Origin of the sequence: Actinomadura opuntiae (genome assembly GCF_030283205.1) — a bacterium.
Taxonomy (GTDB): Bacteria; Actinomycetota; Actinomycetes; order Streptosporangiales; family Streptosporangiaceae; genus Spirillospora.
Genome location: NZ_JASNWF010000034.1, coordinates 1 through 56,115 on the forward strand (window position 1 = coordinate 1; position 56,115 = coordinate 56,115).

Annotated in this window: 58 protein-coding genes (1 of these 58 only partly in view); 18 read left to right on the forward strand and 40 right to left on the reverse strand. The window is 73.2% G+C overall.

Annotation, left to right across the window (positions count from 1 at the left end; translation table 11 throughout):
• Positions 1-158: 158 nt before the first annotated feature.
• Both QP089_RS44550 and QP089_RS44555 read right to left on the reverse strand, forming a co-directional pair.
• Positions 159-1,418: a replication-associated recombination protein A gene (locus QP089_RS44550; protein ID WP_285920716.1), complete on the reverse strand. Its 1,260-nt coding sequence runs from the start codon at positions 1,416-1,418 to the stop codon at positions 159-161.
• 146 nt (positions 1,419-1,564) lie between these two features.
• Positions 1,565-2,359: a phosphatase PAP2 family protein gene (locus tag QP089_RS44555; RefSeq protein WP_285920639.1), complete on the reverse strand. Its 795-nt coding sequence runs from the start codon at positions 2,357-2,359 to the stop codon at positions 1,565-1,567.
• Between the two features lie 142 nt (positions 2,360-2,501).
• Here QP089_RS44555 and QP089_RS44560 point away from each other — a divergent pair, with 142 nt between their 5' ends.
• The 4 genes from QP089_RS44560 to QP089_RS44575 all read left to right on the forward strand — a co-directional run bounded on the left by QP089_RS44560 (position 2,502) and on the right by QP089_RS44575 (position 4,938).
• Entirely contained in the window at positions 2,502-2,945 is a 444-nt protein-coding gene (locus QP089_RS44560) for a hypothetical protein (protein ID WP_285920640.1), read from the forward strand.
• 102 nt (positions 2,946-3,047) lie between these two features.
• Entirely contained in the window at positions 3,048-3,656 is a 609-nt protein-coding gene (locus tag QP089_RS44565; RefSeq protein WP_285920641.1) for a thioredoxin-like domain-containing protein, read from the forward strand.
• On the forward strand, positions 3,653-4,270 hold the full coding sequence (locus QP089_RS44570; protein WP_285920642.1) for a DUF305 domain-containing protein: 618 nt from the start codon (positions 3,653-3,655) through the stop codon (positions 4,268-4,270). The genes QP089_RS44565 and QP089_RS44570 overlap by 4 nt, the downstream gene beginning before the upstream one ends.
• Positions 4,271-4,371: 101 nt before the next feature.
• On the forward strand, positions 4,372-4,938 hold the full coding sequence (locus tag QP089_RS44575) for a TIGR03086 family metal-binding protein (protein ID WP_285920643.1): 567 nt from the start codon (positions 4,372-4,374) through the stop codon (positions 4,936-4,938).
• Positions 4,939-5,253: 315 nt separating this feature from the next.
• On the opposite strand, the gene QP089_RS44580 is transcribed toward QP089_RS44575, so the two are convergent.
• Both QP089_RS44580 and QP089_RS44585 read right to left on the reverse strand, forming a co-directional pair.
• Positions 5,254-6,489 (reverse strand): DUF349 domain-containing protein, encoded by a 1,236-nt coding sequence (locus QP089_RS44580; protein WP_285920644.1) that lies wholly within the window; start codon positions 6,487-6,489, stop codon positions 5,254-5,256.
• A 73-nt stretch (positions 6,490-6,562) separates the two neighbouring features.
• Positions 6,563-7,318 carry a peptidylprolyl isomerase gene (locus QP089_RS44585; RefSeq protein ID WP_285920645.1) on the reverse strand — a complete coding sequence of 252 codons (756 nt, stop codon included), beginning with the start codon at positions 7,316-7,318 and terminating at the stop codon, positions 6,563-6,565.
• 252 nt (positions 7,319-7,570) lie between these two features.
• On the opposite strand from QP089_RS44585, the gene QP089_RS44590 reads away from it, so the two are divergent.
• From QP089_RS44590 to aspS, 3 genes are read left to right on the forward strand one after another with little or no spacing between them, the layout of a single operon-like run.
• Entirely contained in the window at positions 7,571-8,266 is a 696-nt protein-coding gene (locus QP089_RS44590) for an MBL fold metallo-hydrolase (RefSeq protein WP_285920646.1), read from the forward strand.
• 12 nt (positions 8,267-8,278) lie between these two features.
• The gene (gene hisS, locus QP089_RS44595) at positions 8,279-9,559 is read left to right on the forward strand and encodes a histidine--tRNA ligase (protein WP_285920647.1); all 1,281 of its coding nucleotides are present in this window, start codon (positions 8,279-8,281) and stop codon (positions 9,557-9,559) included.
• On the forward strand, positions 9,556-11,316 hold the full coding sequence (aspS, locus tag QP089_RS44600; protein WP_285920648.1) for an aspartate--tRNA ligase: 1,761 nt from the start codon (positions 9,556-9,558) through the stop codon (positions 11,314-11,316). The genes hisS and aspS overlap by 4 nt, the downstream gene beginning before the upstream one ends.
• Before the next feature lie 164 nt (positions 11,317-11,480).
• Here aspS and QP089_RS44605 read toward each other — a convergent pair whose 3' ends face one another.
• The 18 genes from QP089_RS44605 to pgsA form a co-directional block, all read right to left on the reverse strand.
• Positions 11,481-13,655 (reverse strand): RelA/SpoT family protein, encoded by a 2,175-nt coding sequence (locus tag QP089_RS44605; RefSeq protein ID WP_285920717.1) that lies wholly within the window; start codon positions 13,653-13,655, stop codon positions 11,481-11,483.
• 711 nt (positions 13,656-14,366) lie between these two features.
• On the reverse strand, positions 14,367-14,891 hold the full coding sequence (locus tag QP089_RS44610) for an adenine phosphoribosyltransferase (RefSeq protein ID WP_285920649.1): 525 nt from the start codon (positions 14,889-14,891) through the stop codon (positions 14,367-14,369).
• Between the two features lie 106 nt (positions 14,892-14,997).
• Positions 14,998-16,173 (reverse strand): protein translocase subunit SecF, encoded by a 1,176-nt coding sequence (gene secF, locus QP089_RS44615; protein ID WP_285920650.1) that lies wholly within the window; start codon positions 16,171-16,173, stop codon positions 14,998-15,000.
• A gap of 3 nt (positions 16,174-16,176) precedes the next feature.
• The gene (secD, locus tag QP089_RS44620; protein ID WP_285920651.1) at positions 16,177-17,949 is read right to left on the reverse strand and encodes a protein translocase subunit SecD; all 1,773 of its coding nucleotides are present in this window, start codon (positions 17,947-17,949) and stop codon (positions 16,177-16,179) included.
• Between the two features lie 42 nt (positions 17,950-17,991).
• A complete protein-coding gene (gene yajC, locus QP089_RS44625; protein WP_285920652.1) occupies positions 17,992-18,489 on the reverse strand; it encodes a preprotein translocase subunit YajC in 498 nt (165 codons plus the stop codon).
• A 175-nt stretch (positions 18,490-18,664) separates the two neighbouring features.
• Complete coding sequence (gene ruvB / locus QP089_RS44630) at positions 18,665-19,735, reverse strand: Holliday junction branch migration DNA helicase RuvB (protein WP_285920653.1); 1,071 nt, start codon at positions 19,733-19,735, stop codon at positions 18,665-18,667.
• Between the two features lie 46 nt (positions 19,736-19,781).
• The gene (gene ruvA / locus QP089_RS44635) at positions 19,782-20,387 is read right to left on the reverse strand and encodes a Holliday junction branch migration protein RuvA (protein WP_285920654.1); all 606 of its coding nucleotides are present in this window, start codon (positions 20,385-20,387) and stop codon (positions 19,782-19,784) included.
• Positions 20,384-20,983 carry a crossover junction endodeoxyribonuclease RuvC gene (ruvC, locus tag QP089_RS44640; RefSeq protein ID WP_285920655.1) on the reverse strand — a complete coding sequence of 200 codons (600 nt, stop codon included), beginning with the start codon at positions 20,981-20,983 and terminating at the stop codon, positions 20,384-20,386. The genes ruvA and ruvC overlap by 4 nt, the downstream gene beginning before the upstream one ends.
• 81 nt (positions 20,984-21,064) lie before the next feature.
• Positions 21,065-22,216: a GNAT family N-acetyltransferase gene (locus tag QP089_RS44645; RefSeq protein WP_285920656.1), complete on the reverse strand. Its 1,152-nt coding sequence runs from the start codon at positions 22,214-22,216 to the stop codon at positions 21,065-21,067.
• A 174-nt stretch (positions 22,217-22,390) separates the two neighbouring features.
• Entirely contained in the window at positions 22,391-23,143 is a 753-nt protein-coding gene (locus tag QP089_RS44650; RefSeq protein WP_285920657.1) for a YebC/PmpR family DNA-binding transcriptional regulator, read from the reverse strand.
• 4 nt (positions 23,144-23,147) lie between these two features.
• On the reverse strand, positions 23,148-23,771 hold the full coding sequence (gene pdxT, locus QP089_RS44655) for a pyridoxal 5'-phosphate synthase glutaminase subunit PdxT (RefSeq protein ID WP_285920658.1): 624 nt from the start codon (positions 23,769-23,771) through the stop codon (positions 23,148-23,150).
• 110 nt (positions 23,772-23,881) lie between these two features.
• Positions 23,882-24,496 carry a DUF6928 family protein gene (locus QP089_RS44660; RefSeq protein ID WP_285920659.1) on the reverse strand — a complete coding sequence of 205 codons (615 nt, stop codon included), beginning with the start codon at positions 24,494-24,496 and terminating at the stop codon, positions 23,882-23,884.
• A gap of 146 nt (positions 24,497-24,642) precedes the next feature.
• Positions 24,643-25,563: a pyridoxal 5'-phosphate synthase lyase subunit PdxS gene (pdxS, locus tag QP089_RS44665; RefSeq protein ID WP_446474143.1), complete on the reverse strand. Its 921-nt coding sequence runs from the start codon at positions 25,561-25,563 to the stop codon at positions 24,643-24,645.
• A gap of 121 nt (positions 25,564-25,684) precedes the next feature.
• Positions 25,685-26,716 (reverse strand): DUF3048 domain-containing protein, encoded by a 1,032-nt coding sequence (locus QP089_RS44670; protein ID WP_285920661.1) that lies wholly within the window; start codon positions 26,714-26,716, stop codon positions 25,685-25,687.
• 130 nt (positions 26,717-26,846) lie between these two features.
• Positions 26,847-27,386 carry a LemA family protein gene (locus QP089_RS44675; RefSeq protein WP_285920662.1) on the reverse strand — a complete coding sequence of 180 codons (540 nt, stop codon included), beginning with the start codon at positions 27,384-27,386 and terminating at the stop codon, positions 26,847-26,849.
• Between the two features lie 10 nt (positions 27,387-27,396).
• Positions 27,397-28,551 carry a glycosyltransferase family 4 protein gene (locus QP089_RS44680; protein ID WP_285920663.1) on the reverse strand — a complete coding sequence of 385 codons (1,155 nt, stop codon included), beginning with the start codon at positions 28,549-28,551 and terminating at the stop codon, positions 27,397-27,399.
• Positions 28,548-29,480: a phosphatidylinositol mannoside acyltransferase gene (locus tag QP089_RS44685; protein WP_285920664.1), complete on the reverse strand. Its 933-nt coding sequence runs from the start codon at positions 29,478-29,480 to the stop codon at positions 28,548-28,550. The genes QP089_RS44680 and QP089_RS44685 overlap by 4 nt, the downstream gene beginning before the upstream one ends.
• On the reverse strand, positions 29,477-30,184 hold the full coding sequence (gene pgsA, locus QP089_RS44690; RefSeq protein ID WP_285920665.1) for a phosphatidylinositol phosphate synthase: 708 nt from the start codon (positions 30,182-30,184) through the stop codon (positions 29,477-29,479). Before pgsA ends, QP089_RS44685 begins: the two co-directional genes overlap by 4 nt.
• Positions 30,185-30,530: 346 nt before the next feature.
• Between pgsA and QP089_RS44695 the strand changes: the two genes are divergently transcribed.
• The 4 genes from QP089_RS44695 to QP089_RS44710 all read left to right on the forward strand — a co-directional run bounded on the left by QP089_RS44695 (position 30,531) and on the right by QP089_RS44710 (position 35,091).
• A complete protein-coding gene (locus QP089_RS44695; protein ID WP_285920666.1) occupies positions 30,531-32,699 on the forward strand; it encodes an elongation factor G-like protein EF-G2 in 2,169 nt (722 codons plus the stop codon).
• 179 nt (positions 32,700-32,878) lie between these two features.
• On the forward strand, positions 32,879-33,685 hold the full coding sequence (locus QP089_RS44700; protein WP_285920667.1) for a polysaccharide deacetylase family protein: 807 nt from the start codon (positions 32,879-32,881) through the stop codon (positions 33,683-33,685).
• A 9-nt stretch (positions 33,686-33,694) separates the two neighbouring features.
• A complete protein-coding gene (locus QP089_RS44705) occupies positions 33,695-34,150 on the forward strand; it encodes a hypothetical protein (protein ID WP_285920668.1) in 456 nt (151 codons plus the stop codon).
• Positions 34,147-35,091 (forward strand): hypothetical protein, encoded by a 945-nt coding sequence (locus QP089_RS44710; RefSeq protein ID WP_285920669.1) that lies wholly within the window; start codon positions 34,147-34,149, stop codon positions 35,089-35,091. The genes QP089_RS44705 and QP089_RS44710 overlap by 4 nt, the downstream gene beginning before the upstream one ends.
• 13 nt (positions 35,092-35,104) lie before the next feature.
• Here QP089_RS44710 and QP089_RS44715 read toward each other — a convergent pair whose 3' ends face one another.
• On the reverse strand, positions 35,105-35,506 hold the full coding sequence (locus tag QP089_RS44715; RefSeq protein ID WP_285920670.1) for a thiol-disulfide oxidoreductase DCC family protein: 402 nt from the start codon (positions 35,504-35,506) through the stop codon (positions 35,105-35,107).
• A gap of 48 nt (positions 35,507-35,554) precedes the next feature.
• A complete protein-coding gene (locus QP089_RS44720; protein WP_285920718.1) occupies positions 35,555-36,094 on the reverse strand; it encodes an HIT family protein in 540 nt (179 codons plus the stop codon).
• 258 nt (positions 36,095-36,352) lie between these two features.
• On the opposite strand from QP089_RS44720, the gene QP089_RS44725 reads away from it, so the two are divergent.
• On the forward strand, positions 36,353-36,919 hold the full coding sequence (locus tag QP089_RS44725) for an Asp23/Gls24 family envelope stress response protein (RefSeq protein ID WP_285920671.1): 567 nt from the start codon (positions 36,353-36,355) through the stop codon (positions 36,917-36,919).
• 35 nt (positions 36,920-36,954) lie between these two features.
• Here the strand turns inward: QP089_RS44725 and QP089_RS44730 are convergent, their stop codons facing one another.
• Both QP089_RS44730 and QP089_RS44735 read right to left on the reverse strand, forming a co-directional pair.
• On the reverse strand, positions 36,955-37,569 hold the full coding sequence (locus tag QP089_RS44730; protein WP_285920672.1) for a hypothetical protein: 615 nt from the start codon (positions 37,567-37,569) through the stop codon (positions 36,955-36,957).
• A gap of 115 nt (positions 37,570-37,684) precedes the next feature.
• Complete coding sequence (locus QP089_RS44735; RefSeq protein WP_285920673.1) at positions 37,685-37,900, reverse strand: hypothetical protein; 216 nt, start codon at positions 37,898-37,900, stop codon at positions 37,685-37,687.
• A 228-nt stretch (positions 37,901-38,128) separates the two neighbouring features.
• Between QP089_RS44735 and QP089_RS44740 the strand changes: the two genes are divergently transcribed.
• Positions 38,129-38,425 carry a hypothetical protein gene (locus QP089_RS44740; RefSeq protein WP_285920674.1) on the forward strand — a complete coding sequence of 99 codons (297 nt, stop codon included), beginning with the start codon at positions 38,129-38,131 and terminating at the stop codon, positions 38,423-38,425.
• A gap of 55 nt (positions 38,426-38,480) precedes the next feature.
• Here QP089_RS44740 and thrS read toward each other — a convergent pair whose 3' ends face one another.
• From thrS to QP089_RS48985, 4 genes are all read right to left on the reverse strand, one after another.
• On the reverse strand, positions 38,481-40,466 hold the full coding sequence (gene thrS, locus QP089_RS44745; protein WP_285920675.1) for a threonine--tRNA ligase: 1,986 nt from the start codon (positions 40,464-40,466) through the stop codon (positions 38,481-38,483).
• A 303-nt stretch (positions 40,467-40,769) separates the two neighbouring features.
• Positions 40,770-42,245: a sugar porter family MFS transporter gene (locus QP089_RS44750; RefSeq protein WP_285920676.1), complete on the reverse strand. Its 1,476-nt coding sequence runs from the start codon at positions 42,243-42,245 to the stop codon at positions 40,770-40,772.
• Positions 42,246-42,414: 169 nt separating this feature from the next.
• A complete protein-coding gene (locus tag QP089_RS44755; RefSeq protein ID WP_285920677.1) occupies positions 42,415-42,939 on the reverse strand; it encodes a cysteine dioxygenase in 525 nt (174 codons plus the stop codon).
• Between the two features lie 71 nt (positions 42,940-43,010).
• On the reverse strand, positions 43,011-43,097 hold the full coding sequence (locus QP089_RS48985; RefSeq protein ID WP_353070727.1) for a putative leader peptide: 87 nt from the start codon (positions 43,095-43,097) through the stop codon (positions 43,011-43,013).
• Between the two features lie 156 nt (positions 43,098-43,253).
• Between QP089_RS48985 and QP089_RS44760 the strand changes: the two genes are divergently transcribed.
• A complete protein-coding gene (locus QP089_RS44760; RefSeq protein WP_285920678.1) occupies positions 43,254-44,501 on the forward strand; it encodes a sensor histidine kinase in 1,248 nt (415 codons plus the stop codon).
• Between the two features lie 22 nt (positions 44,502-44,523).
• Positions 44,524-45,201 carry a response regulator gene (locus QP089_RS44765; RefSeq protein ID WP_285920679.1) on the forward strand — a complete coding sequence of 226 codons (678 nt, stop codon included), beginning with the start codon at positions 44,524-44,526 and terminating at the stop codon, positions 45,199-45,201.
• A 15-nt stretch (positions 45,202-45,216) separates the two neighbouring features.
• Here the strand turns inward: QP089_RS44765 and QP089_RS44770 are convergent, their stop codons facing one another.
• Both QP089_RS44770 and QP089_RS44775 read right to left on the reverse strand, forming a co-directional pair.
• Positions 45,217-46,173 (reverse strand): quinone oxidoreductase family protein, encoded by a 957-nt coding sequence (locus tag QP089_RS44770; RefSeq protein ID WP_285920680.1) that lies wholly within the window; start codon positions 46,171-46,173, stop codon positions 45,217-45,219.
• 31 nt (positions 46,174-46,204) lie between these two features.
• Positions 46,205-46,951 (reverse strand): SDR family oxidoreductase, encoded by a 747-nt coding sequence (locus tag QP089_RS44775; protein ID WP_285920681.1) that lies wholly within the window; start codon positions 46,949-46,951, stop codon positions 46,205-46,207.
• Between the two features lie 46 nt (positions 46,952-46,997).
• Between QP089_RS44775 and QP089_RS44780 the strand changes: the two genes are divergently transcribed.
• Complete coding sequence (locus QP089_RS44780; RefSeq protein ID WP_285920682.1) at positions 46,998-48,221, forward strand: acyl-CoA dehydrogenase family protein; 1,224 nt, start codon at positions 46,998-47,000, stop codon at positions 48,219-48,221.
• The gene (locus tag QP089_RS44785) at positions 48,218-48,892 is read left to right on the forward strand and encodes a TetR/AcrR family transcriptional regulator (protein WP_285920683.1); all 675 of its coding nucleotides are present in this window, start codon (positions 48,218-48,220) and stop codon (positions 48,890-48,892) included. The genes QP089_RS44780 and QP089_RS44785 overlap by 4 nt, the downstream gene beginning before the upstream one ends.
• A gap of 28 nt (positions 48,893-48,920) precedes the next feature.
• Here QP089_RS44785 and QP089_RS44790 read toward each other — a convergent pair whose 3' ends face one another.
• Complete coding sequence (locus tag QP089_RS44790; protein ID WP_285920684.1) at positions 48,921-49,958, reverse strand: ROK family transcriptional regulator; 1,038 nt, start codon at positions 49,956-49,958, stop codon at positions 48,921-48,923.
• Between the two features lie 73 nt (positions 49,959-50,031).
• On the opposite strand from QP089_RS44790, the gene QP089_RS44795 reads away from it, so the two are divergent.
• Positions 50,032-51,219, forward strand: a complete 1,188-nt coding sequence (locus tag QP089_RS44795) for an MFS transporter (protein ID WP_285920685.1) — start codon at positions 50,032-50,034, stop codon at positions 51,217-51,219.
• 117 nt (positions 51,220-51,336) lie between these two features.
• Here the strand turns inward: QP089_RS44795 and QP089_RS44800 are convergent, their stop codons facing one another.
• The 7 genes from QP089_RS44800 to QP089_RS44830 form a co-directional block, all read right to left on the reverse strand.
• Complete coding sequence (locus QP089_RS44800; protein ID WP_285920686.1) at positions 51,337-51,540, reverse strand: cold-shock protein; 204 nt, start codon at positions 51,538-51,540, stop codon at positions 51,337-51,339.
• Between the two features lie 237 nt (positions 51,541-51,777).
• Positions 51,778-53,046, reverse strand: a complete 1,269-nt coding sequence (gene kynU / locus QP089_RS44805; protein ID WP_285920687.1) for a kynureninase — start codon at positions 53,044-53,046, stop codon at positions 51,778-51,780.
• The gene (locus QP089_RS44810) at positions 53,043-54,098 is read right to left on the reverse strand and encodes an amidohydrolase family protein (protein WP_285920688.1); all 1,056 of its coding nucleotides are present in this window, start codon (positions 54,096-54,098) and stop codon (positions 53,043-53,045) included. Before QP089_RS44810 ends, kynU begins: the two co-directional genes overlap by 4 nt.
• A 25-nt stretch (positions 54,099-54,123) precedes the next feature.
• Positions 54,124-54,696: a 3-hydroxyanthranilate 3,4-dioxygenase gene (locus tag QP089_RS44815; RefSeq protein WP_285920689.1), complete on the reverse strand. Its 573-nt coding sequence runs from the start codon at positions 54,694-54,696 to the stop codon at positions 54,124-54,126.
• Positions 54,693-55,127, reverse strand: a complete 435-nt coding sequence (locus tag QP089_RS44820; RefSeq protein WP_285920690.1) for a RidA family protein — start codon at positions 55,125-55,127, stop codon at positions 54,693-54,695. Before QP089_RS44820 ends, QP089_RS44815 begins: the two co-directional genes overlap by 4 nt.
• Positions 55,124-55,873, reverse strand: coding sequence for a 2-keto-4-pentenoate hydratase (locus QP089_RS44825; protein WP_285920691.1), 750 nt, complete (start codon positions 55,871-55,873; stop codon positions 55,124-55,126). The genes QP089_RS44820 and QP089_RS44825 overlap by 4 nt, the downstream gene beginning before the upstream one ends.
• On the reverse strand, positions 55,870-56,115 hold the final stretch of the coding sequence (locus tag QP089_RS44830; RefSeq protein ID WP_285920692.1) for a 2-keto-4-pentenoate hydratase. It continues 555 nt past the right edge of the window; 246 of the gene's 801 nt are visible here — the last part of the coding sequence; its start codon lies beyond the right edge, outside the window — the gene reads right to left on this strand; its stop codon occupies positions 55,870-55,872. Before QP089_RS44830 ends, QP089_RS44825 begins: the two co-directional genes overlap by 4 nt.

Below are 56,115 nucleotides of genomic sequence, written 5' to 3' on the forward strand. Positions count from 1 at the left end.
CGGGCGCGGGCGCCGGTCACGGCCGGGCGGCGGCGGGCGCCGGCCGCGCGGCCGGCGTCCCGGGACCGCGCCCGGGGCCGTTCCCGGCAGAGTAGCGGGCCCGCGCCGCCGATGCCGGGAGCACGGCGCCGATGGTGACGATCTTCATCGGCCGGCCCTCACCGGTCGGGGGCGCCGCGCAGCACCGAGCGGATCCGGGCGAGGACCTCGGTGAAGCGGGACTCGGCGCCGTGCCGGGTCGGCCGGTAGTACTCGCGGCCGTCCACCGAGTCGGGGGCGTACTGCTGCCGGACGACCCCGCCGGGGTGGTCGTGGGCGTACTTGTAGCCCTGCCCGTGCCCGATCTTCGCGGCGCCCTTGTAGTGCGCGTCCCGCAGATGCCCGGGGACGGGCCCGGCCAGGCCCTTGCGGACGTCGCCGAGCGCGCCGTCCACCGCCATGATCACCGCGTTGGACTTGGGCGCCAGGGACAGGTGGATCACGGCCTGGGCGAGGTTGATGCGCGCCTCGGGCAGCCCGACGAACTCCACCGCCTGCGCCGCCGCGACGGCGGTCTGCAGCGCGGTCGGGTCGGCCATGCCGACGTCCTCGCTGGCGTGCACGATCAGGCGCCGCGCGATGAACCGCGCGTCCTCGCCGGCCTCGATCATGCGGGCCAGGTAGTGCAGCGCCGCGTCGACGTCGCTGCCGCGGATGCTCTTGATGAACGCGCTGATGACGTCGTAGTGCTGGTCGCCCTCGCGGTCGTAGCGGACGGCGGCCCGGTCGACGGCCTTCTCCAGCACGTCCGCGTCGATCACGGCGCCGTCCTCGACGACGAGGGCGGCGGCCTCCAGGTAGGTGAGGGTGCGTCGGGCGTCGCCGCCGGCGAGCCGGATGAGGTGGTCCTCGGCGGCGGGGTCGAGGCCGACCTTGCCGTTCAGGCCGCGCTCGTCGGCGAGGGCGCGGCGGACCACCTCGCGCAGCTCGTCCTCGCCGAGCGGTTCGAGGGTGAGCAGCAGCGACCGCGACAGCAGCGGGCTGATCACGGAGAAGAAGGGGTTCTCGGTGGTGGCGCCGATGAACGACACCCAGCGGTTCTCCACCGCCGGGAGCAGGGCGTCCTGCTGGGCCTTGTTGAAGCGGTGCACCTCGTCGACGAACAGGACGGTCTGCCGGCCGGTCATGCCGAGCTCGCGGCGGGCCAGGTCGATCTCGGCGCGGACCCGCTTGACGCCGTCGCTGACCGCGGAGATCTCCACGAACCGGCGGGAGGTGACGTGGCTGACGACGGTGGCGAGGGTGGTCTTGCCGGTGCCGGGCGGGCCCCACAGCACCAGCGACATCGGGACGTCGCGGTCGACGAGCTGCCGGATCGGGGTGCCGGGGCCGAGCAGGTGCGCCTGGCCGACGACCTCGTCCAGCGCGCGGGGCCGCATCCGCACCGCGAGCGGCTGCCGGCCCGCCTCCGCCGCCGTCAGCGGCGCCGCGGAGGCGGCGCCGTCGCGGTCGCGCGACGGGCTCGCGGCCCCGGCCGACGGATCGTCGAAAAGCCCCTCCGGCTGGTCCGGTTCCGCCCTGCTGGTCACGCTCCGACACTATCTCGCCGCAGCGACATTCCCGTCCGCTCGGGTTCCCGGTCGGCCAGCGCCCGCATCCTGGACGTCGCCCACAGCGTGACGATCACGATGGCGCAGCCGACGATCCCGTCCGTCCAGTAATGGTTCGCGGTGACGACCACGATGAGGAACGTGAGGACGGGATGGGCGACCATGATGAACCGCCAGCGGCCCCGGCCGTAGCGGACGGCGCCCCAGGCGACCAGCAGCGCCCATCCGACGTGCAGCGACGGCATGGCGGCGAACTGGTTGGCCATGCCCTCCCCCGGCTTGGAGCTGTAGGAGCTCGGGCCGTAGACGTTCATCAGGTCGATGAAGCCGTGCCCGGGCAGCATGCGGGGCGGTGCCAGCGGGAAGGCGAAGTGCAGCGCCAGCGCCGCCGCCGCGGTGACCGCGATCACGACCCGGACGCGCGGCCAGCCCTCCCGGTGCCGGAACCACATCCACCCCATGAACAGCAGGATCGCGGGGAAGTGCACGCGGACGTAGTACTCGTTCGCGGCGCGCACCCAGCCGTCCCAGCCGAGCGCCCACTTCTGGAACGCCGACTCGTCCGGCAGGCGCAGCGTGCGCTCCAGGTCCCACAACCACCGGGCGTGCGCGAACGCGTCGCTCGGGCGCCCGTCGGCGAAGTGCCGGCCCAGCTCGTAGGCCCCGATCACCACGCCCATCAGCAGGACCTGCAGCACGGTCGCCACCACCAGGCGGCGGCCGGTCATGTCGCGTCGCAGAATCGCCTCCGTCACCCATGAACGCCGCATGGGGTTCATCCTCCAGCCGCCCGGCGCGGCACGCCTGGTCCGACAGGAGGGTATCGGCCTCCGCCCGGAGTTCGAGACCGGCCGGGAACCCCGCGTCCCGCTGCGGCGTTGTCACCGACCGGATGAAGGCACAATCGGGAGCGTGACGGTGTCGGGTACGGCCCACCGCCGGCGCCACGGGCAGGCGGGTCTGCTGGTGGCGCTGCTCGTCGTGGCCGGACTCGTGTTCAGCTACGGCCTGGGGCACGCCCCGCCCGACCGGGTCTGCATCGAGAACGGGATGAACGTACCCGCCGAGGTCGCCGCCGCGATGCACCACGACGGCCGGGCTCCCGCCGTCCACACTCCGCCGGGGCACCACGGCACCCCCCAGATGTCCCTCAGCGCGCCGCTGAGGCTCCCGCCGCTGGCCCCCGCTGACGCGTGCCTGTGCCTGGCCGTGCTGTTCGCCCTCATGCTGCTGGGGCTAGCCGGGGGCCGCCGGGCGGTGCTGCGCCTGCCCGCGCGCTCGGGCCGAGCGCCCGCGCCGCGCGGCGGCGCCCTGTCCCCCGTTTCCCTGGCCTCTCTTCAGGTTCTCCGGCTGTGACGGACCGGCCGTAAGGCCGCGGCACCGCCGTGCGCGCATACCCGCGCCGGCGCGATGCCGCCATGTCCGTACATCCGTTGAGACCTTTGAGAGGACCGCTCCATGTCCAAGAGCGCCCGGAACAAGCAAGCCCGCAAGAAGAACGCCCTGACGCAGCGTCAGGTGCCGTGGGGCGGGATCGCCTTCTTCACCGTCATCGGCCTGGTCGCGGTCGTCGCGATCGGTTACGCGTTCCTGCAGTCCAGGCCGTCGTCCGCCGACGGCGCCTCGTCGATCAAGGGCGTGGTGGTGAAGGACGGCCTGACCCGCAACCACACCAGCGGTCCCGTCAGCTACGACGGGAACCCGCCGATGGGCGGCGACCACGACTCCGTCTGGCAGAACTGCGACGGCCGCGTCTACGACCAGGCGCTGCGCAACGAGAACGCCGTCCACTCCCTCGAGCACGGCGCCGTCTGGATCACCTACCGGCCGGGCCTGCCCGCCGCCCAGTTGGACGCGCTCAGGGCCAAGGTCGAGCGCACCGACTACACGTTCCTGAGCCCGTACCCGTCGCTGGACGCGCCGATCGCGCTCACCGCGTGGGGCCACCAGCTCAAGCTCCAGGACGCCGGGGACGCGCGCGTCGACCGGTTCCTGCGCGCGTTCGTCAAGGGCCCGCAGACGCCCGAGCCCGGCGCGGCCTGCGACGGCGCCAAGGACACCCCGTGACCGGCCGCCGCATAACGGTCGCCATCGCCGCCCTGGTGCTGCTCGCCGCCGCGGCGCTGCTCGGCACGACGGCCTGGAAATCGGGCGAACCGGCCACTGACGGGCCGGAGGCCGGGTTCGCCCGCGACATGAGCGCCCACCATGCGCAGGCCGTGGAGATGTCGTTCATCGTCCGGGACCGCACGTCCGATCCGGCCGTCCGGCTGCTCGCCTACGACATCATCAACACGCAGTCGGCGCAGATCGGCATGATGACGGCCTGGCTCGACCAGTGGGGCCTGCCCAAGACCGACCCGGCGGGGCCGATGCGCTGGATGTCCGGTCACGCGGGGATGGCCATGCCGGCCCCGGCGACCGGCGCCGCGATGCCGGGGATGGCGACCGACGCGCAGCTGGCCGAACTGCGCAAGGCGTCCGGCAGGGACGCCGAGGCGCTGTTCCTCCGGCTGATGATCGCCCACCACCGCGGCGGCGTCGACATGGCCCGCGCCGTCCTCGACCGGACCGGCCGCGACCAGGTGCGGCGGCTCGCGCGGACGATGGTCGGCGGGCAGCTCTCGGAGATCGCCCAGATGGACGCGATGCTCCGGGAACGCGGCGCGGCGCCGTCCTGACGGCCCAGCGGGCGGTGCGGTCCGCGCCGCCCGCCGGGCCGTCCGGACGACCTTCGCGATAGCGCTTGACAGCACGGTCCGATCGCGGGTCACTGACCACCATGGCTCACAACCTCAGCGGCTACCACCGGGCTCTGGACCTGTTCGAGGGACTGGTGGCCGGCGTCCCCCGGGACGGCTGGGACGCCCCCTCCCCCTGCGCCGGCTGGACGGCCCGGGACGTCGCCGGCCATGTCATCGGCGGCCAGTACCTGGTCCGGTCGCTGGCGACCGGGGAGCCCGCACCGGACGTCACCACCGACCCGGCGCGCTTCGCGGCCGAGGACGCCGAGGCGGCGTGGCGCACCGCCCGCAAGGAGGCCACCGCCGCGCTGACGCCGGGCGGGCTGAGCCGCCCCGTCCCGGTCGGCGCCCTGGGGCGGCTGCCGCTGGGCGACTTCCTGGAGGGCTACATCCTGGAGCCGCTGGTGCACGCCTGGGACCTGGCCCGCGCCACCGGCCAGCCGTCCCGCCTGGACCCCGACCTGGTCCACCACGCCTTCGCCACGGCCCACATGATCGCCGCCGACCTGCGCACGGCCGGCCGGCTCGCCCCCCAGCTCCCCGCCCCCCAGGGCGCCGACGAGCAGACCCGCCTCCTGGCCTTCCTGGGCAGACCGATCACCTGACGCATTCAGCCCCTACAACATCCTGGCTGACCCACCTAGCGAAAGACCGGCCCCTAAGCCCCCCGACTCACACGGAGCGAGCGCAGGCGAGCCCGCCGACCGCAACGGGGTTCCGGGCCTCACCCCCGGCTGCTTGAACCTCAGCCACCGGTCACGGGCAGGCACGCGGAGCGAGCGCAGCGAGCGGAGCGGGCCTGCCCGCCGACCGAGAGGCCGTTTCGCGCGGAGCGCCAGCGGAGTGCGAAACGGCCTCTCGGTCGTTGACGGGGGTTCCAGGGGGTCGCCCCCCTGGGAAAACACAGCCCCCTGGGCAAGTCAAGAGAATTCGGCGAGGGTCCTCTCGGCCTCTTCGAGCCAGGCACGGCGGGCGCCGAGGGCTTCCTCGGCGTCCTTGACGTCCCGGTCGCGGCCGGCGGCGCGGGCCTTGTCCAGGCGCTTCTCCAGCTGCTCGATGGAGCTGCGCAGCTGGTTGACGGTGGCCTCGGCGCGGGCGCGGGCCTCGGGGTTGGTGCGGCGCCACTCCGCCTCCTCGGCGGTGCGGACGGCCTCCTCGATCTTGCGGAGCCGGCCCTCGAGGCGGTCGCGCTGGTCGCGGGGCACCATGCCGGCCGCCTCCCAGCGCTCCTGGACCGCGCGCAGCGCCTGCCGGGCCTGGCGGACGTCGCGGACGGGCAGCAGCCGCTCGGCCTCGGCGAGGATCTTCTCCTTCTCCTCGGCGTTGCCGCGGAACTCGGCGTCGCGCTCGGCGAAAGCGGCGCTGCGGGCCTGGAAGAAGGTGTCCTGGGCGCCCTTGAAGCGGGCCCACAGGTCCTCCTCGGCGTCCCGGGAGGCGCGGCCGGCGAGCTTCCAGCGGCGCATCAGGTCGCGGTAGGCGGCGGCGGTCTCGCCCCAGTCGGTGGAGTCCTGCATGGCCTCGGCCTCGGCGACGAGGCGCTCCTTCTCCCGGCGGGCCTCCTCGCGCTGGTCGTCCAGGGTGGCGAAGTAGACCTTGCGGCGCTTGGTGAAGGCGTTGCGGGCCGACGACAGCCGCTTCCACAGCGCGGTCTCGGTGGGCCGGTCGATGCGGTCGGCGGCCTTCCACTCCTCGACGAGCTGGCGCAGCCGCTCGCCGCCGTTCTTCCAGTGCGTCTCCTCGGCGGCGATCCGCTCGGCCTCGGCGACGATGCGCTCCTTGATCTCGCGGGCCTCGTGCCGGTGCTGCTCGCGCTGGGCCTTGACCTCCTCGCGGCGGCGGCCGACCTGCTCGGTCAGGGCTTCCAGCCGGCGGGCGAGGGCGTCGAGGTCGCCGACGGCGTGGGCCTCGCCGACGGCCTCGCGCAGCCGGGCGATGCTCTGCTGCGCCTGGGCGGGCTGCAGGTCGGTGGTGCGGACGCGCTGTTCGAGCAGGCCGATCTCGGTGGCGAGCGCGTCGTACTTGCGCTTGAAGTAGGCCAGGGCCTCCTCAGGGGCGCCCGCCTGCCAGGACCCCACGACCCGTTCGCCGACGGACGTCCTGACATAGACGGTGCCGTCCTCGTCCACCCGGCCCCAGGGATCGGTCGCGCTGGACACCCTTGCCTCCTGAATCGCAGGTCCGATCGGGCTCACGGCCTCCGGACCCTCCACACCTTAGTATCCCGATCGCCTAAACCGGGGCGATCGTGACGTCCTGGATCGTGACCTTCTTCTTGGGCTTGCCGTCCTCCGCCGGCGTGGAGCCCGCCTTGGCGATCTTCTCCAGGATGTCCAGCCCCTTGGTGATCTTGCCGAACACCGAGTAGTCCGGATCCAGCTGCGAGTCCTTGTAGACCATGAAGAACTGGCTGCCGTTGGAGTCGGGCTGCGACGAGTGCGCCATGGCGAGCGTCCCGGCCGTGTACTTGGCGTTCGCCGTGTTCTCGTTGGCGAACCGGTATCCGGGGCCGCCCATGCCGGTGCCCGCGGGGTCACCGCATTGCAGGACGTTCAGGCCGCCGCTGGTCAGCCGGTGGCACGGGCTGTCGTCGTAGAAGTTCTTCTGGGCCAGGTAGGCGAACGAGTTCACCGTGCACGGCGCGGCCTTGGCGTCGAGCTGCATCACGACGTCGCCCTGGTCGGTCTTGACCGTGGCCTGGACGGTGCCCTTGTACGCGGGCTTCTTCGGCGGGGTGCCGAGGCTCTTCACCTTCCCGGCGGGCTGCCCCTCGGGGATGTACGCGCAGTGCGGGCCGTCGGCCTTGGACTCCCCGTCCTTGCCGGTGTACACCACGATCGCCGCGCCGCCCACGACGACGACCGCCACCGCGACCCCGGCACCGATGATCTTGGCGCGGCGGGCCTTGGCGGCCGCTTGCGCCAGCGCCTGCTGCTGTCGCTCGTAGCGCTGCCGAGCGAGCTGCTTCTTGCGGTCCTTCCCCGCCACGTGCCTGCCCTTCCGCTGTGATCAGGTGAACGTGCAGCGCATAGTAGCGGCACCCGCGCGCCGGACGGACCGCTACCTGAACGAACCCTCAGGAAGCCGGACCGGCCCGCGGCCGCCCCGCCGATCGGCCCCGCGGCGCCTCCCGCGGGGCGCGCCGCGACACGGCGATCGCCCTATCTCGTTCGCGATGGCCGTGGCCGCGCCGGTACGCTCGGACGAGCCCACCCGAGATGGTTCTAAGGAAGGACGACCGTGCTCGTCGCCGGGTTCCCCGCTGGATCGTTCGCCGCGAACTGCTACGTCGTGGCGCCCGCCGCGGGCGAGGAGTGCGTCATCGTCGACCCGGGGCAGGACGCCGAGGCCGGGATCGAGGAAATCCTGCGCGAGCACCGGCTGAAGCCGGTGGCGGTGCTGCTGACGCACGGCCACATCGACCACGTGTGGTCGGTGGCGCCGGTGTGCGGCGCCAAGGACGTCCCGGCCTACATCCATCCGGACGACCGCGACCTGCTCACCGACCCGGCCAAGGGGCTGTCCCTCGGCCCGGGCCAGCAGTTGTTCGGGGGGCTGGAGCTGACCGAGCCGGACGACGTGCAGGAGCTGGCGGACGGCGCGGTGCTGGAGCTGGCGGGGCTGAGCTTCACCGTCGACCACGCGCCCGGCCACACGCCCGGGTCGGTGACCTTCCGGACGCCGAGGACGCAGGAGCTGCCGGACGTGATGTTCACCGGCGACCTGCTGTTCGCCGGGTCGATCGGCCGCACCGACCTGCCCGGCGGGTCGTACGAGGAGATCCTCGCGAGCCTGTCGCGGGTGTGCCTGTCCATGCCGGACGAGACGGCGGTCCTGCCCGGGCACGGCACCCAGACCACAATCGGCCGCGAGCGCGCGACGAACCCGTTCCTGGCGGAGCTCAAGCCCGCCGGCGGACCCGACAAGGGATTCTGAGCCTAAAAGATCATGAGTTCGAGTTTCCGGGCCCCCAAGGGGGTCAGTGAGTACGTTCCGCCGCGCGCGGACCTGTTCTACGCCATCCGCGAGGCGTTCGCCGACCAGGCGCGGCTGGCCGGTTACGGCTACCTGGAGCTGGCCGTCTTCGAGGACACGAACCTGTTCCGGCGGGGCGTCGGGGAGTCCACCGACGTGGTGTCCAAGGAGATGTACACCTTCGAGGACCGCGGCGGCCGGTCGCTGACGCTGCGGCCGGAGTTCACCGCGTCGGTGCTGCGGGCCGTCCTGGAGAACAACCTGCACAAGGGCGCGCTGCCGGTGAAGGTGTGGACGTCCGGGCCCGCGTTCCGCGCCGAGCGCCCGCAGCAGGGCCGGTACCGGCAGTTCTACCAGCTCGACCTGGAGGCGATCGGCAGCGAGGACCCGCAGGTCGACGCCGAGACGATCGCGATCGCCGCGAACTGGTACCGCTCGCTCGGCCTGACGCAGGTGCGGCTGCTGCTGAACTCGCTGGGCTGCAAGGAGTGCCGTCCCGCCTACCGGGCCCTGCTCCAGGACTTCCTGCGCCGGCTCGACCTGGACGACGACACCCGCGCCCGCGTCGAGATCAACCCGCTGCGCGTCCTGGACGACAAGCGCCCGCAGGTGAGGGCGCAGCTCGCGGACGCCCCGCTGATGGCCGACCACCTGTGCCCGGACTGCAAGGCCTACCACGACCGGGTCCGGGAGCTGCTGTCCGACCTCGGCATCGCCTGGGAGGACACCCCCACCCTCGTCCGCGGCCTGGACTACTACACCCGCACCACCTACGAGTTCGACCACCCGCTGCTCGGCGCGCAGTCCGGCATCGGCGGCGGCGGGCGCTACGACGGCCTGTCGGAGGACATCGGCGGCCCGCCGCTGCCCGGCATCGGGTTCGGCCTCGGCCTGGACCGCACGATCCTGGCGCTGGAGGCCGAGTCGGCGCAGGGCGAGGGCGTGGCGTTCGCCGCCAAGCCGCGCTGCGAGGTGTTCGGGGTCGCGCTCGGCGACGCCGCCGAGCGCCGGCTGTTCGCCCTGGTCGCCGACCTGCGCCGGGCCGGGATCGCCGCCGACATGGCCTTCGGCGGCAAGAGGCTGAAGGGCGCCATGAAGGACGCCGACCGGTCGGGCGCCCGGTACGCCGTGATCCTCGGTGAGCGAGATATCGCCGGCGGCGTCGCCCAGGTCAAGGATCTGGCCGAGGGCGAGCAGACCGCCGTCCCGCTCACCGAGCTCACCACGACGTTGAAGGAAAGGCTTCAGAAATGATCCGCACCCACGAGGCGGGCACGCTCCGCAAGGAGCACGCCGGGCAGCAGGTCACGCTGGCCGGCTGGGTCGGCCGCCGCCGCGACCACGGCGGCGTCACGTTCATCGACCTGCGCGACGCCTCCGGCACCGCGCAGGTCGTCTTCCGCGAGGACGAGGCGGCGCACGACCTGCGCTCGGAGTTCTGCGTGAAGGTCGTCGGCGAGGTCCGGGTCCGGCCCGCGGGCAACGAGAACCCCGAGCTGCCGACCGGCGACATCGAGGTCGCCGCCACCGACATCCAGGTGCTGTCGGAGTCGGCGCCGCTGCCGTTCCCGATCGAGGGCGACGTCAACGTCAACGAGGAGATCCGGCTCAAGTACCGGTACCTCGACCTGCGCCGCGACGCCGTCGCGCAGGCGATGCGGATCCGCTCCGAGGCGTCGTTCCTCACGCACGAGGTCATGCGCGAGCACGGCTTCGTCAACGTCGAGACCCCGACGCTGACCCGCTCCACCCCCGAGGGCGCCCGCGACTTCCTGGTGCCCGTCCGGCTCAAGCCCGGCCACTGGTACGCGCTGCCGCAGTCGCCGCAGCTGTTCAAGCAGCTGCTCATGGTCGGCGGCCTGGAGCGCTACTACCAGATCGCCCGCTGCTACCGGGACGAGGACTTCCGCGCCGACCGGCAGCCGGAGTTCACCCAGATCGACATCGAGATGTCGTTCGTCGAGCAGGACGACGTCCTGCGGGTCGGCGAGGACCTCGTCGCGCGGCTGTGGAAGGAGATCGCCGGGTACGAGATCCCCCGGCCGATCCCCCACATCACCTACGCCGACGCGATGGCCCGGTACGGCTCCGACAAGCCCGACCTGCGGTTCGGCAACGAGCTGACCGACATGACCGAGTACTTCGCCGGAACGTCGTTCCGGGTGTTCCAGGCCCCCTACGTCGGCGCGGTCGTCATGCCGGGCGGCGCGTCCCAGACCCGCAAGGAGCTGGACGGCTGGCAGGACTGGGCGAAGGCCCGCGGCGCCCGCGGCCTGGCCTACGTCCTCCTCCAGGAGGACGGTACGCTCGGCGGCCCCGTCGCCAAGAACCTCTCCGACACCGAGAAGGAGGGGCTCGCCGCGAAGACCGGCGCGTCCCCCGGTGACGCGATCTTCTTCGGCGCCGGCAAGCGGCACGCCACCCAGGAGCTGCTCGGCGCGGCCCGCCTGGAGATCGGTCGCCGCCGCGGCCTGATCGACGAGTCGGCGTGGAACTTCGTCTGGGTCGTCGACGCGCCGATCTTCGAGCCGGTGGAGAACGACAAGGGCGAGCAGATCGGCTGGACGTCGGTGCACCACCCGTTCACCGCGCCGAAGCCGCAGTTCGCCGACACCTTCCACGAGGACCCGGGCTCCGCGCTCGCCGACGCCTACGACCTCGTCCTGAACGGCAACGAGATCGGCGGCGGCTCCATCCGTATCCACCGCGCCGAGATGCAGCAGCGCGTGTTCGACGTGCTCGGGCTGTCGAAGGAGGAGGCCGAGTCGCAGTTCGGCTTCCTGCTGGAGGCGTTCAAGTTCGGCCCGCCGCCGCACGGCGGCATCGCGTTCGGCTGGGACCGCACCGTCATGCTGCTGGCCGGCGGGGCGACCATCCGCGACGTCATCGCGTTCCCGAAGGCCGCGTCGGGCCTGGACCCGCTGACCGCGGCGCCCACCACGATCACTCCGGCGCAGCGCAAGGAGGCGGGCGTCGACGTCATCCCGGAGGACGCCCCCGCCGAAGGCTGACCCGCGAACGCCGGAAGGGCGGCCACCGCGATCATGCGGTGGCCGCCCTTTCCGCTGCTCAGCGAGTGTCGCCGCCCGCCCTCGAACCGCGGCTCCGTCGCGAAGACGCCGTGCTCACGGCGAACGCAGCGGAGCGCCAGCGGAGCGGAGGTCGCCCTCGTCCGTCAGCGGGTGGCGCCGCTGGTGACGCGGTAGACGTCGTAGACGCCGTCGATGGTGCGGACGGCCTTGAGGACGTGGCCGAGGTGCTTCGGGTCGCCCATCTCGAAGGTGAAGCGGGAGACGGCGACGCGGTCGCGGGTGGTGGTGACGGACGCCGACAGGATGTTGACGTGCTGGTCGGACAGCACCCGCGTCACGTCCGAAAGCAGGCGGGGCCGGTCGAGGGCCTCGACCTGGATCGCGACGAGGAACACCGAGTCCTCGCCCGGGGACCACTTGACGTCGATCAGGCGGTCGGGCTGGGTCTTCAGGCTGGCGACGTTGGCGCAGTCGGCGCGGTGGACGGAGACGCCGTGGCCGCGGGTGACGAAGCCGACGATGTCGTCGCCGGGCACCGGGGTGCAGCAGCGCGAGAGGCGGACCCACACGTCGGGGTCGTCGGCGACGACGACGCCGGGGTCGCCGGCGGGGCGGCTGCGCTTGCGGCGGGTCGGCAGTGCGATCTCGGCGAGGTCCTCCTCGGCGCTCTCCACGCCGCCGAGGGCGTCGACGAGGCGCTGCACGACGGTCTGCGCGGACACGTGCCCCTCGCCGACCGCCGCGTACAGCGACGACACGTCGGTGTAGCGCATGTCGCGGGCGAGGGCGAGCAGCGCCTCCCCCGACATCATCCGCTGCAGCGGCATGTTCTGCTTGCGCATCGCGCGGGCGATCGACTCCTTGCCGGACTCGATCGCGGTGTCCCGGCGCTCCTTGGAGAACCAGTGCTTGATCTTGTTGCGGGCGCGGGCGCTCTTGACGAAGCCGAGCCAGTCGCGGCTCGGGCCGGCGTCCTGCGACTTGGAGGTGAACACCTCGACGGTGTCGCCGTTGTCGAGGGTGGACTCGAGGGGGACGAGGCGGCCGTTCACGCGGGCGCCGATACATCGGTGCCCGACCTCGGTGTGGATCGCGTACGCGAAGTCGACGGGCGTGGCGCCCTGCGGCAGCGCGATGACGTCGCCCTTCGGGGTAAAGACGAACACCTCCGAGACCGACAGGTCGAAGCGCAGCGACTCCAGGAACTCGGCCGGGTCGGCGGTTTCCTTCTGCCAGTCGAGGAGCTGGCGGAGCCACTGCATGTCGCCGGCCTTGCGGCCGCCGACCGTCTCCTCCTTGTACTTCCAGTGCGCGGCGACGCCGTACTCGGCGCGGCGGTGCATGCCCCAGGTGCGGATCTGCAGCTCGACGGGCTTGCCCTCCGGGCCGATCACCGTCGTGTGCAGCGACTGGTACATGTTGAACTTCGGCATCGCGATGTAGTCCTTGAACCGGCCGGGGACCGGGTTCCATCGCGCGTGGATCGAGCCGAGCGCGGCGTAGCAGTCGCGGACGCTGTCGACCAGGACCCGGATGCCGACCAGGTCGTAGATGTCGTCGAAGCTGACGTCGCGGGCGATCATCTTCTGGTAGATCGAGTAGTAGTGCTTCGGCCGGCCCGTCACGGTGGCCTTGATCCGGGCCTCGCGCAGGTCGGTGGATACGTTCTCGATCACTTCCTGCAGGTAGACGTCGCGGCGCGGGGCGCGCTCGGACACCAGCCGGGCGATCTCGTCGAACCGCTTGGGGTACATCGTGGCGAACGCGAGGTCCTCCAGCTCCCACTTCAGCGTGTTCATCCCGAGGCGGTGCGCGAGCGGCGCGAACACCTCCAGGGTCTCGCGGGCCTTCTTCTCCTGCTTGTGCCGCGGCATGTAGCGCAGCGTGCGCATGTTGTGCAGCCGGTCGCCGAGCTTGATCACCAGGACGCGGATGTCGCGGGACATCGCCACGACCATCTTGCGGACGGTCTCGGCCTCCGCGGCCTCGCCGTACTTGACCTTGTCGAGCTTGGTGACGCCGTCGACGAGCGCGGCGATCTCGTCGCCGAAGTCGGCGCGCAGCTCGTCGAGGGCGTACTCGGTGTCCTCGACCGTGTCGTGCAGCAGCGCCGCGCACAGCGTCTCGGTGTTCATGCCGAGCTCGGCGAGGATGGTCGCGACGGCGAGCGGGTGCGTGATGTACGGGTCGCCGCTCTTGCGCTTCTGGTCGCGGTGGTAGTGCGCCGCGACGTCGTAGGCGCGCTCGATCAGCCGCAGGTCCGCCTTGGGGTGGGTGTTGCGGACCGTCTTGATGAGTGGTTCGAGTACCGGGTTCATAGTGGGGCCCCGCTGGGCGCCCAACCTGGCGAGCCTACGGCGCACCCGGGCGGCAGACGGTGGGATCGCGGCCGGCGTCGGCCTGGTCTGGGCATCGGAGGGGGTGGCTCCCGGTCCGGCGGGCGGCTGCGGTGTGGCGGGCCCCCCGACGGGGCGGGCCTTCCCGTCCGGCGCGTCGGCCGCTCCGCCGCCGGTGGGCGCGGTGGCCTGCGGCTTCTCGCCGGAGGTCCGCGAGGCGGACGGTTCGGCGGCGGACTGTTTCGCGGTGGACGGTTTCGCTGCGGGCGGCTCGGCCACCGGCGGTTTCCCGGCGGCGGGTTCCGTTGCCGGGGCTTCCTCGGCGGACGGTTCTGTAACGGCGGGCTCCACCGCGGGTGCGTCCCCGACCGGCGGTTCCTGGGCGGGGGGTTCCTGGGCGGGCGCTACGTGGTCGGGGGGCTCCCCGGCGGTGGCGGGCGGACGGGCGGCGGGCCGGTCGGCGCGTCGCCGCGCGGCGGCGGGGGGGCCGGTCCGCTCGGCGGGCTCCGCGGCGGCGTCCCGCTCCCGGCGGGCGTCGTCCGCGGCGTCCGCTGCGGCGTCGGTCACCGCTCCGGTCGATGCCACCTCACCGCGCACCCAGCCTCCTCAGCCCTCGCGGGCGTCGTCTCCGCGGGAACGCGCCCGTCCCCGGCGGACCCTGTTGGCGCCAGTGTATCCGCCGGTCATTTCGTCCTAGACCGTAACCAGGGAATGAACGTTCAGATTCCCCAGCTTGTCGCGTCCGTTCAGGAAGGACAGCTCCAGCAGCACCGACAGGCCGGCGACCTCGCCGCCACCGCGCCGGACGAGCTCGGCGGCGGCACGGGCCGTCCCGCCGGTGGCCAGCACGTCGTCGACGATCAGCACCCGGTCGCCGGGCTCGAAGGCGTCGACGTGGATCTCGATCGTCTCGGTCCCGTACTCGAGATCATAGGTCTCCTCGTGCGTCCGCGAGGGCAGCTTCCCCTTTTTGCGGACCGGCACGAACCCCGCGCCGAAGTGGTAGGCGACCGGCGCGGCGAGGATGAACCCGCGCGCCTCGATCCCGACGATCTTGTCGATGGTGCCGCGCCCGTGGTGGTTGACGATCGCGTCGACGACCCCGGCGAACGCCACGTGGTCGGCCAGCAGCGGGGTGATGTCCTTGAACACCACGCCCGGCTTCGGATAGTCGTCCACGTCGCGGATCCGCTCCTGGATCAGCTTGCCGAGGTCCACCGTTTCACTCCCTGTGACGAATCCCACGTACTGGTGCTCATAACCGGGCCGTGCCCGCGCCCGTCACCACCGTGGGTGACCGGCGCGGGCACGGCCCGTCTGCGCTCTACTTGCCGCCGCCGCGGCGCTGCTGGCGGCTGCCGCGCCGCGGTTGCTGCCGCGGCCCCGTCTGCACGACCTTGCGGACGCTCACGCCGGACGGCAGGTTCCCGGTGCCCGACGAGGCGTCGTCCGGCTCCGGATCGTCGTCCTTGCGGCCGGCCGGGGCGTCGCCGGGCGCCCCGGTGGCGGCCTTGACCTTGGCGTTGCGCACCTGCCGCTTGGCGCTCTGCTCGCGGCGGGCCATGTTCGCGCGGATCTGCTTGTACTTCGGCTCGCGCTCCTTGAGCTGCACCAGCAGCGGCGTCGCCACGCACAGCGAGGAGTACGTACCGATGATCATTCCGACGAACAGCGCGAGCGACAGGTCCTTCAGCGTGCCCGCGCCGAACAGCGTGGTGCCGATGAACAGGATCGCGCCGACCGGCAGGATCGCGACCAGCGAGGTGTTCAGCGACCGGACCAGCGTGCTGCTCAGGGCCTGGTTCGCCGCCTCGCTGTAGGTCGTCCTGGAGGTCGGGCCGAGCGGCTTGGTGACCTCCTTGATCATGTCGAAGACGACCACCGCGTCGTACAGCGAGTACCCGAGGATCGTCAGGAAGCCCAGCAGCGTCGCGGGCGTGACCTCGAACCCGGACCAGGCGTACACGCCCGCGGTGATGATCAGGTCGTGCACGAGGGCGACCACCGCGGCCAGCGCCATCCGCCACTCGAACGCCAGCGACAGGTAGCCGATGATCAGGATCATGAAGACGGCGAGCGCCTGCCACGCCTTCTTCTGGATCTCCCCGCCCCAGGAGGCACCGACCACCTGGGTGCTGACCTTGCTGGCCGGGACCTTCAGCTCCTTGGTGATGGTCGACTTGACCTGGGTGACCTGCTCGGACGACAGGCTCTGGGTGGTGACCCGCCAGTCCTCGCCGGCCTTCTGCACGATCGGGTCGTGCGCGCCGCCGTCGACCGCGGCGCCGCGGACCTGCTCGATCGAGGAGCTCGACGCCTTGAAGGTGAAGACCGACCCGCCCTTGAACTCCACGCCGAAGTTGAGGCCCTGGATCAGCAGCCCGGCGATCGACAGGATCAGCAGCGCCCCGGACAGCGAGTACCAGATCTTCGGCTTGCCGACGATGTCGGCGCTGATCTCACCCCGGTAGATCCGGGAGATGACCGCGCGCAGCCCCATGGCTCAGGCCTCCTGGCTCGTCTTGCGGGCGGCGACGCCGCCGGCGTCCTGGGTGGTGCGGCGCAGCCGCTTGGCGTCCAGCCCCGACATCGGATGCCCGCGGCCGAAGAACCTCGTCCGCGACAGCAGCGCGACCATCGGCTTGGTGAAGAAGAACACCACCACGATGTCGATCAGCGTCGTGAGGCCCATCGCGAACGCGAACCCGGCGACGCCGCCGACCGCGAGGAAGTACAGCACCAGGGCGGCCAGGAAGGTCACCGCGTCGGCGACCAGGATGGTGCGCCGCGCCCGCTTCCAGGCGTTCTCCACCGACGAGCGCAGCCTGCGGCCCGCCCGCAGCTCGTCGCGCAGCCGCTCGAAGTAGACGATGAACGAGTCGGCGGTGATGCCGATCGACACGATCAGGCCGATGATGTGCGGCAGCGAGAGCCGGAAGCCCATCCCCTCGCCGAGGATCACCACCGCCTCGTAGGTGATCACCGAGGCGACGATCAGGCTGGACACCGCGACGAGGCCGAGGCCCCGGTAGTAGAGCAGGCAGTAGACGACGACCAGGCCGAGGCCGATCGCGCCGGCGATCAGGCCGCCGGTCAGCTGGTCGGAGCCGAGCGTGGACGACACCTCGTCGATGGAGCTCTGCTTGAACTCCAGCGGCAGCGCCCCGTACTTCAGCACGTTCGCCAGGTCGGTCGCGTACTGCTGGGTGAAGCTGTCGGCGGGCCCGTCGATGCTGGCGTTGCCGCCGGTGATCGCGCCCTGGTTGATCTGCGGCGCGGACACGACCTGGCCGTCCAGCACGATCGCGACCTGCGCCTGCGGCGAGGACGGGTTGCCCTGGTAGGCCTTGGACGCGTCGGTGGTGACGTCGCCGAACTGCTTGGCGCCCTTGCCGTCGAACTTCAGCGACACCGACCAGCTCGCCTGGCCCTGCTGGGAGTTCGGCGGCATCGCGGTCGCGCTCTTGACGTTCTCGCCCAGCACCCGGACCGGCCCGAGGATGTACTTGCCGACCTGGCCGTCCTCGACCTTCTGGGCGCACGCCGCGACGAACTTGCGCTTCGGGTCGTTGGAGCCCGGCGCGTGGCGGTCGCCGTTGTAGCAGTCGAGCGACTCGAACTGCTGGACGACCGCCTTGTCGGTGACGCCGGGGTAGGTCTGCTCGCCGGTGGACGGCGAGGGCGACACCAGCGGCGAGGACGCCGACGGGGACGCCGAGGGCGACGGGTTCGGCGTCGGCGCCGCCAGCGCGTCGGACACCGCCCGCTTGCGCGGTGTCGCCGAGGGCGACGGGGAGGTCGACGACGACGGCTTCGAGCTCGCACCCGGGCTCGGACTGGTCGTGCCGGACGGGCTCGCCGAGGGGGTCGGGGTGGCCCCGCCGGCCGTGGGCTTGCCGTCGGCGTAGGCGAACACCTGCCGGAACTGCAGCTTGGCGGTCGTGCCGATCAGCCCCACGACGCGGCTCTGCCCCTCGCCGGGCACGTTCACCACGATGTTGTTGCTGCCCTGCTTGGCGACCTCGGCGTCGGACACGCCCAGACCGTTGACCCGCTGCGTCATGATCTTGACGGCCTGGTCCATCAGGCCCGCCGGCGGGTTCTTGCCCTTCTCGGTCTTGGCGGTGAGCGTGACGGTCGTCCCGCCCGCCAGGTCCAGCCCGAGCTTGGGCTTGGTCTGTCCCTGCAGGAGCGCGACGCCGGCCAGGATCGCGATGACCGCGAAGAGGGCGAAGAGCGTGCGCCCGGGCTTGGGAACGTTGCTAGGCGAGGCCACTGGTCGTTTTCTTCCCGTCCTTGAGTCGTTGCCGCCGGCGCGTCAGGCCGAGGGCTTCTCCCCGGCCTTGGCCTTGGGCTTGGACTCGTCGGCCTCGTCCTCGCCGTGGAGGTCCGCCGTGCCCTCGGCACCGGCGTCCTTGGACAGGTCCACCTCCGACGGCTCGTCCTTGGACAGGTCGACGCGCTCGCCGTCCTCGTCCGCCTCGAGGTCGTCGTCGGCCTCGTCGTCCAGCTCCTCCGGCTCGTCGTCCTTGAGGACCTGCATGACGGCCTGCTTGACGAAATGGACCTCGACGCCCGGCGCGATCTCCAGCAGGAGACCGTCGTCGTCGACGGAGACCACGGTGGCGCGGATGCCGCTGGTCGTCAGCACCCGGGCTCCCGGTTCCATGGCGCTCTGCATGTTCATCTGCTCCTTGCGCCGCTTGCTCTGCGGCCGGATGAGCAGGAAGTAGAACACCACGGGGACGGCGAGGAGCAGCAGCAGGTTGAAACCCCCGCCGCCGGACGACGCCGCCAAAATCATGTCGCTGCCCATTACTGGGGCATCCTTCCGATGTGGTTTGCCCAGCCTGTGACCGGATCGGCCACCCCATGGGGAACGCGGGCTGGAGTCGGTGGAACCAAGTCCCGGAGTCTAGAGAGTACGCGAGACCCCGGCAACGACGTGACGATCCGCGACGCGGGGAAGTTCCCATCCCGTTACAACATGATCACTGTTCGGGCCGATCGGCGCCGTCGTCCACCTCGAACAGCGTACCGGCCATCGGCGACGCGGCCGGCTGGGCGATGCCCAGGTGCGCCCACGCGGCGGGCGTCGCGATGCGCCCGCGGGGCGTCCTGGCCAGCATTCCCTGCCGGACGAGGAACGGCTCGGCGACGACCTCCACCGTCTCCGGCTCCTCCCCCACCGACACCGCCAGCGTCGACAGCCCCACCGGTCCCCCGCCGAACTTGCGCATCAACGATTCCAGGACGGCCCGGTCGAGGCGGTCCAGACCACGCTCGTCGACCTCGTAGAGTCGCAGCGCGGCCTTCGCCAGCTCCTGCGTGATCACGCCGTCGGCGCGGACCTCGGCGTAGTCGCGGACGCGGCGCAGCAGCCGGTTGGCGATCCGGGGCGTCCCCCGCGACCGCCCGGCCACCTCGGCGGCGCCGTCGTCGGTGATCTCCACGTCCAGCAGCCGCGCCGAGCGCCGGACGATCACCTCCAGCTCGGCGGGCTCGTAGAAGTCCATGTGCGCGACGAACCCGAACCGGTCGCGCAGCGGGCCCGGCAGCATTCCCGCCCGGGTCGTCGCGCCGACCAGCGTGAACGGCGCGATGTCCAACGGGATCGCGGTCGCGCCCGGCCCCTTGCCCACAACGACGTCGACCCGGAAGTCCTCCATCGCCATGTAGAGCATCTCCTCGGCGGGCCGGGCCAGCCGGTGGATCTCGTCCAGGAACAGCACCTCGCCCTCGGCGAGGGTGGACAGCACCGCCGCCAGGTCGCCGGCCCGCTCGATCGCCGGGCCCGAGGAGATCCGCAGCGGCTGTCCCAGCTCCGCCGCGATGATCATGGCGAGGGTCGTCTTGCCGAGCCCCGGGCCGCCCGACAGCAGCACGTGGTCCGGGACCCGGCCGCGGCGCAGCGCGCCCCGCAGCACCAGCGACAGCTGCTCGCGGACCCGTTCCTGCCCGACGAAGTCGTCCAGCTTCTTGGGCCGCAGCGCGGCCTCGATCACCTGCTCCTCGGCGCCCTCCGCGTCCGCCGAGACCAGCCGCTCCCCCTCGCCGCTCATCGCCTCGCCTCCGCTCGGCGGCTGACGGCCCTTCCGTTCGCGTCCATCACTTGGCGAGCTTCTTCAGCGCGGACTTCAGCAGAGTCGCGACCGGGGGCGCCTCGGCGCCGTCGAGGTCGGCGGCGACGGCGTCGACCGCGGCGTCGGCGTCCTTGGCCGACCAGCCGAGGTTGATCAGCCCCATCTGGACCTGGGCGCGCCACGTCTCGGACGCGGCGGGCACGCGGACGTCGGCGGCGGCGTCGCCGACCGGGCCGCCGAGCCGGTCCTTCAGCTCCAGGACGATGCGCTGGGCGCCCTTCTTGCCGATCCCCGGCACCTTGGTCAGCGCGGTCAGGTCCTCGGTGGCGACCGCGCGGCGCAGCGCGTTCGGGGTGTGCACGGCCAGCATCGCCAGGGCCAGGCGGGGGCCGACGCCGCTGGCGGTCTGCAGCATCTCGAAGACCACGCGCTCGTCGTCGTCGGCGAACCCGAACAGGGTCAGCGAGTCCTCCCGGACGACCAGCGAGGTCGGCACCTTCGCCTCGTCGCCGACCCGCAGCCCGGCGAGCGTGGCGGGCGTGCACTGCACCGCGAGGCCGACGCCGTGCACGTCGATCACCGCGCCGTCCGGCCCGGCGGCGGCCACCCGGCCGCTGACGAAGGCGATCACTTGATGCTTCCTCCTCTGCTCCGCCCCTCCGGGGCGGTGCCGTTCCGGGCGGCGAGGCGCTCGCGCTCGGCCCGCGCCAGCTCCTCGATCCGCGAGACCTGCGCCCGCGCGAGCCGCCGCTGCGCGCTCCCGCGCCACACGTGGCAGATCGCGAGGGCGAGCGCGTCGGCCGCGTCCGCGGGCTTCGGCGCGACGTCGAGGTTCAGCAGCCGGGTGACCATGGCGGTGACCTGCGCCTTGTCGGCGCGGCCGTTGCCGGTGACCGCGGCCTTGGCCTCGCTCGGGGTGTGCAGCGCGACCGGGAGGCCGCGGCGGGCGGCGGCCAGCATCGCGATGCCGGCGGCCTGCGCGGTGCCCATCACGGTGCGGACGTTGTGCTGGGAGAACACCCGCTCCACGGCGACGGCGTCGGGGCGCAACTCGTCCATCAGCGCCTCGATCCCCCGCTCGACGCCGAGCAGCCGGAGCGCATGGTCCTCGTCGGCGTCGGTCCGCACCACGGACACGTGCACCAGGTGCAGCCGCTTGCCGGGCGCGCCCTCGACGACGCCCACACCGCACCGGGTGAGCCCGGGGTCCACCCCCATCACCCGCACGGCCGCTCCTTCGATCATCTGTTCGGCCGAACACGCTACCAAGTCAGGATGACATCGTTCGCGCGCGGCGGGCGTGTCCCGCTAGAAGTAGTCGAGGGAGAACGGCGCGGCCGCGAACGGGGCGGAGAGCGCCCCCGCGTCCCCGCCGTGCAGCAGCCCGGCGCGGCGCAGGGTGGCGACCGGAACGCCCGCGTAGAGCGCGGACAGGCCGCGCACGCCCATCCGCACGGCGGCGGCGTCCGCGCCGGAACGTTCCAGCCGGCCTTCGCCGTCCTTGACCTCCAGGCGCCAGTGCCCCGAGTTCGCGGGGCGCTGCGGGTCGTCGATCTCCAGCGGGACCGCGGCAGTCACCCCCTCCGGGTAGCCGCGCGCCGCGATCGCCGCGGGCGCGTCCACCACCCGCAGCATCCACTGGCTGCGCCGGACGGTCTCCTTCTCGCGCTCGCCCGGCAGCCACAGGACCGGGTCCATGGGCGAGACGCAGGCCCGGACGGTCGGCGCCGTCGAGGACCCGGAGCCCACGATGGCCCAGAGGGCGCGCAGCGTCCGCTCCGAGGACGCCACGGCCCGGACGACCTCCAGCGCCGTGTTCCCCTCGGCCCAGCGGTAGGCGAGGAACCCGTCCTCGGCCAGGTAGCAGTACTCGTCGCGATCGTCGAGGAAGGCCGGCCACATGCTCTCGTGCCAGCCGATCGGGCCGCAGTCGCCGGCGGCCGCGTGGACGCGGCCGATCACGGCCGCGACCTCCGCCGCGTCGCCGGGCCCGGCGCGGCGGACCGGCACCCGCTCGGCGGCGATGCCCCGCAGCGCCTCCGCCGGAATCTCGATCATGTGCTGGGCGCCGGCGTGCTCCCAGCCGAGCGAGCGGTAGATCCGCGTCGTCGCCGGATACAGCATCGACAGCGCGTGCCCGAACTCGGCGCAGCGCTCCAGGATGCCGGTCATCAGGCGGCGTCCGAGCCCGCGCCCGCGCTCCTCCGGCGCGACCGTGATCCCGCCGATGCCGCCCATCGAGACCGCCCGCCCGTGCCACCACTGGGTCATGTCGTGGATGCGGCCCGTCGCCAGGACGCGGTCGCCGTCGAAGCCCGCGAACTGCCGCCCCGCCGCCAGCACCGGCCCGGCGTAGCGCATCGTCCTCTCCCACTCGGCGTCCGTCAGCGCGCCGAAGGCGCGGGCACGGATGTCGCGGGTGGCGTCCATTTCGCCGGGTTCGAGGGCACGGATCTCCATGATCTCGACCGTAGGCCATGCCGGCGGCCTCCCGGAACGCCGAACGCCGCCGCGCCCTCGCGGGCTGCGGCGGCGTTCACGGCACGCGACGCGTCTCAGGCGTCGATCGTCTCCATCACGTCGTTCGGACACGTCATCGCGGTCCTCGCCCCGGAGGGCGCCAGGCCCACGACGCTAGTCCAGCGAGGCGAGGACCTCGTCCGGGACGTCGAAGTTGGCGTAGACGTCCTGGACGTCGTCGGAGTCCTCGAGGGCGTCCAGCAGGCGGAAGACCTTCTTGGCGTTGTCCTCGTCCAGCGGGACGGTCACGCTCGGCAGGAACTTGCTCTCGGCCGACTCGTAGTCGATGCCGGCGTCCACGAGCGCGCTGCGGACCGCGACGAGGTCGCCGGCCTCGCTGACGACCTCGAAGTTCTCGTCGTCGAGGTCGTTGACCTCCTCGGCGCCGGCGTCCAGGACGGCCATCATGACGTCGTCCTCGCTGGTGCCCGCCTTCGGGACGATCACGACGCCCTTGCGGGTGAACATGTAGGAGACCGAGCCGGGGTCGGCGAGGGTGCCGCCGTTGCGGGTGAGGGCCACCCGGACCTCGGAGGCGGCGCGGTTGCGGTTGTCGGTCAGGCACTCGATCAGCACCGCGACACCGCCGGGCGCGTAGCCCTCGTAGGTGATGTTCTGCCAGTCGGCGCCCCCGGCCTCCTCACCGGCGCCGCGCTTGCGCGCGCGCTCGATGTTGTCGTTGGGGACGGAGTTCTTCTTCGCCTTGTAGATGGCGTCGTAGAGGGTGGGGTTGGCGTCGGGGTCACCGCCGCCGGTGCGGGCCGCCACCTCGATGTTCTTGATCAGCTTGGCGAAGAGCTTGCCCCGCTTGGCGTCGAGGGCCGCCTTCTTGTGCTTGGTCGTCGCCCATTTGGAATGGCCGGACATTCAGTCAATCCTCCTTGCGCATCGCCCGGCGCACCAGATCGGCGAAGTAGTGGTGCACGCGGAAGTCGCCCGTCAGCTCCGGGTGGAAGGCGGTCGCCATCAGACGGCCCTGGCGGACGGCGACGATCCTACCGGCGTTCGGCCCGCTCTCGGCGCGTCCGATGACCTCGACGGCGTCGCCGACGGACTCCACCCAGGGCGCGCGGATGAAAACGGCGTGGTACGGCGTGTCCCCCATACCGGTCAGCGGGACGTCGGACTCGAAGGAGTCGACCTGCCGGCCGAACGCGTTGCGCCGCACGGTCATGTCGATGCCGCCGACGGTCTCCTGGCCCGCCGCGCCGTCCCGGATCCGGTCGGCCAGCATGATCATGCCTGCGCAGGAGCCGTAGGCGGGCATGCCCGCCTCGATCCGCTTGCGCAGCGGCTCCAGCAGCTCGAACGCGCGCGCCAGCCGCCACATGGTGGTGGACTCCCCGCCCGGCAGGACGAGCCCGTCGATCCGGTCGAGCTCCTCGGCGCGCCGCACGTTCAGGGTGCGCGCGCCCGCCAACTCGAGGGCGCGGGCGTGCTCGCGCACGTCGCCCTGGAGGGCGAGGACGCCGATCGTCGGTACGGCAGCAGTCACGTGGGTGAACCTCTCGGGGGTCGCGCGGACGCGGGTATGGCCGAAACCCTGGACGTTCCTTACAACGCGGCAGGGCGTGGCGGATCTTCCCCGGGCCGGGCTTGCGGGAACTACGCGTGCTTGAAGCGGCGGAGCGGGAGTTCCAAGGGGAGGAAGCCGTCCCTGCCGCGGTCGGCGATGCCGCGGCCGAACATGTGCGCCGCGGCGAGCGCGAGCCCGAACTCCTCGGGGTCGAAGGGCAGCGGGACGTCCGGGGCGCCGGCGTCGATGGCCGCCCAGAACGGCCGCTCCGCGGGCAGCCGCTCGCCCTGGTCGACGACGACGCCGTCCTCGGCGGTGACGAACACGTCGCGGAGCAGCTCGCCGGCGGTGTACCAGCGGAACCAGCAGCCGCGGATGACCGTGTGCAGGACCAGCACCCCGCAGGACGCGCCGGGCAGCGCGGCGGCCGCGGTGTCGGCGATCCGGCGGGCGTCGTCGTCCAGGCAGAACAGCCGCCGGTCGCACAGCAGCAGCGCCCGTTCGAACGCGCCGACGAACAGCTCGTCCTCGTACGGCCAGAGCGCGAAGTCCAGGACCGTGTCGCCGGTCTCGGTGAGGGTGGCCGCCGGGTAGAGGCCGCGCGCGATCCGCGCGGCCGCGCCCGGGTCGGGTACCAGGCCCGGCCGGAACACCTCGGTGGGTTCACCCGCGCTCGCGCACGCCAGCGCGATGGACCAAGCCATGCTCTCCCCTCCCGCGGCCGGGCACCGCGCAGGGGCGCCCGGTCTCCGGGGGGCCCGCCCCGGCGACCCGGCCCCTCACCGGCCGCGCCGCCAGCGTAATCCCTCCGGCAGCGCGCCGGGGAGGGGGACCCGGCCGGCGGGACGGGTCACCAGCCGCGGTGGGCGAACTTCTGGTCCTCGCCGAGGGAGGCGACGTTGATGCCGACCATGGCGTCGCCGAGGCCGCGGGACACCTTGGCGATGACGCCGGGGTCGTCGTGGAAGGTGGTGGCCTTGACGATCGCCTCGGCGCGCTGGGCGGGGTTGCCGGACTTGAAGATGCCGGAGCCGACGAACACGCCCTCGGCGCCGAGCTGCATCATCATCGCGGCGTCCGCCGGGGTGGCGATGCCGCCGGCGGTGAACAGCACCACGGGCAGCTTGCCGGCCTGGGCGACCTCCTTGACGAGCTCGTAGGGGGCCCGGAGCTCCTTGGCGGCGACGTACAGCTCGTCCTCCGCCAGGTTCTGCAGCCGGCGGATCTCCTGCCGGATCTGCCGCATGTGCGTGGTGGCGTTGGAGACGTCGCCGGTGCCGGCCTCGCCCTTGGAGCGGATCATCGCCGCGCCCTCGGTGATGCGGCGCAGCGCCTCGCCGAGGTTGGTGGCGCCGCACACGAACGGGACGGTGAACGCCCACTTGTCGATGTGGTTCTCGTAGTCGGCCGGGGTGAGCACCTCGGACTCGTCGACGTAGTCGACGCCGAGGGCCTGCAGCACCTGCGCCTCGACGAAGTGGCCGATGCGGGCCTTGGCCATGACGGGGATGGAGACAGCGCCGATGATGCCGTCGATCATGTCGGGGTCGCTCATCCGGGAGATGCCGCCCTCGGCGCGGATGTCGGCGGGCACCCGCTCCAGGGCCATCACCGCGACCGCGCCGGCGTCCTCGGCGATCTTCGCCTGCTCGGGGGTGACGACGTCCATGATCACGCCGCCCTTGAGCATCTCCGCCATGCCGCGCTTGACGCGGGCGGTCCCGGTCTCGGGCGCGTTCTCCGGGGCGGAATTCAAAGTGGACACGGGCATTCCTCACGTGCGCGGACGACAGGTCGTCTTCCATGGTATTGCCTGCTTGGGGGCCGTTTCGACGGCCCCGCGGGGGCAGGCCAATGGGCGCGAATTGGCCGTTGACCGGCCGCGCGCGGCGCTATGGAATGTGGGGCTTGCCGTCGTTCAGCAGGACCACCCACACCTGCCCGCGGGCGAACGTCATCGGCTTGCCGCCGGCGGTGGTGTAGGTCGTCCCGGCGGTCTCGGACGGCCGCGACCACTTGGCGTCGTAGGCCTTGCCGTCGCGCAGCACGGTGGCGCGGCCGGTGCCGGTCGTCTGGATCAGCGGGGTGTAGCTGCCGAGGAAGTCGTGGAACTTCGAGCGGGTCGTCTTCGCGTACTGGACGACGATCGTGGCGCCGCCGAGGCGGCCGCCTTCGGCCGCGGTGTCGGGCCTGCCGCCCCAGCTGGCGAGCCAGCGCTTCTCCTTGGCCGACCAGGCGAACCCCATGGTCGCGGCGGGCCATTTCGCGGTGAACGACTTCGTCGGCCTGCCGCCGTCGGGCGCCGCGCCGAACCGGAAGCCGATGTCGCGGGGCGCGGACGCCTTGGGGGCCTTCTTGAGCAGGGCCTTCGGGTCGCCGTAGAGGTTGTAGGGGATCTGCCTCGCGCCGGAGCGGGAGTAGGCGGAACCGGCGTTCTCCTGGGAGATGTCGTACACCGGCGCCTTGCGGATGTACTTCTTCATCTTGCTCTGGACGCCGGAGAACGCGAAGGCGGGGTGCCCGAACTGCGGCAGGATGTGCAGGTCGGAGATGCGGGCGCTGCGGACCGGCCCGACGCGCTTGGGCAGCGTCGAGGAGTACACCGCCATCAGCCGGGTCTCGCCGCCCTCGACCTGCTCGACGTAGACGATGTCGGCGGCCGACACGCCCGCCTGCGGCAGCGCGGGCTTCGTGTTCTCGATCTTCACCGCGAGGACGGGGTTGGTGAGCCCCTTGGTGCCGCCGGTGAACGGGTGCGTCGTCGGCGCGGGCGTCCCGGACGCCGTGCCGCCGTGCGCGCTCGGCGGCGCCGCGGTGCCCGGTCCGTGCGAGTCCGAGCAGGCCGCGAGGGCCGAGCCGAGCACGACGGCGCCGAGCCCCGCGGCCGCCCGCCCCCGTGCCGTCCTGTGCCACGCGTGTCGCATAACCCTCCCTTTGCGGCGATCTGCCCGAGGGTAGCGAACGGACCTGATGCGTTCGCCCGGTCGGCTGTACGCGCGGGCGCCCCCGATCCGCTCGATCGGCCCCGGCACGCGGGGCGGATCCGGGCGGCGGTCACCACCGGGGCGGGTCGTCGTCGATCTCGAAGAAGTCGGGCAGGGCCGCCCGTCCCGCCAGCGGCAGCACCCGGATGAGCGGCTTGCGGCGCGCGGCACGCGCCTGGGCGACGGCGTCGTTGTAGAAGCGGCGGGCGTAGGCGACCTTCGCGGCCGAGGAGGACAGCTCCTCCAGGACGTCGGTGCCGTCGCCCCCCTTCCCCGCGACCGTGCCGGCGAAGTCGGGCTGGTCGGCCACGGCCCGCAGCGCGCGCGACAGATCGCTCTCGGCGAACTCGCGGCCGTCGGCGCCGGCGGTGCGGGCCTCGTGCGCGGCGGTGGCCAGCACGAGGCTCGCGGCCGGGTCCAGCAGCCGGGACGCCGCGAGCTCCAGCGCGGCGGCGGCCCGCCGGACCAGCGCGGCGTCCAGCGCGGCGCGGGCGGTCTCGACGCGGACGTGCAGCCGGTCCAGCCGGGTGGCGCGCCACGACACGTACACCCCGACGAGGAACACGACGGCGATCCAGAACAGGACGTCGATGATCCAGTGGTAGTGCACCGGGGTCCCCTCAGGCCCCGGAGCCGGACTCGACGACGCCGGTGCCGGCGTAGGCGACCGTCTCGTAGACCCGCAGCACGTCCCGGGCCACCGACGACCAGTCGTAGGCGCGGACGGCGGCGCGGGCCTCCGCGGACAGCTGCTTGCGCCGGGCCGGGTCGTCCAGCAGCGTCTCGGCCGCGGCGGCGAGGGCCTCGTGGTCGCCGGCCGGGAACAGCGCGCCGGCGCGGCCGCCGAGCAGCACCCGGTCGAACGCCTCGATGTCGCTGGCGAGGATGGGGGCGCCCGCCGACATCGCCTCGGCGAGCACGATGCCGAAGCTCTCGCCGCCGAGGTTGGGCGCGACGAACACCTCCACCGAGTGGTAGGCGCGGATCTTGTCCTCCTCGCTCACCATGCCGAGCACGGCCACCCGGTCGCGCAGCTCCGGGGAGACGCGGGCGGCCACGTCGTCGGCGTCGCCGGGCCCGGCGAGCAGCAGCCGCAGCCCGGGGCGGCGGCGGCCGAGGATCTCGAAGGCGCGCAGCAGCACCGGCAGGCCCTTGCGCGGCTCGTCCATCCGGCCGAGGAAGCCCAGCGCCTCGGTGCCGCCCGGCCCGTCGCCGCGGCCCGGCCAGCCGGGCAGCGGGTCGGCCATCGCGTACCGCTCGGTGGCGACCCCGTTGGGGATCAGCACGGCGTCGCCGCCGAGGTGCTCGACCAGGCTGGTGCGGGCCGCCTCCGACACCGCGATCCGGCCGTTGATCTTCTCCAGGGCGCTGCGCAGGATCGGCGCGGTCACCGACAGCGCGCGGGACCGCTCGTAGGAGGCGTGGAAGGTGCCGACGATCGGGCCGTCGGCCGCCCAGCACGCCAGCAGGCCGAGCGACGGCGCGGCGGGCTCGTGGACGTGCAGCACGTCGAACCGGCCCTCGTTGATCCAGCGGCGGACGCGCGCCGAGGACAGGAACCCGAACGCCATCCGCGCCACCGACCCGTTGTAGGGGACGGGGACGGCGCGCCCGGTCGAGACGGCGTAGGGCGGCAGCACGGCGTCGTCGTCGGCCGGAGTGATCACCGACACCCGGTGGCCCAGCTCGATCAGCGCCTCGGCGAGGTCGCGGATGTGCTGCTGGACGCCGCCGGGGACGTTCCAGGTGTAGGGGCAGACGATGCCGACGTTCACCGCGGCGCCTCTCCCGGCGCGGCCGGATCGAGGTCGTCCACCCAGACCTTCTGCAGCATGTGCCAGTCCTCCGGGTGGGCGGCGATGCCCGCCTCGAAGACCCGCGCGGTCTCCTGCGTCATGGTCCGGATCTTCTCCCGCCTGGCGCCCCCGTCCGGGACCGGGATCTCCTCGTGGACGCGGGCCGCCCAGTACTTCCCCTCGTACCAGAGTGTCACGGGAATGAGGGCGGCGCCGGTCTGGAGCGCCAACGCGGCGGAGACGGCGGGCATCCGGGCGGTGGCGCCGAAGAACTCCACGTCGACGCCGCTCGCGGTGAGGTCGCGGTCGACGACCAGGCAGACGGGCCGGCCCGCGCGCAGCCGCTGCGCCATCCGGCCGAAGGCCGAGGCGCCGGTGTGCGCGAGGACCTCCATGCCGAGGCTCTCCCGGAACGCCACGAACCGGTCGAACAGCGACTCGGGCCTCAGGCGCTCGGCGACGGTCGTGAACGGGTAACCGCAGGCGGCGAGCCAGGCGCCGGCGTGCTCGTAGTTGCCCATATGCGGCAGCGCGAGGACCACTCCCCGGCCCGCGTCGAGGTTGGCGAAGATCTTCTTCTCGCCGGTGACCCGCATCCGGCCGAGGATCCGCGCCCGGTCGTACTCGGGCAGCCGGAACACCTCCAGCCAGTAGCGGGCGTAGCGGCGCAGCACCCGCTTGCTGAGGACGCGGACCTCGTCGTCGACGGCGTCCTTGCCGAGGACGCGGCACAGGTTGCGCTCCAGCTGCCGGACGCCGGACCCGTGGGCCTGCCAGGCGCGGTCGGCGACCGCGGTGAACGCGAGCCGGGCGGCGCCCTCGGGCATCTTGCGGACGATCGTCCAGCCCAGCGCGTAGGCGGCGTCCATCACCTCGTCGCGGAGCGCCGCCGGCGCGGAGGGGGTCATCGGCGCGGGCCCGGCCCGGCCTTCGCGTGCGCCTTCTCGCCGTTCTCCTCGTCCTCGGAGTTCCCGGACTCCCCGGACGTCGCAGGCCCGGCGGCCTCCGGCGCGGGGGCGGCCTTGGCCTGGGCGTAGACCGTGGCGAACCGCTGCCCCACCGTGACCGTGCTGAGGACCGCCAGCACCCACAGGGCGATCGCCAGGACGTAGGGGACGCCGAGGCCGTCGAGCCCCGCGGCCACCAGTGCGATCAGCAGGCGCTCGGAGCGCTCGGCGATGCCCACGTTGCAGGTGTACCCGAGGCCCTCGGCGCGGGCCTTGGCGTACGACACCACGACCCCGGCGACCAGGCAGAACAGCGCGACGCCGGCCAGGACGTGCTGCCCGTCCCGGTACAGCCCGATCATCAGCCCCGAGAAGATCGCCGCATCCGCGACGCGGTCGAGCGTGGAGTCCAGGAACGCGCCGAACTTGGAGATCTTGCCGGTGACCCGGGCGACCGCGCCGTCCAGCATGTCGAACAGCACGAACGCGGTGATCACCAGGGTGCCCCAGAAGAACTCCCCGCGCGGGAAGAGCACCAGGGCGCCGGCGGCGACGCCGGCGGTGCCGATGACGGTGATGGCGTTGGGCGACACCCCGGTCCGCGCGACCGTCCGTCCGATGGGCGTCAGGACGCGCCCCAGCGCGGGCCTGATTCTGTTGAGCATCGCCGTCCGTTCTCCTGCTGCCGGATGGAAGCGCCGCGGGGACCGGCCAGGGGGCCGCCGTTGGCGGGCCCAATCGTAGTGCGGTCGCCGGTCCGGTGCGGTCGGCCCGGGGACAGTGGCGGTCCGCGGCGGCCCGCGGCCCCGCGCGGCGGACGCGAGCGGGTTGTTTGCCGTTCACCCCTTGTGATCCCGCCCGACACGGGAAAGGGTATTGACACGGGTGTGACGTCGGTCACGCGCGTTGGACGAGGTCGGACGCCGCACTCGGACGTCAGGGCCGGGCCCTCCGGGCCGGGCCCCAGCCGCACGCGGGCCCCCGCCGGGAGGCCCGTCCGAGGAGGTAGCCATGGCGGACAAGGGAGGACACCCGGGAGCCCCCGGCAGGGCACCGGAGGCCGGCGGGTGCGACAGGGTGCGCAACGTCGCGCTGGTCGGCCACTCGGGGGCGGGCAAGACCACGCTCGTGGAGGCGCTGCTGAGCGCCGCGGGCGCGCTGCAGCGGCCTGGCCGGGTCGAGGAGGGCACCACGGTCAGCGACTTCGAGGAGATCGAGGTCCGCCAGCAGCGCTCGGTCAACCTCGCGCTCGCCCCGCTCCAGCACGGCGACATCAAGGTCAACCTCGTCGACACCCCCGGCTACGCCGACTTCGTCGGCGACCTGCGGGCCGGGCTGCGCGCCGCCGACGCGGCCCTGTTCGTGATCTCGGCGGTGGACGGCATCGACGGCCTGACCCGGATGATCTGGGAGGAGTGCGCCGCGGTCGGGATGCCCCGCGCGGTCGTCATCACCAAGATCGACCAGCAGCGCGGCGACTTCGACGACGTCGTGCTGAGCTGCCAGGACGCCTTCGGCGAGGGCGTCCTGCCGCTGTACTTCCCGGCGTCGGGCGACGACGGCCTGAAGGGCCTGGTCGGGCTGCTCACCCAGCGCTGCCTGGACTACTCCTCCGGCGAGCGCACCGAGTGCGCGCCCGACCCGCGGTACCTGGAGCAGATCTCCGAGCAGCGCGCCTCGCTGATCGAGGGGATCATCCAGGAGAGCGAGGACGAGACCCTCATGGACCGGTACCTGTCCGGTGAGGAGATCGACGTCAAGGCGCTCATCGAGGACCTGGAGACCGCGGTGGCGCGCGGCAGCTTCTACCCGGTGCTCGCCACGTCGGTGCCGCACGGCGACCATCCCGGCCCGGTGGTCGGCATGCTGGAGCTGCTGGAGGTCATCACCCAGGCGTTCCCCTCGCCCCTGGAGCACGGCATCCCGGCGGTCACGCCCGTCGACGGCGGGCCGCCGAGGCGGATCGGCTGCGACCCCGACGGGCCGCTGGTCGCCGAGGTGGTCAAGACCACCTCCGACCCGTACGTCGGGCGGATCTCGCTGGTGCGGGTGTTCTCCGGGACGCTGCGCCCCGACACGACCGTCCACGTGTCCGGGCACGGCATGGCCGAGCGCGGGCACGAGGACCACGACGTCGACGAGCGGGTGGGCGCGCTCACCTCCCCGCTCGGCAAGGCGCAGCGGACCGTCACCTCCTGCGGCGCCGGGGACATCTGCGCGGTCGCGAAGCTGGCGCGCGCCGAGACCGGCGACACGCTGTCCGACCCGTCGGCGCCGGTGGTGATGGCGCCGTGGACGATGCCGGACCCGCTGCTGCCGGTGGCGATCCGGGCCAGGTCCAAGGCCGACGAGGACAAGCTCAGCCAGGCCCTCGGCCGGCTGGTGGCCGAGGACCCGACGCTGCGGCTGGAGAACAACGCCGAGACCCGGCAGCTGGTGCTGTGGTGCATGGGCGAGGCGCACGCCGACGTGCTGATCGACCGGCTCAGCGGCCGGTACGGCGTCGAGGTGGAGCGGGTCGAGCTGCGGGTGCCGCTGCGCGAGACGTTCGGCGGGTCCGCCAAGGGCCTCGGCCGGCACGTGAAGCAGAGCGGCGGCCACGGCCAGTACGGCATCTGCCACGTCGAGGTGGAGCCGCTGCCGTCGGGCGGGGGCTTCGAGTTCGTGGACAAGATCGTCGGCGGGGTGGTGCCGCGGCAGTTCATCCCGTCGGTCGAGAAGGGCGTCCGGCAGCAGATGGAGCGCGGCGTGTCCGCCGGGTACCCGCTGGTCGACATCAGGGTCACGCTGTACGACGGCAAGGCGCACTCGGTGGACTCCTCCGACATGGCCTTCCAGGCCGCCGGCGCGCTCGCGCTGAAGGACGCCGCCGCCCGGGTCCCGGTGCTGCTGCTGGAGCCGGTGGACGAGGTCGCCGTGCTGATCGCCGACGACTACGTGGGCCCGGTCATGTCCGACCTCACCTCGCGGCGCGGCCGGGTGCTGGGCACGCAGGCGGTGCCGGGAGGCCGCACGATGATCAAGGCGGAGGTGCCGCAGCTGGAGATCGTCCGGTACGCGATCGACCTGCGGTCGATGTCGCAGGGCACCGGCACGTTCGACCGGACGTTCCTGCGGTACGAGCCGCTCCCCTCGCACCTGGCGGACAAGGTCGCCGCGGCCGAGGCGGTGCACGACTAGCGCGGCGGGCGGGGGCGGGTCCCGTGCGGCCCGTCTCCGCCTTTGGACCTCCCCGGACATCCCGGATGATCCTTCCGGAGTCGTCCAGCTGGCGCCGCGGACTCATCCCTGAGGGTGACTCCGATTTCGGCATCTCGGGCGATGGCGGCGCGTTCCCGTCGTGAAACTCTTACTGCGCTATGAGCGACACGGGGGAAGATCGGCGGCGCGCCCGGCCCGGGCGCCGCAACGTGATGCGGGGCCTCGGCCTCGCGGCCGGCGGGCTGCTCGCGGCCGGCGGCGGGTTCGCCACCGAGCAGGCCTGGCGGAAGGAGGACCCGCCGATCCCCGCGTCCGCCGCGTCCGTCGACTCCTGGCAGCCGCCCGACCGGCAGGTCGACGTGGTGTGGGCGGTCAACACCCGCCGCCGGCTGGTCGCGCTCACCTTCGACGACGGGCCGATGGAGCGCTGGACGCCGCACGCCCTGGACGCCCTGGACGAGGCCAAGGCGCCGGCGACGTTCTTCGTGGTGGGCAGCCGCCTGGTCCGCAACGCCCATCTCGTCGAGGGACGGCTCGGCCGGCACGAGATCGGCAACCACACCTGGAGGCACGACGACCTGTCGAAGCTGAGCCTGGCGCACGCCTACCGCTCCATCCACCGCACGCACGAGGCGATCAAGGAGGTCACCGGGCGGACCGCGACGCTGCTGCGGCCGCCGTGGGGCCGGCTCGGCGGCACCACCCTGCACGTCGCCGCCCAGCACGGCTACGACCTCGTGCTGTGGTCGCTGCTGGTGCAGGACAGGGCGCTCGGCCGCGAGCCGGACGAGATGGTCGCCGCCGTCGTCGACAACGCGCGCCCCGGCACCATCGTCCTCGCCCACGACGTCGGCGCCGCCAGCCGCGAGACCGCGATCGAGCGGCTCCCCGCGATGATCCGCGGGCTGCGCGGCCGGGGTTTCGACTTCGTCACCGTGTCGCAGCTGCGACGGGCCGCGCTCTAGGCTTGCCCGGTGAACGTTCCCGTCCTCCGCCTGAGCGCCCGCGCACGGCTCTGGCGGTCGCTCGCGGGCGCCGCCTTCGTCGCCGCGCTGCTGCTCGCCAGCGCGTACGGGAGCAACGACGACTTCCCCGTCGGGCCGATGACGCAGTTCGCGTTCTCGGTGAAGAACGACGGCGGGACGATCGGCTCCTTCTGGCTGGAGGCCGACACCGCCGAGGGCCGGCACGTCGAGCTGTCCCGGGACGCCGTCGGGACGGGCATGAAGCGCGCCGAGATCGAGGGGCAGATGGACCGCATCGTCCACCGCCCGTCGCTGCTGCAGGGCATCGCCGAGGGGCAGCACCGGCTGCATCCCGGCGACCCCCGGCTCACCAGGATCTACGTGGTGGAAGAGATCAAGAGGCTGGAGCACGGCGAGGTCGTGTCGACCCGGCGCGTCAACCGCGTCGTCTGGGACGTGCGGTGACCGCCGCCGCGACGCCGGAGGCGCCACGGCCCGTCGCGCCCGCCGGCCCGGAGCCCGGTCCGGCCCGCACCCTCTGGGGCCGCTGGTGGTTCGGGCCGGTCCCGCGCGCCCGCGTCGCCTGGCTGCGGATCCTCGGGTACGCGTTCCTGCCGTTCGACATGCTGCTGCTGACCGGCAGCTCGCTGGCGCACGCCCGGCTGCCCGCCGACCTGTACCGCCCGGTGCTGCTCGGCCGGCTACTGCACCTGCCCGCGCCGACGCCCGCCGCGATGTACACCCTGCTGGCCGTCACGCTCGCGGCCGGTTTCGCCGCGGCGACGGGCCGGTTCCTGCCGCGGCTGACCGGCTACGTCTGCGCGTGCGGGTACCTGTGGTGGGTCACGATCAGCATGTCGTACGGGAAGGTCGACCACGACCACCTCGCGCTCGTGGTGGCGCTGTTCGTGCTGCCGAGCGTGGGACGGGCCAGGATCGACGACGAGCGCGGCTGCGAGGCGTCCGCGTGGGCGGTGCGCGGCATCCAGGTCTCGGTGGTGGCCGCCTACTTCCTGTCCATGTGGGCGAAGGTGAGGATCGGCGGGTTCCCCGAGTGGCCGAACGGGGCGACCGTGCAGTGGGCGCTGAGCCGGCGCGGGACGGCGTTCGGCCGCAGCCTCATCGACTACCCGCTGGTGCTGAAGGCCAGCCAGTGGTTCATGTTCACCGCTGAGGCGATCTCCCCGGTGCTGCTGTTCCTGCGCGGCCGGCCGCTGTACCTGTTCGTGCTGTTCTTCGCGGGGTTCCACGCCGTCACCTACGCGCTGATGAGCATCCACTTCCTGCCGCACGCGATCTGGCTGGCGGCGTTCCTGCCGCTGGAGAAGCTGACCGGGCGGCTGCCGGCGCGGCTGCGCCGCGTCCTCGGCGCGCGGGCGGGCACGGCCGCGCCCGAGGCGGCCTGAGGGCCGGTGGCGGTCAGCCCTGGGCGCCGGGCCGCTGCGCGGCGGGCAGCATGCAGGCGGCCGTGCCGCCGGGCATCCGCTGCCGGTTGTTCGCGACGAGCCGGTACACGGCGTGCGCCAGCCAGCTCACCGGAGGCGTCCGCATGACGACGCCGGGGACGCGCCAGACGCCGCCCGCAGCGGTCAGCAGCCGTCCGATGGCCTCCGCGCCGCCGCTGACGCGCCCGGCCCGGTCGACCCACAGCACCTCGTGCTCCGCGCGCTCCTGCGTGGTGCCGAGCGCGGCGAGGTCGGCGAACTGGAACGCGATGACCTCGGCGTCCACGGGGACGCGGCGTTCGAGGAACCGCACCGAGGTGGTGCAGAACCCGCAGTCGCCGTCGTAGACCAGCACCGGCCGCTCGCGTCGCGTCATGGCGTCCATCATGCCGTGGCCTCCGACCGCTCGTGCGCGAGGGGACCGTCAGTCCTGCGGCCAGGCGTCGGCGAGGATCTGCCGGGTGTCGCGCAGCAACTGCGGCAGCACCCTGGTGTGCCCGACGACCGGCATGAAGTTGGTGTCGCCGCCCCACCGCGGCACCACGTGCTGGTGCAGGTGGGCGGCGATGCCGGCCCCGGCGACCAGGCCGAGGTTCATGCCGACGTTGAACCCCTGCGCGCCGCTGGCCTTGCGCAGCGCGGCCAGCGAGCGGCGGGTGAAGACGGCCAGCTCGGTGTACTCCGGCTCGTCGAGCTCGCCGTAGTCGGCCACGTGCCGGTACGGGACGACCATGAGGTGGCCGGAGTTGTAGGGGTAGAGGTTCAGGACGGTGAACACCGACCGGCCGCGCGCCACGACGAGGCCGTCCTCGTCGGTCATCGCCGGGATCTCGCAGAACGGGCAGCCCTCCCCGGCGCCCGGGCCGGTGGGCTTGTTCTCGCCCTTGATGTAGGCCATCCGGTGCGGGGTCCACAGCCGCTGGAAGTGGTCGGGCGCGCCCGCGCCGCCCCGCTCCTCCTCCAGGCGCGGCCGGCGCTCCCCGGCGCCCGGCCCGGACGCCTCGTCGCGCCCCTGCTGGTCCACGGGCTTCTCCGGCTCTGCGGTCAAGGCGGCGGTCTCCTTTTGTTCACGGCCTGACCAGCAGCATAGAGAGAGGAGCCCGCGGGCACGTAGCCGGGCTGCCCCGCGGCCGCGGCGGACGCGCCCGCGAACGGGGGCCTGCGTGACGTATCGTCGCTGTCTCCGACACCATGGTCGTCCAGCCGACCAGTGGGAGCGATCATGAGCGAGCTCGACAAGGGCCGCGCCGCGGACGGCGCCGAACCGCACCCGGGGGCGGGGTCGATGCCGTTCTTCCCCGGGGCGTCCGGCCGGCCGGTGGCGCCGCCGCTGCCCGCGTCCCCGCCGGGGCCGTCCGCCCCGGCCTCGTCCGCGGGCGCGCCGCCCGCCCGGTCCGCGCCGACCGCGTCCGCCGCGCCGCCGGTGGAGGGGCGGATCATGATCGGTGACGAGATCGCCGAGAAGGTCGCGGTGCTGGCCGCGACGGAGGCCGGCGGCGTCTGCGCGCTCGGCTCCGGGGTGCGGGTCCGCCGCTCGGGCGACGCGGTCACCGTCGACGTCGGCGTCGTGGTGGAGTACGGCCACGTGATCATGGACGTGGCGGCGGCGGTGCAGGCCGAGGTGGCGCGGATGACGGGGCTGATGCTGGGCGCGCGGGTCGCGGCGGTCAACGTGTCGGTCGAGGACGTCCGCCGCTCGCCGGGAGCGGGATCCGGCGAGGCGGGCGCCGGCGGGGCCGCTCCCCTCCCGCCCATGGGAACGGGCCCGGGCGCAGGACACGCACTCTAGGCCCGCCCCGTCCGCATACCAAGCGGTTTCCGGCGTCAGGCGGGCCGCGCGTAGCAGTTCTGCATGGCCACCCCGACCGACACGGTCGTCACCTTCACCTTCTGGACGAGGCCGGCGGAGACGTTCTTGAACCGGAAGGTGTGCGGCTTCCCGCCCGCGACGCTGCTCTGCCGCGTCTGCATGGCGTGCCCCTTGATCGACATCTCGACGCGGACGAGGCCGCTGGCGGAGACGGTGATGGTCACGTCGACGTTCCCGCCGGAGGCGCGGTAGAAGGCCGTCCCCTGCGGGCACCAGTCGGTGCCGCCGGCCTGGTTCTGGTCGGGGAGCTGCATGCCGCCGCCCTGGCCGCCCCCGGTGTACGGGCTGCCTCCGCTGCTCTGCGGGACGGGGTTGGACGGCGTCACGGGCTGCCCGGACGGGCCGGGGACGACGCCCTGGCCCACCGCGGGCGACGAGCCGGGATCCGCCGTCCCGGTGGCGCCGGTGGCACCGGTGCCGGTGCCGTCGTGCTTGTTGTCGAGCAGCGGCACGAGGAGCACCACGAGAGCGGCCGCCACGAGCAGCACGGCGCCCCCGTAGCCGGCGACCCGGCCCCAGATCGAGCGCGCCCGCCGCGGCCCCCGCCGCCGCGGCCTCGTGGACTTCATCTCGGTCCTCTCCCCGGTCCGTGGCACGTGACCGTTGAGGCTACCAACTCCGCGGATCCCCCATGTCCCCCATGCGCAGGTCCGCCCGAGGCCCCGCCCGGACCGGCCGCCGCGCTCACGCCAGCAGCCGCCGGGTCAGCTCCGCCAGGCCCCGTGCCACCTCGCCGGGCCCGTGCAGCGGCGCGACGACATGGCTGACGGTGACCCGCATCAGCATGACTCCGGCGGCCCGCGCCACCTGGGCGAGGCGCAGCGCGTCCCAGTCGCCGGTCGCCACCATCGCGGAGGTCGCGTCGAGCAGCCGCTCCAGCGGAACGTCCCGTGGACACATCCCGCGCACCTGAGCGGCGGCGCCTGGAGCGAGGTCCCCGCGCCACCGCTCAAGTGCGTCTACGCGCTCGACGCGGACGGCGCGGGCACGTGGGCCGCCGGGTACGGCGACCGCGCCAACGGCGGCTCGGCCGTCTACCGCTGGTCCGGCGGGACGTGGGCGCCGCAGGCCACCGGCGCGGCGGACGTCCGCGTCATCAGGCAGCGGACACCGTACGACGTGTTGGCCGTGGGCGACGCCGGCGCCTACCACTGGGACGGGTCCGGCTGGCAGCGGAGACCGGGGCCGGACGGCGTCCGGTTCACCGGGGCGCTCGCCGACGGCGGCGCGAGCGGCGTCCGGGCGGTCGGAGTGCGGCGGAACGCCCCGAGCGGCTCGGTCCTGCTGCACCACACCGACGGCGCCTGGCGGACGGAGATCGACACCGACGCGGTCTTCAGCGGGCTCACGCGCGTCCTGGGCACCCGGACGCTGTGGGCGGTCGGCGCCCGGGCCGGCAAGCCCTGCGTGCTCTCCAAGGACTGACGGGCCCCCTCGGCCGCGCCCGCACGGGGGCGGGCGCGGCCGGGGGCGGCACCGTTCAGATCTGGACGCGGGCCTCCACGGGCTTGACGATCTCCTCGACGGCCTCGTCGATCGGCACGCCGTTCTTCTGCTCGCCGTTGCGGTAGCGGAACGACACCGCGTCCTTGGCGACGTCGTCGTCGCCCGCGAGCAGCATGTAGGGGATCTTCTGCTTCTGCGCGTTGCGGATCTTCTTCTGCATCCGGTCGGAGGAGGAGTCGACCTCCACCCGGACGCCGCGCTCGCGCAGCCGCGCGGCGACCTTCTCCAGGTGCGGGACGTGCGCGTCGCCGATCGGGATGCCGACCGCCTGCACCGGCGACAGCCACGGCGGCATCGCGCCGGCGTAGTGCTCGACCAGCACGCCCAGGAACCGCTCGACCGACCCGAACAGCGCGCGGTGGATCATCGCCGGGGTCTGCCGGGTGCCGTCGGCCGCCTGGTACTCCAGCCCGAACCGCTTCGGCTGGTTGAAGTCCAGCTGGATGGTGGACAGCTGCCAGGTCCGGCCGATCGCGTCTTTGGCCTGCACGGAGATCTTCGGGCCGTAGAACGCGGCGCCGCCCGGGTCGTCCACCAGGTCCAGGCCGGACTCCTCGGCGGCCTGGCGCAGCGCCTCGGTCGCCTCCGCCCAGTCGGCCTCGTCGCCGATGAACTTGTCGGAGTCGTCCCGGGTGGACAGCTCCAGGTAGAACTCCGAGAGGCCGAAGTCGCGCAGGACGCTCAGCACGAAGGACAGCAGCGACTTGATCTCGTCGCCCATCTGCTCCTTGGTGGTGTAGATGTGCGAGTCGTCCTGGGTCATGCCGCGCACGCGGGTGAGGCCGTGCACCACGCCCGACTTCTCGTACCGGTACACCGAGCCGAACTCGCACAGCCGCAGCGGCAGCTCGCGGTACGACCGCCCGCGCGCCCGGAAGATCAGGTTGTGCATCGGGCAGTTCATCGGCTTGACGCGGTACTCGACCTCGTCCACCTCGAACGGCGGGAACATGTCGTCGCCGTAGTAGGGCAGGTGGCCGGAGATCTCGAACAGCGACGACTTGGTGATGTGCGGGGTGTTGACGAACTCGTAGCCCGCCTCCTGCTGCCGCCGCCGCATGTAGTCCTCCATCTCCTTGCGGATGATTCCGCCCTTGGGATGGAAGATGGGCAGGCCGCTGCCGAGCTCCGGCGGGAAGGAGAACAGGTCGAGTTCGGCGCCGAGCCTGCGGTGGTCGCGCTTCTCGGCCTCCTCCAGGAACTTCAGGTACTCGTCCTGCTTCTCGCGGCTCTCCCATGCGGTGCCGTAGATGCGCTGCAGCTGCGGGTTCTTCTCGCTGCCGCGCCAGTACGCGCCGCCCGACCGCATCAGCTTGAACGCCGGGATCACGCGGGTGGACGGCAGGTGCGGGCCGCGGCACAGGTCCTTCCAGCGCAGCTCGCCGGACTTGGCGTCGAGGTTGTCGTAGATGGTCAGCTCGGCGCCGCCCACCTCCACGTTCGCGCCGTCCGCCGCTTCCTCGACCGGGCCGGAGCCCTTGAGGCCGATGAGCTCCAGCTTGTAGGGCTCGGCGGCCAGCTCGGCGCGGGCGTCGTCGTCGGAGACCGGGCGGCGGGAGAACCGCTGGCCCTGCTTGACGATCTCGCGCATCCGCTTCTCGATGCGCTTGAGGTCGTCGGGGGTGAACGGCTCGGCGACGTCGAAGTCGTAGTAGAAGCCGTTCTCGACCGGCGGGCCGATGCCGAGCTTGGCCTCGGGGAACAGCTCCTGCACGGCCTGCGCCATGACGTGCGCGGCGGAGTGCCGCATGATGGCCCGGCCGTCGTCGGAGCCGATCTCGACGGGCTCGACGGCGTCGCCGTCGTGCAGCTCGCCGGCCAGGTCGCGCAGCTCACCGTTGACCCGGGCGGCGATCACGGTGCGGCCGTCGGCGTCCAGTGCCTGTCCCGCGGTGGTGCCCGCCGGCACCGCCCGCTCGCTCCCGTCGAGGGTGATGCGCAGCTCAGACACGGTGGACACGGGTACTCCTCGTGATGGTGGGTTGGGATCGACGGGTTCCGATGCTATCGACTCGGGGTGTCGCCCGGACGCATCCGGTTCCATCGGCCTGCTCCTGTCCTCCTCGTGGGAGGTCCCGCGGCGACCCCGGAAAGCGGCGAAGGCCCCGGGATCGCTCCCGGGGCCTTCACAGCGTGCGATGTCAGTGCATGCGGCCGTGGCGCCGGGGGCGACCCGGCGTCGTCGTCTGGAACGCGTGCGATACGGCCTGCATGGGCCCATCGTAACCGAAGGGCGCCCCCTGCGGCAGCACGGTTTCCGCGGTCACGCGCGGGCCGCGCGTGACCGCGGCCGTTCGAGATGGTCCATGTCCTCCAGCTCGCGTCCCTTCGTCTCCGGGACGGCCCGGATCACGAAGAAGAACGCCAGCACGGAGAACGCGGTGTACAGGCCGTAGGCCAAGCTGAGCGAGAAGCCGGAGATGCCGGGGAACGTCGTCGTGACCACCCAGTTGGCGAGCCACTGCGCGGCGGCGGCGACGGCCAGCGCCGACGCCCGGATGAAGTTGTTGAACATCTCGCCGAGCATCACCCATACGACCGGGCCCCAGGTGGCGGCGAAGGCGGCGACGAAGACGTTCGCGGCGACGAGCGCGATCGGCCCGGCGGCGCCGCTCAGCTCCGGCTTGCCGTCCACGACGTGGGCGGTGGAGAAGCAGACCGTCAGCGTCCCGAGCGACAGCGCCATGCCCGCCGCGCCGCCGAGCAGCAGCGGGCGCCGCCCGACCCGGTCGACCAGCGCGATCGCGACCAGCGTGAACGCCACGTTGACGATGGAGTTGATCACCGAGGTGAGCATCGCGTTGCTCTCGGAGAAGCCGACCGCCTGCCACAGCGAGGACGAGTAGTAGAAGATCACGTTGATGCCGACGAACTGCTGGAAGACCGACAGCAGGATGCCGACCCACACGATCGGCAGCAGCCCGAGCCGCGAGCCGCGCAGGTCGCGCAGGTGCACCGGGCGGTCCTCGGCGATCGACCGGACGATGTCCTTGATCTTGCCGTCCACGTCGCCGCGGCCCATGACCCGCGCGAGCACCCGCCGCGCGTCGTTCATCTTGTGCTTCTTCACCAGGTAGCGCGGCGACTCGGGGATGGTCGTGGCGATCACGCCCCAGAACACCGCGGGCACGGCCGCGCTGGCGAACATCCACCGCCAGGCGCCGCCGCCCCAGGGGAAGGTCCCGGTCGCGCCGCCGTCGGACACCTGCGCGATCACGTAGTCGACGACCAGCGCAGCGAAGATGCCGAGGACGATCGCCATCTGCTGCAGCGAGCCGAGCCGGCCGCGCAGCTCGGCGGGCGCGATCTCGGCGATGTAGGCGGGAGCGATGACGGACGCGGCGCCGATCGCCAGGCCGCCGACCAGCCGCCACGCGGTGAGGTCCACCGCGCTGAAGGCGAACGCCGAGCCGAGCGAGCTGATCACGAACAGGGCGGACGCGGCCAGCATCACCTTGACCCGGCCGATGCGGTCGCCGATCGGGCCGGCGAACCAGGCGCCGGCCGCGCAGCCGAGCAGCGCCGCCGACACCACGAACCCGACCGCGAAGCCGCTCAGGTGGAAGGTGTCCTTGAGCGCGTCGACCGTCCCGTTGATGACCGAGGAGTCGTAACCGAACAGGAACCCGCCGAGGGCGGCGGCGCCCGCCAGGAGAGCGGCGGTCGCGGCGGAATGCGAGGGACCGCCGTGGTGCTCCCCCGCCGCCGTCGTGCTCGGTTCGCTGCCCGGTGTGCTCATGGAGCCGGATCTTCCCCGTAGGAAGGACCTTATGCGGCCCCGTTGCCCGGGCCCCACCTCCGGATGGCGATTGCGAGACCGTGCGCTGGAACGCGGTTGGACGAGCGGCCCGCCGGAAGGGGCGCCTCCCCGGCGGGCCGTCCGTCACAGGTCGCCGGCCGGGCTCACGTCACCAGTCGTCGGCCGACTCCGCGGCGAGCCGGACGAGTTCGCCGCCCGCGTCGACGTCGTAGCGGCGCATGGTCGACAGCGGCGGCGAGTACACGTGCACGCTCACCGCGGGCGCGTCGGAGGTGTTGCGGACGTCGTGGACGTAGTCGGGCCCGAACGAGCGGGCCTGCCCCGGGCCGACCTCGCGCCGGGCGCGGACGCGGTGCTCCTCGAGCGTGCCGAGGGCGACCGCGAAGGCCCCCGCGGAGCCGCCGTGGTCGTGGAAGCCGGTGGACTGGCCGGGCAGCCAGCTGATCAGCCAGATCTCGTGGTCGGCGTCCTGGTGGAGCCGCTCGTACCAGCGGCCCTGCGGGTCGAGCCGGACGCGGTGGACCCATTCCTGCGGGTTCGCCGCGATCGCGCGGGCCCGCTCGGCGAGCCGCGGCGGCGCGAACGGCGCGGCGGCGTCCTTCGCGTCCCCGGCGGCGGGCGCGGCCGCCTCGGGCGCGCCGGTCTCGGCCCTGGTGGTCGTGGTCGTGGTCATCTGTCGTTCTCCTCGGCTGTGCGGTCGGACGTCCTGGAGCGCTCCCGCCGATGGGCCGCGGCGGGTGAGCGTCAGCGGGGCGTCGGGGTACACAGCGCGCTGGCCTGGCGGCGCAGGTCGACGTGCAGCCGTTCGTGCAGCGTGATGGAGATCGTCACCTGCCTCAGGTTGGCCCATAATTCCTATAAAGTCAATCGGGAAAGGATGGAAGAGCGTCCGGCCCGCTGGGCAGCGGTGATACCAGCGGGGGCGGCCGGATCTCCCCCCGCGGAGGCAGGCGGGCGCGGCGCGCGGCGCTCTAGGCTCGCAGCGAGATGAACGAACCACACCGCTCCGCCGCCGGGGGGCGGCCCCGGCTGCTCGCCGGGGTCCCCTCGGCCGTCATGCCGGGCCGCGACGAGCCGGCCGTCACCCTGCTGCCGCGCCGGATGCTGCTGCGCGCGCCGATCCTCGCCGTCCTGGTCGCCCTGACGATCGGGTTCACCGCCGGCTCCATCGCGATCTCCATCGACCAGTACCACGTGGACGCGGGGGCGGCCTGGCCGCTCGGCGTGCTGATGGCGACGCCGCTGGTCTTCGCGGCCCGCTGGCCGCTGGCCGCCTGGCGGATCGCCGCCATCGGGCTGCTGGTCACCGTGTTCGTCCGGCACGGCGACGGGTTCATGCCGTGGCCGGTCACCGCGATCCTGGCGCTGGTGGTCATCCTGTTCTTCACCGGCGTCGGCTGCGACCGGGAGACGACGCTCGGCGTCGGCGCGGTCACGATCGTGGGGGTGCTGCTGCCCGCCGTGCTGCTGGGCATGCCGGGCTGGTTCGGCATGATCCTGGCCGGCGTCACCGCGCTCGCGCTGACCTTCGGCGACGCGGTCGGCGGCCGCCGCTCCGCCGAGCAAGAGCTGCGCCTGCGCGAGGAGCAGCACCGCCAGGACCTCGCCCGGCAGGCGGTGCTGGAGGAGCGCGCCCGCATCGCCCGCGAGCTGCACGACGTCGTCGCGCACCACATGTCGGTGATCGCGATGCAGGCCGAGGCCGCGCCGTTCAAGATCCCGGACCTGCCGGACGCCGCGCGGGAGACGTTCGGCGTGGTGCGGGACGCGGCCCGCGAGGCGCTCACCGAGACCCGCCGCGTCGTCGGGCTGCTGCGCTCGGACGACGAGGGCGCCGAGCGCGCCCCGAGCCCGGGCCTGGACCGGCTCGACGAGCTGGCGGCGGCGGCCCGCAACTCCGGACTGTCGGTCGCCACCGCGGTCGTCGGGATGCCGCGCCCGCTGGACGCCGGGGTGGACCTGTCGGCCTACCGGATCGTCCAGGAGTCGCTCAGCAACGCCGCCCGGTACGCGCCGGGGTCGCGCGTCCACGTGGAGATCAGGTACGGCCCGCGGGCGCTGGCGGTGACGGTCGCCGACGACGGCGCGCGCCGCGCCCCGGACGCCTCGGAGGGCGGCGGGCACGGCCTGGTCGGCATGCGCGAGCGCGTCACCATGCTCGGCGGCGAGCTGTCGGCCGGCCCGCGCGACCCGGCCGGATGGGCCGTCGCGGCCGAGCTGCCCTACGGAGGCTGATCATTGGCCGTAGGGTGGCGTCGTGACGATTCGGGTGCTGATCGCCGACGACCAGGTAATGATCCGCGACGGGCTCGCGGCGCTGCTGTCCTCCGATCCGGAGATCGAGGTGATCGGGCAGGCGGGGAACGGGCGCGAGGCCGTGGACATGGCCCGCGCGCTGGATCCCGACGTCGTGGTCATGGACATCCGGATGCCGGAGATGGACGGCCTCGCCGCGACCGCGGAGCTGATCGGCGAGCCCGCGCGGGCGGACGGCGACCCGGCGGACGTGCGGCCGAAGGTCCTGGTGCTGACCACGTTCGACCTGGACGAGTACGTCTACGAGGCGCTCGGCGCCGGGGCCAGCGGCTTCCTGCTGAAGGACGCCTCGGCGGCCGACCTGGTCGCCGGGGTGCGGGTGGTGGCGGGGGGCGACGCGCTCCTCGCGCCGTCCATCACCCGCCGGCTGATCGGCGACTTCGCGCGCCGGCGCCGCCACCAGCGGCCGAGCCCGACGGCGACGGCGGGGCTGACCCCGCGCGAGATGGACGTGCTGCGGCTCATCGCGCGGGGCCTGTCCAACGCCGAGATCGCCGCCGAGCTGGTGCTCGCCGAGCAGACGATCAAGACGCACGTCGGGCACGTGCTGACCAAGCTCGGGCTGCGCGACCGCACCCAGGCGGTCGTGTTCGCCTACGAGAACGGCCTGGTCGGCTAGCCCGGCCGGCCGGGGTCAGCGGGACGGGTCCAGGACGAGCTTGCCGGTGGTGCGGCGGGCGCGCAGGTCCTCGTGGGCGCGGCGGACCTCGGTGAGGCCGTACTCGCCGCCGCCGATGACGCGCAGCCGGCCGTCGGCGGCCAGGCCGAACAGCTCCTCCAGCGCCGTGCGCATCACGTCGCCGGGCATCTGGAACACGTGCGCCAGCCACATGCCGGCGATCGTGGTGGAGTGCGACATCAGCGTGGCGGGCCGCACCGGCGACGGCTCCTGGCGGGACGCCATGCCGTAGAAGGCGAGCCGGCCGAACGGCGCGAGCGCCTTCAGGCTCTGGTCGGTGACGGTCCCGCCGGTCATCTCCAGGACGGTGTCGACGCGGCGGCCGCCGTTGGCCTCGATGAGCGCGTCCTTCAGGTCGGGCTCGTTGGCGTCGACCGCCACGTCCGCGCCGAGTTCGAGGGCGAGGTCGCGCTTGTCCTTGGAGGAGGCGGTGGCGATGACGCGGCCGGCGCCCCAGGCCTTGGCGAGCTGCACCGCGAGGGTGCCGACCCCGCCGGCGGCGGCGTGCACGACGACCGACTCCCCCGGCGCCAGGTGGACGCTGCGGCGCAGCAGCACCCACGCCGAGGCGCCCTGGACGATCATCCCGAGCGCGGTGACGTCGTCGATCGCGTCGGGGACGTCCCAGGCCAGCGCCTCGGGCGCGACGGCCTTCTCGGCGTACCCGCCGGTGCCGACGAGCGCGACGACGCGGCGGCCGTCCGGGGTGGTGCCGACGACCTCGCCGCCCGGCACCATCGGCAGCGTCGACTCCGACAGGTAGCTGTTCTCGGCCTGGTGGGTGTCGGCGTAGTTGATGCCGGCGCGGGAGACGTCGACGAGCAGGTGCCCGGGCCCGGCGACCGGGTCGGGCAGCTCGGTGACGGTCAGCACCTCGGGGCCGCCGAACTCGGTGATCTGGATCGCGCGCATGACTCTCCTGTTCGTGCGTGGGCGGGTGGGCTCAGCGGGGGCCGGGGACGCCGCGGAACCTGAACGGCTCGGACGGGCGGCCCGGCACCACGTACCACGCCTCGCCGACGCCGTCGGCCTCCAGGATCCGCATGAACGCCTCGACGACGTCGCTCACCTCCAGGATGGGGAAGCCGCTCTCCTGGAGCTCCTGCTTCATCCCGCCGAGGATCGCGGTGTCGGCGAACGAGGGGCACAGCGCGTTCACCCGGATGCCCTCGGGCTCGTAGGTCGGGCCGAGGGCGCGGACGAGCCCGACGACGGCGGCCTTGTTCGCGCCGTAGACCGGGTCGAACGGCGTCGCGGTGAGCGCGGCCATGCTGGCGGTCGCGATGATGTTCCCACCGCCGCGGTTGCGCAGCGCGGGCAGCGCGGCGTGCACGCCGTAGACGACGCCGTCGAGGTTGATGCCCATGGCGCGGCGGTAGACGGCGGGGTCGAAGGTCTCGTCGAGCCGCCCGCCTCCGGCGATGCCCGCGTTGAGGAACGCCACGTCCAGGCCGCCGAAGCGCTCGACGGCGGCGGCGACGGCCGCCTCGCTGTCGGCGGGCTCGCGCACGTCGCAGCGGACGAACGCGCCGTCGAGCTCCTTGGCGAGCGCGGCGCCCGCGTCGTCGTCGACGTCGGCGAGCACGACCCGGGCGCCCTCGCGGGCCAGCCGGCGGGCGACCGCCGCGCCGATGCCGTTGGACCCGCCCGTGATCAGCGCGACCTTGCCGGTTCCGTCGAAGGCTGCCATCGGGACTCCCCTCCCAAGTAACTGACTCGTCAGTTACTCTAGCGGAATGGACTTCGGTTTGAGCGAGCGGGCCCAGGAGCACCTCGGCCGCCTCCAGGACTTCATGGACAGCCACGTCTACCCGGCGGAGCCGGTCTACGCGGCCCAGCGGGCCGAGCTGCGCGCGCAGGGCCGCGAGCACCACGTCCCGCAGGTCGTGGAGGACCTGAAGGTCGAGGCGCGCAAGCGCGGCCTCTGGAACCTGTTCCTACCCGACAGCGAGGACCCCGCACACGGCCTGACGGTCACCGACTACGCCTCGCTGGCGGAGGTGACGGGCCGCTCCCCCAGCCTCGCGCCGGAGGCGACCAACTGCGCGGCCCCCGACACCGGCAACATGGAGGTGCTGCACCTGTTCGGCACGCCCGAGCAGAAGGAGCGCTGGCTGCGGCCGCTGCTGGACGGGGAGATCCGCAGCGCGTTCGCGATGACCGAGCCGGAGGTGGCGAGCTCGGACGCCACCAACATCTCCACCCGGATCGAGCGCGACGGCGACCACTACGTGATCAACGGGCGCAAGTGGTGGATCAGCGGCACCGCCGACCCGCGCTGCAAGATCATGATCGTGATGGGCAAGACCGACCCGGAGGGCCACCCCTACCGGCAGCAGTCGATGGTGCTGGTCCCCCTGGACGCGCCCGGCGTGGAGGTCGTCCGGCCGCTGCCCGTGTTCGGCTACCAGGACCAGCACGGCCACTGCGAGATCACCTTCACCGACGTCCGCGTGCCGGTGGAGAACCTCGTCGGCGAGGAGGGCGGCGGCTTCGCGATCGCGCAGGCGCGGCTCGGGCCCGGCCGCATCCACCACTGCATGCGCGCGATCGGGATGGCCGAGCGGGCGCTGGAGCTGATGTGCGAGCGCGCGGCGTCGCGGGTGGCGTTCGGCGGGCCGCTGGCCAAGCAGGGCGTGGTGCGCCAGCAGATCGCCGAGTCGCGGATGGCGATCGAGCAGGCCCGGCTGCTCACCCTCAAGACCGCGTGGCTGATCGACAAGCAGGGCGTGCAGGCGGCCCGGTCCGAGGTCGCGGCGATCAAGGTGATCGCGCCGCGGGTCGCGCTGGACGTCGTCGACCGGGCGATCCAGGTGCACGGCGGCGCCGGGGTCAGCGACGACACCCCGCTCGCCGCCATGTGGGCGGGGCTGCGCACCCTCCGCCTCGCCGACGGGCCGGACGAGGTGCACGTGCGCTCGGTCGCCCGCGCCGAGCTGGGCAGGTACCTCGGTAAATGACCGACGGCACGGGGGTCGCGGGACCGGCGGCACCGGGCGTGCGGCGGCGCATGCCGTACGCCCGGCGGCGCGAGCAGCTGCTCCAGGTGGCGCTGGCCGAGTTCGGCCGGCGCGGCTACCACCTGACGCAGATGGAGCACGTCGCCGCGGCGGCGCAGGTGTCCAAGGCGCTGCTCTACCAGCACTTCGCGTCCAAGGAGGAGCTGTTCGCCGAGGTGACGGAGGCGATCGTCACCGAGCTGACCGGCCGGCTCACGGAGGCGGTGCCCGCCGCGCACGGCACGGCGGGCGGCATCCGGGCGATGATCCGGGTGCTGTTCGACTACGCGACCGAGGAGCCGGACGCGTGGTCGCTGGTGGTCCGGCACCTCGACAAGCCGGAGGTCGGCCTGGAGCTGCGGGAGCTGCGCGACCGGCTCGGCACCGCGTTCGCCGACCTGCTGCTGCGCCGCCGCCGCGCCGACCCCAAGCTGTCGCCCGCCGCGCTCGAGGTGAACGAGCGGCGGGCGCGGCTGCTCGTCCCGCTGATGTACGGGTCGATGCTGTCGATGGTGTCGTGGTGGCTGGAGCACCCCGACACCTCGCGCGAGCGGGCCGAGCAGATGGCGGTGGAGTTCATCTGGCTGGGCCTGGACCGGCTGCGGACGGGCGAGCGCCTGCCCCGCGAGTGACGGTCGACCGACCGGAGGGCGGCGGCGGTCAGCCCGCGGCGACCGGCCGGCCGAAGACGTCGTCGCGGGCGAGGTCGAGCGCGGTGAGGACGGCGCCGCGCAGCACCGCGTCGCCGTCGTAGACGGCCGGGCGCACCACCGTGGCGGCGGGGCTCAGGGCGGCCAGCCGGGCGGCGACCAGGCCGGCGAGGCGGTCGCCGCCGCCGCGCCCGAGCGAGCCGCCGAGCACGAGCAGGCCCGGGTCCAGCACGGCGACCAGGGCGAACGCGCCTTCGGCGACGCGGTCGGCGAAGGTCTCGGCGTCCAGGTCCCCGGCGGACGCCAGGTCGACCAGGTCGCAGAACTCGGCGCCGCCGATCCGGAGCATCCCGACCTCGCCGGCGCCGCCGGACGCGCCGCGCCGCAGCCGGCCGTCCAGCACGATCGCGGCGCCGACGCCGTCGTCCAGCCACAGCAGAGCGAAGTCGCCGTGGCCGGCCGCGGCGCCGTCGCGGTGCTCGGCGACGGCGGCCAGGTTGACCTCGTTCTCGACGACCACCCGCGCGGTGGTCCGGTCCCGCAGCGCCTGGAGCAGGTCGGGGCGCCAGCCGGGTATGGCGCCGTCGGTCACCAGGCCGGTGCCCGGATGGATCAGACCGGGCGTGCCGACCACGATCGCGTGCAGTTCGATGCCGCCCGCGGTGCCGGCGACCGCCTCGTCGATCAGGGCGGGCAGGTCCGGGTGGTCCGGCAGCGGGCGGGAGGACGCACCGGCCGGGTTCCCGGCGAGGTCGGCGACCTCGACGTGCACCGCGTCCCGGCGCAGGTCGACCCCGGCGACGTGGGCGCGGCCGGCGACCAGGCCGTAGAGCCGGGCGTTCGGGCCGCGCCGGTCGGCGCCGGTCTCCCCGGTGACCTCGATCAGCCCGTCCGCGCGCAGCCGCTCGACCAGGTCGGACACCGTCGGCCGCGACAGCCCGGTCAGCGCGCGCAGCTGCGGCGCGGTGAGCGGGCCGCGCTCCAGCAGCAGGTCCAGGGCGAGCCGGTCGTTGATCGCGCGGGCCATCGTCGGGTCGGCGGTCTTCACGGGAGCCATCGTAGCCAGCGATACCGTGATATCGGCTTTTCATCAGGAAGCCTGCCTGTTAGTTTCTGTGGCCATGAGCCGTCCCCATCGCGCCATCGCCGCCGTCTTCGCCGTGCACGGCGCCGTCGCGGGCACCCTCGCGACCCGCATCCCGTGGATCCAGGACCATCTCCACCTCGGCGCCACGATGCTCGGGCTCGCCCTCCTGTGCCCCTCCATCGGCGCGTTCGCCACGATGCCGACCGCGAGCCGGATCGCCCACCGCATCGGGGAGCGCACCGCCACCCGCCTGCTGATCGCGTACTGGGCGGCGGTCGTCGCGCTGCCCGCACTCTCCCCCGCGCCCGGCTGGCTGTTCGCCGCGATGCTGCTATACGGCGTGGGCGCCGGGATGTCGGACGTGGTGATGAACGGGCACGCCGTGTCGGTGGAACGGCACCTGAAGCGGCCGATCATGTCGGGGCTGCACGGGCTGTGGGCCGTCGGCAGCCTCGCGGCCGGCGGCGTCGGGATCCTCGCCGCGCACGCCGGAGTGGACGCCCGCGTCCACCTCGGAGTCGTCGCGCTCGTCCTGCTGGCGGCGGGCGCCGTGGCGGGCCGCGGCCTCCTGCCCGACCGGGCGGACACCGGGGCCCCGCCGCCCCGCCGGTTCGCGCTGCCGAACCGGGCGATCGCGGTGATCGGCGTCGTCGGCTTCTGCGCCACGTTCGCCGAGGGCGCGAGCGCCGACTGGTCGGCGGTCTACCTCACCAAGGTCGTGGACGCGGGCCCCGGGCTCGCCGCCGCCAGCTACACGATCTTCATGGCGTGCATGGCGGCGACCCGGCTCGCCGGGGACCGCCTCGTCCGCCGGTTCGGTCCCGTGGCGGTCGTGCGCTGCGGCGGCGCGGTCGCCGTGCTCGGCGGCGTCCTGGTGGTGGTGGCGCGCAGCGCGGTGCCGGGCATCGCCGGGTTCGCGCTGCTCGGCGCCGGCGTCGCGACCGTCGTGCCGCTGGTGTTCGCGGCGGCCGGCAGTGCCGGGAACACCCCGGGCGAGGGCGTGGCGGGCGTCGCGACGATCACCTACCTGTCCGGGCTGACCGCGCCGGCGGTGACCGGCTGGGCGGCGGGCGCGCTGTCCTACCCGGCCGCGTTCGCGCTCATCACCTGCATCGCCGCGCCGACGGCGCTGTTCGCCGGCGCGCTGCGCCCGCGTCCCGCGGCGGTGGCGGCGCCCGCCGGACCGGCCGTCGAACCGCCCGTCCGGGAGCTGCGCCCCTGAGAGGCGGGCGCGGGCGGCGGGCAGTGCACCGGCACGCCGCGGTCTACGGCGGCCGGGCATGCGAAAGGCCGGGGACGGCGAACCGTCCCCGGCCTGTTCACGCTTTGGGCGCGGGCCTTACAGGGGGTAGACACCCTCGGCCTGCGGGCCCTTCTGGCCCTGGGTGATCTCGAAGCCGACGCGCTGGTTCTCGTCAAGGCTGCGGTAGCCGTTGGAGGTGATCGCCGAGTAGTGGACGAACACGTCCGGGCCGCCGCCGTCGGGGGCGATGAACCCGAAGCCCTTTTCGGCGTTGAACCACTTCACGGTGCCTTCGGCCATGATGTTCTCCTCTGGGTGAACGGAATCGCCGGCCGCCGGGCGGCGGCCGGGCTGCAAGCGGACTCATCTCACGTCCGCCCGGATCACCCGGAGCTGCAACGGAGAACGCCCTCGTCTTGAACTTCTGCGGGCGTTTCATAAAGCAAACGTTCGAGACTGCTTGGCCGCCGCGCCTGGCCGGTCGCGGCGACAGCAACGAACCTACCCCATACGGGCCCGGCTGGAACCCCGACACACCTAGGTCAGATCATCCAGTGCCTCGGCCGCGCGGTGGCAGTCGTGGAAGGTGCAGTACAGCGGCACGGGGGCGAGCCGCACGACGTCCGGCTCGCGCGCGTCGGCGACCACGCCGCGGGTCTCGGCGAGCCGCCGGACGAGCCCGCCGGCGCCGGGGACCCGCAGCGACAGCTGGCTGCCGCGCGCCGCCGGGTCGTCCGGAGTGATCACCTGGACGCCGCGCAGCGGCGCGAGCCGGGCCGCGAGGTAGCCGGTGAGCCGCTCGCTGCGTGCGCGCAGCGCGTCCATCCCGATCCGGTCGAAGATCTCCAGGGAGGCCAGCACCGGCGCCAGCGCGAGGATCGGCGGGTTGGACAGCTGCCAGGCGTCGGCGGAGGCGGGCGGCGCGATGTCGGGGTCCATCCGGAACCGGACCGACGGCTCGGTGCCCCACCAGCCCGCCAGCTTCGGCACCGACGGATCGGCGACGTGCCGCTCGTGGACGAAGCAGCCGGCGACCGCCCCCGGCCCGCTGTTGAGGTACTTGTAGGTGCACCAGGCGGCGAAGTCGACGTCCCAGTCGTGCAGCCGCAGCGGGACGTTCCCGGCGGCGTGCGCGAGGTCCCAGCCGACGACGGCGCCGGCGGCGCGGCCCGCCTTGGTGATCGCGGGCATGTCCATGAGCTGGCCGGTCAGGTAGTTGACGCCGCCGAGCATGAGGAGCGCGACGGTCCCGCCCTCGCGTTCGAGGAACGCCAGGACGTCCTCGGTGCGCAGGTTGTCCTCGCCGTCGCGGGGCCGCAGCCGCACGACGGTGGCGGCGGGGTCGAGCCCGTGGTGGATCGCCTGGCTGGCGACCGCATAGGAGTCGGACGGGAACGCCGAGTCCTCGATGACGATGCGGGTGCGGTCGCCGGAGGGCCGGTAGAAGCTCGCCATCATCAGGTGCAGGTTGACCGTCAGCGAGTTCATCGCGACGACCTCGTGCGGCAGGGCGCCGACGAGGCGGGCGGCGGGCTCGCGGAGCAGCTCGTGGTAGTCGACCCACGGGCGGCGTGCCTGAGTGTGGCCCTCGACGGCGAGCCGCGCCCAGTCGTCGAGCTCCTCGCGCAGGCGGCCCGCGACCGCCTTCGGCTGGAGGCCGAGGGAGTTGCCGGCGAAGTAGGCAGCCTCCGGGTACATTCCGCCGGGCGCGGGCGGGATGAGGAACTCCTCGCGCAGCGACGGCAGCGGGTCGGTCTCGTCCAGGCGCAGCGCCTCGCGCTCCCTGGCCTCCCGCTCGGCGCTCACGACGCGCTCCCCGCGATCGCAGTGTCGGCGACGCCGGTATCGGCGGCGGGGACGGCGGTCGTGGGCGCGAAGAACGCCTGCGCGTTGCCGCCGAGCAGCTTGGCGCAGTCGGCGTCGTCCAGGCCGGGGCACGCCCGGATCGTCGCGCCCGGCTCCTGCTCGCCGAGCGGGAACGGGTAGTCGGTGCCCAGCATGACGTGGTCGGCGCCCATCACCTCGACCAGCAGCCGGAGCGCGCGCGGGTCGAACACGGCGGAGTCGACGAAGAACCGGTCGGTGTACTCCGACGGCGGTCGCGGCGAGTCGGCGCGGACGATGTCGCGCCTGTGCCAGGCGTTGTCGGCCCGTCCGAGCGTGAAGGCGAGGCTGCCGCCGCCGTGGCAGAAGCACAGCCGCAGCGACGCGGGGATCCGCTCGAACGCGCCGGACAGCATCAGCCCGAGGATGCTCAGCTGCGTCTCGGCGGGCATGCCCGACAGCCACGGAAGCATGTGGCCCTGCATCCGGTCGGCGCCGAGCATGTCCCACGGGTGCGCGAGCACGGGCAGGCCGATCCGCGCGCAGTGCGCGAGGAACTCGACGATGCCGGGGTCGTCCAGGTTGCGGTCTCCGACGTGGTTGCCGATGTGCACGCCGCGGTGCCCGGCCGCCGCTGCGCGCGTCGCGACCTCGCAGGCGAGCGCCGGGTCCTGGAGCGGGACCTGGCAGAGCGGCAGCAGCCGGTCCGGCGCGTCCGCGCAGAAGGCGAGGATGCGGTCGTTGACCAGGTCGCACCAGTCGGCGGCGCGGGACGGATCGGCCGCGTACCCGAACATCAGCGGGGTGGACGAGACGGCCTGGACGTCGACGCCGGCGGCGTCCATGTCGGCCACCCGCCGCACGGGGTCCCACAGCCCCTCCTCGACCGGCCGGTACTCCCGGTCGCCGCTCATCATCATGCCGGTGCCGTCGCCGTGGACGCGCAGCCAGGGCTCGCCGTCGTCGGTGAGGACCCGGCCCTCGGCGCGGCCGAGCCGGGGGAAGACATGGGCGTGGACGTCGATGACTGTCACTGGAGCTCCGTCGAACGCGAGGGGGTCAGGCGCGCGGCGCCGTCTTCGGGACCATGGATTCGGGCCACCTGCGGCCCGGGTGGACGGCGCCGCAGTTCGGGCACTTGCGATCGCTGCCGTAGAAGCCCTCGAAGGCGGGCGGCAGGTCGTCCACGATCGAGCGGACCTGGAGTTCGGCGCGGTGCAGGAGGTGGTGGCACTCGGTGCAGTACCACTCGAACGCCTCCGTGAGCCCCTCCGGCCGCGGGATCTCCACCACCAGGCCGATCGAGCCCTCCTCGGGCCGCTGCGGGGAGTGCCGCACGTGCGGGGGCAGCAGGAACACGTCGCCCTCGTTGATCTGCAGGTCCGTGGGCGGCCTGCCCTCCTCCTCCATGACGCGCAAGACCATGTTGCCCTTGAGTTGGTAGAAGAACTCCTCGGTCGGGTCGTCGTGGAAGTCGGTGCGCTGGTTCGGCCCGCCGACCACCATGACGATCAGCCCGGCGTCGTCGAACACCTGGACGTTCCCGACCGGCGGCTTGAGCAGGTCGCGGTGCTCGTCGATCCACGCCTCGAAGTTGAAGGGGCGTCCGAACGTCAGCTGCGGCAGGGTCATGCTCCGGCCTCCTCGCCGTTGCGTGGGATGTGGGCGACGCACGAGATCTCGATGAGCAGGTGCGGGTGGGGCAGTTGGTGGACCGCGACGGTGGTGCGGGCCGGGCCGGTCTCGTCGAAGTGCTCGCCGTAGACCTCGTTGTAGCCGCCGAAGTCGTTCATGCTCACCAGGTAGGTGGTGACGCTGACGACGTCGGACAGCCCTCCCCCGGCGGCCTCCAGCAGGTCGGCGATGTTCTCGATGACCGCGCGGGTCTGCTCGCGGATGTCGAGGTCGGTGACGCCCATCGGGTCGGCGCTCGCGCCGGCGAACGTGCCGTCGGGCCGCCGCGAGCTGGTGCCGGACACGAACACGAAGTCGCCGGCCCGCTTGACGTGGGGGAACCGCCCGCGCGGCTTGGCCTTGCCCTGGACGAGGATCGCGTCGCTCACCGGGTCGTCACCTCCACGGCGCCGAGGCCGGCGCCGGTGACGCGGACGTGGGCGTCCTTAGGTAGCGGGACGGCTGCGGTCGCGGCGCCCGCCAGCACCACCCAGCCGGGCTCCAATGCCATCCCGGCGCCGAGCGCGAGGCGGGCGGCGGCGCGCAGCGACCGGGCCGGGTCGCCGAGGATCGCGGCGGACGATCCGGTCTGCACCGGCCGCCCGTCGATCTCCATCAGCAGCCCGACGTTGGACAGGTCGCGCGGCTCATGCCAGGCGCCGAACCCGTACAGTGCGGCGGAGGCGTTGTCGGCGATCACGTCCGGGAGGGTGAACTTGAAGTCCTCGTAGCGCGAGTCGAGGATCTCGAACCCGACGGCGACGCCCGCCACGGCCGACTCGACCTCGGCGACCGAGCGGACCTCGCGGCCGATCAGGTACACGATCTCCGGCTCGATGCGCGGATGGATGAGGTTCGACAGGTCCGCCGACTCACCGGCCTGCATCCCGTCGGTGAGCAGGCCCCAGATGACGTCGTCGACACCCATCTGGACCATCTTCGCGCGGCTGGTGAAGCCCATCTTGACGCCGGAGAACCGCTCCCCGCGCCGGATCCGGTGCTCGACCATCTCGCGCTGCACCGCGTAGGCGGTCGGCACGTCGAGCGGCGCGGCGTCGCTGAGCTTCGGGATCGCGCGGACGTCGCGGACGGCGTCGTCCAGCGTCGCGGCGAGCGCGTGCACGTCAACGGTCACGATTCCTCCCCGTCCTGGTCGGTACGGCCGAAGGCGACGCGGACGTCGCCGAGGCCGTCGATGCGGGCTTCGAACACGTCGCCGGGCGCGGCGGGAACGACCGGGCCGAGAGCGCCGGTCAGCACCGTGTCACCGGCGCGCAGCGGGCGCCCGACGCGGGCGAGGGTGTCGGCGAGCCACAGCGCGGCGTTCAGCGGGTGGCCGAGGCACGCGGCGCCGGTGCCGCTGGACAGCTGCTCGCC

Coding starts and splice junctions, on each gene's coding strand:
- QP089_RS44550 (WP_285920716.1), bottom strand. CDS start 1,418: ATGCGGCCCCGCGCGCTGGACGAGGTCGTCGGCCAGGCGCACCTGCTC.
- QP089_RS44555 (WP_285920639.1), bottom strand. CDS start 2,359: ATGCGGCGTTCATGGGTGACGGAGGCGATTCTGCGACGCGACATGACC.
- QP089_RS44565 (WP_285920641.1), top strand. CDS start 3,048: ATGTCCAAGAGCGCCCGGAACAAGCAAGCCCGCAAGAAGAACGCCCTG.
- QP089_RS44575 (WP_285920643.1), top strand. CDS start 4,372: ATGGCTCACAACCTCAGCGGCTACCACCGGGCTCTGGACCTGTTCGAG.
- hisS (WP_285920647.1), top strand. CDS start 8,279: ATGAGTTCGAGTTTCCGGGCCCCCAAGGGGGTCAGTGAGTACGTTCCG.
- aspS (WP_285920648.1), top strand. CDS start 9,556: ATGATCCGCACCCACGAGGCGGGCACGCTCCGCAAGGAGCACGCCGGG.
- QP089_RS44605 (WP_285920717.1), bottom strand. CDS start 13,655: ATGAACCCGGTACTCGAACCACTCATCAAGACGGTCCGCAACACCCAC.
- secF (WP_285920650.1), bottom strand. CDS start 16,173: ATGGGGCTGCGCGCGGTCATCTCCCGGATCTACCGGGGTGAGATCAGC.
- yajC (WP_285920652.1), bottom strand. CDS start 18,489: ATGGGCAGCGACATGATTTTGGCGGCGTCGTCCGGCGGCGGGGGTTTC.
- ruvB (WP_285920653.1), bottom strand. CDS start 19,735: ATGAGCGGCGAGGGGGAGCGGCTGGTCTCGGCGGACGCGGAGGGCGCC.
- QP089_RS44645 (WP_285920656.1), bottom strand. CDS start 22,216: ATGGAGATCCGTGCCCTCGAACCCGGCGAAATGGACGCCACCCGCGAC.
- QP089_RS44650 (WP_285920657.1), bottom strand. CDS start 23,143: ATGTCCGGCCATTCCAAATGGGCGACGACCAAGCACAAGAAGGCGGCC.
- QP089_RS44660 (WP_285920659.1), bottom strand. CDS start 24,496: ATGGCTTGGTCCATCGCGCTGGCGTGCGCGAGCGCGGGTGAACCCACC.
- pdxS (WP_446474143.1), bottom strand. CDS start 25,563: ATGCCCGTGTCCACTTTGAATTCCGCCCCGGAGAACGCGCCCGAGACC.
- QP089_RS44670 (WP_285920661.1), bottom strand. CDS start 26,716: ATGCGACACGCGTGGCACAGGACGGCACGGGGGCGGGCGGCCGCGGGG.
- QP089_RS44685 (WP_285920664.1), bottom strand. CDS start 29,480: ATGACCCCCTCCGCGCCGGCGGCGCTCCGCGACGAGGTGATGGACGCC.
- pgsA (WP_285920665.1), bottom strand. CDS start 30,184: ATGCTCAACAGAATCAGGCCCGCGCTGGGGCGCGTCCTGACGCCCATC.
- QP089_RS44695 (WP_285920666.1), top strand. CDS start 30,531: ATGGCGGACAAGGGAGGACACCCGGGAGCCCCCGGCAGGGCACCGGAG.
- QP089_RS44700 (WP_285920667.1), top strand. CDS start 32,879: ATGAGCGACACGGGGGAAGATCGGCGGCGCGCCCGGCCCGGGCGCCGC.
- QP089_RS44715 (WP_285920670.1), bottom strand. CDS start 35,506: ATGACGCGACGCGAGCGGCCGGTGCTGGTCTACGACGGCGACTGCGGG.
- QP089_RS44725 (WP_285920671.1), top strand. CDS start 36,353: ATGAGCGAGCTCGACAAGGGCCGCGCCGCGGACGGCGCCGAACCGCAC.
- QP089_RS44730 (WP_285920672.1), bottom strand. CDS start 37,569: ATGAAGTCCACGAGGCCGCGGCGGCGGGGGCCGCGGCGGGCGCGCTCG.
- QP089_RS44735 (WP_285920673.1), bottom strand. CDS start 37,900: ATGTGTCCACGGGACGTTCCGCTGGAGCGGCTGCTCGACGCGACCTCC.
- QP089_RS44750 (WP_285920676.1), bottom strand. CDS start 42,245: ATGAGCACACCGGGCAGCGAACCGAGCACGACGGCGGCGGGGGAGCAC.
- QP089_RS44755 (WP_285920677.1), bottom strand. CDS start 42,939: ATGACCACGACCACGACCACCAGGGCCGAGACCGGCGCGCCCGAGGCG.
- QP089_RS44760 (WP_285920678.1), top strand. CDS start 43,254: ATGAACGAACCACACCGCTCCGCCGCCGGGGGGCGGCCCCGGCTGCTC.
- QP089_RS44770 (WP_285920680.1), bottom strand. CDS start 46,173: ATGCGCGCGATCCAGATCACCGAGTTCGGCGGCCCCGAGGTGCTGACC.
- QP089_RS44775 (WP_285920681.1), bottom strand. CDS start 46,951: ATGGCAGCCTTCGACGGAACCGGCAAGGTCGCGCTGATCACGGGCGGG.
- QP089_RS44780 (WP_285920682.1), top strand. CDS start 46,998: ATGGACTTCGGTTTGAGCGAGCGGGCCCAGGAGCACCTCGGCCGCCTC.
- QP089_RS44785 (WP_285920683.1), top strand. CDS start 48,218: ATGACCGACGGCACGGGGGTCGCGGGACCGGCGGCACCGGGCGTGCGG.
- QP089_RS44795 (WP_285920685.1), top strand. CDS start 50,032: ATGAGCCGTCCCCATCGCGCCATCGCCGCCGTCTTCGCCGTGCACGGC.
- QP089_RS44800 (WP_285920686.1), bottom strand. CDS start 51,540: ATGGCCGAAGGCACCGTGAAGTGGTTCAACGCCGAAAAGGGCTTCGGG.
- QP089_RS44815 (WP_285920689.1), bottom strand. CDS start 54,696: ATGACCCTGCCGCAGCTGACGTTCGGACGCCCCTTCAACTTCGAGGCG.